48 protein-coding genes (2 of these 48 only partly in view) are annotated in these 56,594 nt (G+C 71.4%); 22 read left to right on the top strand and 26 right to left on the bottom strand.

The genetic code is table 11. From position 1 onward, the window contains the following. On the bottom strand, positions 1-129 hold the beginning of the coding sequence (locus tag K8625_RS06535) for an acyl-CoA desaturase (RefSeq protein WP_223782186.1). It extends 666 nt beyond the left edge of the window; only the first 129 of its 795 coding nucleotides appear in the window; it begins with the start codon at positions 127-129; the stop codon falls past the left edge of the window. Positions 130-352: 223 nt separating this feature from the next. Between K8625_RS06535 and bioA the strand changes: the two genes are divergently transcribed. Continuing rightward, positions 353-1,684, top strand: a complete 1,332-nt coding sequence (gene bioA / locus K8625_RS06540) for an adenosylmethionine--8-amino-7-oxononanoate transaminase (protein ID WP_223782187.1) — start codon at positions 353-355, stop codon at positions 1,682-1,684. A 104-nt stretch (positions 1,685-1,788) separates the two neighbouring features. On the opposite strand, the gene K8625_RS06545 is transcribed toward bioA, so the two are convergent. After that, a complete protein-coding gene (locus K8625_RS06545; protein ID WP_223751464.1) occupies positions 1,789-2,838 on the bottom strand; it encodes an AI-2E family transporter in 1,050 nt (349 codons plus the stop codon). A 245-nt stretch (positions 2,839-3,083) separates the two neighbouring features. Continuing rightward, positions 3,084-3,608: a phage tail protein gene (locus K8625_RS06550; protein WP_223751463.1), complete on the bottom strand. Its 525-nt coding sequence runs from the start codon at positions 3,606-3,608 to the stop codon at positions 3,084-3,086. Between the two features lie 355 nt (positions 3,609-3,963). Between K8625_RS06550 and K8625_RS06555 the strand changes: the two genes are divergently transcribed. Further along, on the top strand, positions 3,964-5,850 hold the full coding sequence (locus K8625_RS06555) for a collagen-like protein (RefSeq protein WP_223782503.1): 1,887 nt from the start codon (positions 3,964-3,966) through the stop codon (positions 5,848-5,850). A gap of 586 nt (positions 5,851-6,436) precedes the next feature. On the opposite strand, the gene K8625_RS06560 is transcribed toward K8625_RS06555, so the two are convergent. Next, entirely contained in the window at positions 6,437-6,949 is a 513-nt protein-coding gene (locus tag K8625_RS06560; protein WP_223782188.1) for a GNAT family N-acetyltransferase, read from the bottom strand. 165 nt (positions 6,950-7,114) lie between these two features. Between K8625_RS06560 and K8625_RS06565 the strand changes: the two genes are divergently transcribed. Together K8625_RS06565 and K8625_RS06570 are read left to right on the top strand one after the other, a co-directional pair. Next, on the top strand, positions 7,115-7,639 hold the full coding sequence (locus K8625_RS06565) for a hypothetical protein (RefSeq protein WP_141329688.1): 525 nt from the start codon (positions 7,115-7,117) through the stop codon (positions 7,637-7,639). Between the two features lie 485 nt (positions 7,640-8,124). After that, positions 8,125-8,874: a DUF1338 domain-containing protein gene (locus tag K8625_RS06570; RefSeq protein ID WP_046710520.1), complete on the top strand. Its 750-nt coding sequence runs from the start codon at positions 8,125-8,127 to the stop codon at positions 8,872-8,874. Positions 8,875-8,880: 6 nt separating this feature from the next. On the opposite strand, the gene K8625_RS06575 is transcribed toward K8625_RS06570, so the two are convergent. Then, positions 8,881-9,441, bottom strand: a complete 561-nt coding sequence (locus tag K8625_RS06575) for a sugar O-acetyltransferase (RefSeq protein WP_223782189.1) — start codon at positions 9,439-9,441, stop codon at positions 8,881-8,883. Between the two features lie 217 nt (positions 9,442-9,658). On the opposite strand from K8625_RS06575, the gene K8625_RS06580 reads away from it, so the two are divergent. Beyond that, positions 9,659-11,734: a S9 family peptidase gene (locus K8625_RS06580; protein ID WP_223782190.1), complete on the top strand. Its 2,076-nt coding sequence runs from the start codon at positions 9,659-9,661 to the stop codon at positions 11,732-11,734. Between the two features lie 16 nt (positions 11,735-11,750). On the opposite strand, the gene K8625_RS06585 is transcribed toward K8625_RS06580, so the two are convergent. From K8625_RS06585 to K8625_RS06600, 4 genes are all read right to left on the bottom strand, one after another. Next, positions 11,751-12,071, bottom strand: coding sequence for a multidrug efflux SMR transporter (locus K8625_RS06585; RefSeq protein ID WP_223782191.1), 321 nt, complete (start codon positions 12,069-12,071; stop codon positions 11,751-11,753). Positions 12,072-12,188: 117 nt separating this feature from the next. Next, positions 12,189-12,779 carry a GNAT family N-acetyltransferase gene (locus K8625_RS06590; protein ID WP_223751458.1) on the bottom strand — a complete coding sequence of 197 codons (591 nt, stop codon included), beginning with the start codon at positions 12,777-12,779 and terminating at the stop codon, positions 12,189-12,191. Between the two features lie 107 nt (positions 12,780-12,886). Then, on the bottom strand, positions 12,887-14,173 hold the full coding sequence (locus K8625_RS06595) for an OmpA family protein (RefSeq protein ID WP_223782192.1): 1,287 nt from the start codon (positions 14,171-14,173) through the stop codon (positions 12,887-12,889). Positions 14,174-14,197: 24 nt separating this feature from the next. Beyond that, the gene (locus K8625_RS06600) at positions 14,198-14,557 is read right to left on the bottom strand and encodes a DUF4398 domain-containing protein (protein ID WP_046710524.1); all 360 of its coding nucleotides are present in this window, start codon (positions 14,555-14,557) and stop codon (positions 14,198-14,200) included. A gap of 222 nt (positions 14,558-14,779) precedes the next feature. Between K8625_RS06600 and K8625_RS06605 the strand changes: the two genes are divergently transcribed. Further along, a complete protein-coding gene (locus K8625_RS06605) occupies positions 14,780-15,664 on the top strand; it encodes a 5'-3' exonuclease H3TH domain-containing protein (protein WP_223782193.1) in 885 nt (294 codons plus the stop codon). On the opposite strand, the gene K8625_RS06610 is transcribed toward K8625_RS06605, so the two are convergent. Continuing rightward, positions 15,661-17,310, bottom strand: a complete 1,650-nt coding sequence (locus K8625_RS06610; RefSeq protein WP_223751455.1) for an ATP-binding protein — start codon at positions 17,308-17,310, stop codon at positions 15,661-15,663. The two genes, K8625_RS06605 and K8625_RS06610, sit on opposite strands and share 4 nt — an antisense overlap. A gap of 177 nt (positions 17,311-17,487) precedes the next feature. Here K8625_RS06610 and K8625_RS06615 point away from each other — a divergent pair, with 177 nt between their 5' ends. The 3 genes from K8625_RS06615 to K8625_RS06625 are packed head-to-tail and all read left to right on the top strand — an operon-like array spanning position 17,488 to position 19,596. Next, positions 17,488-17,943, top strand: a complete 456-nt coding sequence (locus K8625_RS06615; protein WP_046710527.1) for a cyanoglobin — start codon at positions 17,488-17,490, stop codon at positions 17,941-17,943. A gap of 55 nt (positions 17,944-17,998) precedes the next feature. Continuing rightward, entirely contained in the window at positions 17,999-18,598 is a 600-nt protein-coding gene (locus K8625_RS06620; RefSeq protein ID WP_046710528.1) for a TetR/AcrR family transcriptional regulator, read from the top strand. A 41-nt stretch (positions 18,599-18,639) separates the two neighbouring features. Beyond that, positions 18,640-19,596 (top strand): alpha/beta fold hydrolase, encoded by a 957-nt coding sequence (locus K8625_RS06625; protein WP_223782194.1) that lies wholly within the window; start codon positions 18,640-18,642, stop codon positions 19,594-19,596. A 644-nt stretch (positions 19,597-20,240) separates the two neighbouring features. Here the strand turns inward: K8625_RS06625 and K8625_RS06630 are convergent. Both K8625_RS06630 and K8625_RS06635 read right to left on the bottom strand, forming a co-directional pair. Then, positions 20,241-20,753, bottom strand: coding sequence for a hypothetical protein (locus K8625_RS06630; RefSeq protein WP_223782195.1), 513 nt, complete (start codon positions 20,751-20,753; stop codon positions 20,241-20,243). A 90-nt stretch (positions 20,754-20,843) separates the two neighbouring features. Further along, positions 20,844-21,476 carry a hypothetical protein gene (locus K8625_RS06635; protein WP_223782196.1) on the bottom strand — a complete coding sequence of 211 codons (633 nt, stop codon included), beginning with the start codon at positions 21,474-21,476 and terminating at the stop codon, positions 20,844-20,846. 266 nt (positions 21,477-21,742) lie between these two features. Here K8625_RS06635 and K8625_RS06640 point away from each other — a divergent pair, with 266 nt between their 5' ends. Further along, positions 21,743-22,390: a hypothetical protein gene (locus K8625_RS06640; protein WP_223782197.1), complete on the top strand. Its 648-nt coding sequence runs from the start codon at positions 21,743-21,745 to the stop codon at positions 22,388-22,390. 10 nt (positions 22,391-22,400) lie between these two features. On the opposite strand, the gene K8625_RS06645 is transcribed toward K8625_RS06640, so the two are convergent. From K8625_RS06645 to K8625_RS06670, 6 genes are all read right to left on the bottom strand, one after another. Continuing rightward, positions 22,401-23,330, bottom strand: a complete 930-nt coding sequence (locus tag K8625_RS06645; RefSeq protein ID WP_223782198.1) for a fatty acid desaturase — start codon at positions 23,328-23,330, stop codon at positions 22,401-22,403. Between the two features lie 140 nt (positions 23,331-23,470). Further along, on the bottom strand, positions 23,471-25,210 hold the full coding sequence (locus tag K8625_RS06650; protein ID WP_223782199.1) for a caspase family protein: 1,740 nt from the start codon (positions 25,208-25,210) through the stop codon (positions 23,471-23,473). 319 nt (positions 25,211-25,529) lie between these two features. Further along, positions 25,530-26,351 (bottom strand): hypothetical protein, encoded by an 822-nt coding sequence (locus K8625_RS06655; protein WP_223751446.1) that lies wholly within the window; start codon positions 26,349-26,351, stop codon positions 25,530-25,532. 16 nt (positions 26,352-26,367) lie between these two features. Further along, the gene (locus K8625_RS06660; protein WP_223782200.1) at positions 26,368-27,054 is read right to left on the bottom strand and encodes an RNA polymerase sigma factor; all 687 of its coding nucleotides are present in this window, start codon (positions 27,052-27,054) and stop codon (positions 26,368-26,370) included. Positions 27,055-27,066: 12 nt separating this feature from the next. Then, on the bottom strand, positions 27,067-28,287 hold the full coding sequence (locus K8625_RS06665; RefSeq protein ID WP_223751445.1) for an RCC1 domain-containing protein: 1,221 nt from the start codon (positions 28,285-28,287) through the stop codon (positions 27,067-27,069). Between the two features lie 111 nt (positions 28,288-28,398). After that, entirely contained in the window at positions 28,399-29,865 is a 1,467-nt protein-coding gene (locus tag K8625_RS06670; RefSeq protein WP_223782201.1) for a DUF4397 domain-containing protein, read from the bottom strand. Positions 29,866-30,000: 135 nt separating this feature from the next. Here K8625_RS06670 and K8625_RS06675 point away from each other — a divergent pair, with 135 nt between their 5' ends. The 3 genes from K8625_RS06675 to K8625_RS06685 all read left to right on the top strand — a co-directional run bounded on the left by K8625_RS06675 (position 30,001) and on the right by K8625_RS06685 (position 33,389). Next, a complete protein-coding gene (locus K8625_RS06675) occupies positions 30,001-32,022 on the top strand; it encodes an alpha/beta fold hydrolase (RefSeq protein WP_223782202.1) in 2,022 nt (673 codons plus the stop codon). 103 nt (positions 32,023-32,125) lie between these two features. Continuing rightward, a complete protein-coding gene (locus K8625_RS06680; RefSeq protein ID WP_223782203.1) occupies positions 32,126-32,674 on the top strand; it encodes a hypothetical protein in 549 nt (182 codons plus the stop codon). Positions 32,675-32,843: 169 nt separating this feature from the next. Then, positions 32,844-33,389 carry a hypothetical protein gene (locus K8625_RS06685; protein ID WP_223782204.1) on the top strand — a complete coding sequence of 182 codons (546 nt, stop codon included), beginning with the start codon at positions 32,844-32,846 and terminating at the stop codon, positions 33,387-33,389. A gap of 9 nt (positions 33,390-33,398) precedes the next feature. Here K8625_RS06685 and K8625_RS06690 read toward each other — a convergent pair whose 3' ends face one another. Then, the gene (locus K8625_RS06690) at positions 33,399-36,113 is read right to left on the bottom strand and encodes a GAF domain-containing protein (RefSeq protein WP_267698423.1); all 2,715 of its coding nucleotides are present in this window, start codon (positions 36,111-36,113) and stop codon (positions 33,399-33,401) included. A 235-nt stretch (positions 36,114-36,348) separates the two neighbouring features. Here K8625_RS06690 and K8625_RS06700 point away from each other — a divergent pair, with 235 nt between their 5' ends. Both K8625_RS06700 and K8625_RS06705 read left to right on the top strand, forming a co-directional pair. Beyond that, positions 36,349-38,295, top strand: coding sequence for a potassium transporter Kup (locus K8625_RS06700; protein ID WP_370641886.1), 1,947 nt, complete (start codon positions 36,349-36,351; stop codon positions 38,293-38,295). Between the two features lie 600 nt (positions 38,296-38,895). Further along, positions 38,896-39,918 carry a hypothetical protein gene (locus tag K8625_RS06705; protein WP_223751439.1) on the top strand — a complete coding sequence of 341 codons (1,023 nt, stop codon included), beginning with the start codon at positions 38,896-38,898 and terminating at the stop codon, positions 39,916-39,918. Here the strand turns inward: K8625_RS06705 and K8625_RS06710 are convergent, their stop codons facing one another. Together K8625_RS06710 and K8625_RS06715 are read right to left on the bottom strand one after the other, a co-directional pair. Then, complete coding sequence (locus K8625_RS06710; protein WP_223782206.1) at positions 39,919-40,500, bottom strand: TIGR02265 family protein; 582 nt, start codon at positions 40,498-40,500, stop codon at positions 39,919-39,921. It abuts the gene before it with no gap. A 63-nt stretch (positions 40,501-40,563) separates the two neighbouring features. After that, positions 40,564-41,301 (bottom strand): metallophosphoesterase, encoded by a 738-nt coding sequence (locus K8625_RS06715; protein ID WP_074948436.1) that lies wholly within the window; start codon positions 41,299-41,301, stop codon positions 40,564-40,566. 441 nt (positions 41,302-41,742) lie between these two features. Between K8625_RS06715 and K8625_RS06720 the strand changes: the two genes are divergently transcribed. Together K8625_RS06720 and K8625_RS06725 are read left to right on the top strand one after the other, a co-directional pair. Continuing rightward, entirely contained in the window at positions 41,743-43,371 is a 1,629-nt protein-coding gene (locus K8625_RS06720; protein WP_223751438.1) for an N-acetylmuramoyl-L-alanine amidase, read from the top strand. Positions 43,372-43,396: 25 nt separating this feature from the next. Then, positions 43,397-44,479, top strand: coding sequence for a tolB protein precursor protein (locus K8625_RS06725; RefSeq protein ID WP_223782207.1), 1,083 nt, complete (start codon positions 43,397-43,399; stop codon positions 44,477-44,479). Between the two features lie 3 nt (positions 44,480-44,482). Here the strand turns inward: K8625_RS06725 and K8625_RS06730 are convergent, their stop codons facing one another. Both K8625_RS06730 and K8625_RS06735 read right to left on the bottom strand, forming a co-directional pair. Then, positions 44,483-46,879, bottom strand: coding sequence for an ATP-binding protein (locus tag K8625_RS06730; protein ID WP_223782208.1), 2,397 nt, complete (start codon positions 46,877-46,879; stop codon positions 44,483-44,485). Between the two features lie 194 nt (positions 46,880-47,073). Then, positions 47,074-47,829 carry a carboxypeptidase regulatory-like domain-containing protein gene (locus K8625_RS06735; protein ID WP_223782209.1) on the bottom strand — a complete coding sequence of 252 codons (756 nt, stop codon included), beginning with the start codon at positions 47,827-47,829 and terminating at the stop codon, positions 47,074-47,076. A 505-nt stretch (positions 47,830-48,334) separates the two neighbouring features. Here K8625_RS06735 and K8625_RS06740 point away from each other — a divergent pair. Beyond that, the gene (locus tag K8625_RS06740; RefSeq protein ID WP_223782210.1) at positions 48,335-48,583 is read left to right on the top strand and encodes a hypothetical protein; all 249 of its coding nucleotides are present in this window, start codon (positions 48,335-48,337) and stop codon (positions 48,581-48,583) included. Between the two features lies 1 nt (position 48,584). On the opposite strand, the gene K8625_RS06745 is transcribed toward K8625_RS06740, so the two are convergent. Beyond that, complete coding sequence (locus K8625_RS06745; RefSeq protein WP_223782504.1) at positions 48,585-49,829, bottom strand: hypothetical protein; 1,245 nt, start codon at positions 49,827-49,829, stop codon at positions 48,585-48,587. A gap of 241 nt (positions 49,830-50,070) precedes the next feature. Here K8625_RS06745 and K8625_RS06750 point away from each other — a divergent pair, with 241 nt between their 5' ends. Further along, a complete protein-coding gene (locus K8625_RS06750) occupies positions 50,071-51,063 on the top strand; it encodes a hypothetical protein (RefSeq protein WP_223782211.1) in 993 nt (330 codons plus the stop codon). Positions 51,064-51,129: 66 nt separating this feature from the next. Here K8625_RS06750 and K8625_RS06755 read toward each other — a convergent pair whose 3' ends face one another. Next, a complete protein-coding gene (locus K8625_RS06755; protein WP_046710549.1) occupies positions 51,130-51,801 on the bottom strand; it encodes a DsbA family protein in 672 nt (223 codons plus the stop codon). A 161-nt stretch (positions 51,802-51,962) separates the two neighbouring features. Then, the gene (locus K8625_RS06760) at positions 51,963-52,964 is read right to left on the bottom strand and encodes a RimK family alpha-L-glutamate ligase (RefSeq protein ID WP_223782212.1); all 1,002 of its coding nucleotides are present in this window, start codon (positions 52,962-52,964) and stop codon (positions 51,963-51,965) included. A 79-nt stretch (positions 52,965-53,043) separates the two neighbouring features. Here K8625_RS06760 and K8625_RS06765 point away from each other — a divergent pair, with 79 nt between their 5' ends. The 3 genes from K8625_RS06765 to K8625_RS06775 form a co-directional block, all read left to right on the top strand. Next, on the top strand, positions 53,044-54,477 hold the full coding sequence (locus K8625_RS06765; RefSeq protein ID WP_194869094.1) for a sigma 54-interacting transcriptional regulator: 1,434 nt from the start codon (positions 53,044-53,046) through the stop codon (positions 54,475-54,477). Positions 54,478-54,630: 153 nt separating this feature from the next. Beyond that, the gene (locus K8625_RS06770) at positions 54,631-55,413 is read left to right on the top strand and encodes a TadE/TadG family type IV pilus assembly protein (RefSeq protein ID WP_141324167.1); all 783 of its coding nucleotides are present in this window, start codon (positions 54,631-54,633) and stop codon (positions 55,411-55,413) included. Then, positions 55,410-56,594, top strand: partial view of a TadE/TadG family type IV pilus assembly protein gene (locus tag K8625_RS06775; protein ID WP_141324166.1) — the 5' portion only. 471 nt of this gene lie beyond the right edge of the window; 1,185 of the gene's 1,656 nt are visible here — the first part of the coding sequence; the start codon lies at positions 55,410-55,412; its stop codon lies off the right edge, out of view. The genes K8625_RS06770 and K8625_RS06775 overlap by 4 nt, the downstream gene beginning before the upstream one ends.

Consider the following 56,594-nt stretch of genomic DNA (forward strand, 5'->3'; position numbering starts at 1 on the left):
CAGGTGCATCACCCGCTCCGTGCGCGGACCCATGGTGTACATGCGGTGCGCGGCGTACCGGTGCTGGAAGAAGCTCTGGAAGAACACGCAGAGCAGCCAGTGCGAGACGAAGAAGATGAGGACGGCCATGGCGCTTTTCCCGGTTCGGTGTCCAGGAGAGCCAACACCGCCCATGTCATGGCCACGTCATCCCGGGCCGGAAGATGCCTCCCGCGGACCCTCGGATGGCCCCCGGCTTCAGGCCCCCATCAGTCCAACGTGTGGCCCGCCGCGTTGACGCGCGGCGCAAGGGGCCCGGTTTCCGGTACGGAGCGCTCCGCCTACACGTCACACGCAGGGAAGGGGAACACCCATGGAGCGGGCCGACATCGTCAAGCTGGACAAGCAGCACGTCTGGCACCCGTACACCGCCATGGAGGCGTACATCGCGGGGACGAACCCGCTGGTCATCGCGCGCTCGGAGGGGGCCTACCTCTTCGACGTCGACGGGCGGCGCTACCTGGACGCCAACGGCTCCTGGTGGGTGTCCACCCTGGGCCACCGTCACCCTCGGCTGGTGCGCACCCTCGTCGAGCAGGCGGGCCGGCTGCCCCATGTCTCGCTCGCCGGAATCACGCACGAGCCCGCCGCCGCGCTCGCCGCCGAGCTGGTCGCCATCGCCCCGGGCGCACAGCGCGCGGACCTCCCCTCGGGGGAGCGCCTGTCGCGCGTCTTCTACTCGGACAACGGGAGCACCGCGGTGGAGGTGGCCATCAAGATGGCCGCGCAGTACTGGGCGCAGAACGGGCAGCCCAAGCGCACGCGCTTCATCACGCTGACGGGCGCGTTCCACGGCGAGACGCTGGGCTCCACCAGTGTGGGCGGCGTGCGCGAGTTCCGCGACATCTTCGGCCCGCTGCTGTTCGACGTGGTGCACGTGCCGTCGCCGGCGGAGGAGGGCGGCTGGGAGCGCGCCTTCGCCCAGGTGCAGGCCGCGCTGCGCGAGCACCCGGAGGACATCGCGGGTGTCATCGTTGAGCCCGTCATCCAGGGCGCCTCCGGCATGCAGATGTACTCGCCGGACTTCCTGCGCGCGGTGCGCGAGGCCACCCGCCGGGTGGACACGTTCCTCATCGCGGACGAGGTCTTCACCGGCCTGGGGCGCACGGGCGCGCGCTTCGCGGTGGACCTGGCGGGTGTGGTGCCGGATCTGCTCTGCCTCGCGAAGGCGTTGTCGGGCGGGCTGATGCCCTTCGCGGTGACGCTCGCGTCGGAGCGCATCTTCTCGGGCTTCCTCGGCGCGTCGTCGCGGGCGCTGTATTACGGGCACTCGTACTGCGGCAACCCGCTGGGCGCGGCCATCGCGCGCGAGGTGCTCGCGGTGTACCGGGACGAGGACGTGCTGGGGCAGGTGGCGCGCAAGGCGCCGAAGGTGAAGGCCGCGTTCGAGCGGATGGCCGCGACGATTCCGGGCCTGGTGCGCCCGCGCGCCGTGGGCATGGTGGGCGCGGTGGACCTGGGCGGCGGTGGTTATCTCGCCAGCGGTGGATGGCGTGTGTACGAGGCCGCGCGCAAGCGGGGGCTGTACCTGCGCCCGCTCGGCGACACCGTGTACATCGCCCCCGCGCTGAACATCCCGGACACAGCGCTCGACGAGCTGCTGGGCGGCATGGAGGAGTCGCTGCGCGAGGTGGCGGGCGGCTGAGGCGCTCGCCGCTTCGGGTCTCACCGGGACGCGTGTCGCTCGCGGCCGTGCCTGCGGAGGTCCGCCGCGTGGAGCGGCCACTGTCTCGAGTCAGCCTGGGTGACTCAGGTCAGCACGGAGGGCGGTGGTGGAGACTCGGGCCTGGCGATGCGGCGCTCCTGCCGGAAGAGGAGGATCTCCCGGAAGATGATCTGCACCGTGGCCGCGACGGGCACCGCCACCACCGCGCCGACGATGCCGCCCAGCTCCGCGCAGAAGAGCACCGCGAGCAGGATGAGCAGCGGGTTGACGTGCACCGTGCGCCGGAAGACGAGCGGCGCCAGCACGTTGCCCTCGAGCTGTCCGTACAGCACGAAGTACGCGAGCACGCCCAGCGCCATCCACATGCCGCCCGTGGCCCACGTCAGCAGGGTGATGAAGCCGCCGGCCACCACGGGGCCCGCGTAGGGCACCATGCTGGAGAAGCCGCTCATGATGCCCAGCGGCAGGAAGTACGGCACGCCCATGGCCGCGAGCACCGCGGAGGTGAGCAGCGCGTTGAACGTGCAGATGAGCGTGAGCCCCGTCAGGTAGCCGCCCGTGGCCCGATACACGTTGCGCATCACGCGCACGTAGCGGAGCCGGTGCTCGGGCTTGGGCAGGTCGAGCAGCCGCTTGAGCAGGCCGCCGCCGAAGACGAGCATGAACACGACCAGGAAGAAGACGCTCAGCGCGCCGCCGACGAGCCCCACCATGCTGCCCAGCGCGTACATGAGCAGCGAGGGCAAGGTCCCCGTCGCCAGCTCCGGCGTCGCGTCCTCGAGCGGGCGAATCCAGCCCAGGTTGTGGAGCCGCTGGTTCAGCCCTCGGAACGGGCGCGAGTCGCGCACCTCCTGCCAGAGCTGCGGCCACTGCACCACGAGCGCGTCCACCTGCGCCGCCGTCGCCGGAATCACCAGCAGCGCCAGCGTCGCCAGCACCGTCAGGGCGCCGGCCAGCATCAACGCGATGGCCAGCGCGCGCGGCACCCGCCAGCGCTCCAGCCGCGACACGCCGTGCTCCAGCGCGAGCGCTATCAGCGCCGCGATGCCCGTCAACGTGAGCGCCACGCGCGTGCGCACCACGAGCACCACGAGCGCCACCACCGCCAGCACCGCGAAACACACGGTGAACACCGTCTTCGGTGTCACCTGAGAGCGCTGTCTGGCTCCATCCTGCTCCGCCACCGTACCCCCGGGCCCCGGCTCACCGTTCACCGTGTCGCGGTAAGCACGATGGGGCAGGAGCGCCAGTGCCCGCATGCCCGGAGCGGCCCGGCTGTGGAGTGGGCTCCAGCCCGACGCCCGGCCATCACGAGGCCTGTCCACGGGTCGACAGCTGGCGCGTGAGGGGAACGCGCCTGGCCGTGACGCGGGAGGCGTCAGTTGCGCGAGGGGAAGATGCCTTCCAGCGCGATGATGAAGTTGAGGCAGAGGAACGGCGACATGTTGTTGTGGGGCTGGCTGCCGCCCGCGATGCCGATGGCCGCCGGGTTCATGGTCCCGTCGATGGGCGCCGCGCGGTAGTTGAAGATGGTGCCGTTGTTGTCCGCCGCGAGCACCGTGCCCACCGGCGTCTCCGTGTCACCCTGCTGCGAGCTGACGTTGAGGCTGTGGGTGTGCTGCGGCATCTGGTTCGAAATCAGCGTCACCGTCTCGCTGCCACCCTGCTCGCCGAGCGTCCGCGGCGACAGCCCCGGCCCCTGGCCCGGCTGCATCGGATAGCGACCGCGCAGGTCCGGCAGCGCGAACGTCGTCTGCCCGTTGCCGCCATACGTCGTGCCCAGAATCGAGAACAGCGCGGTGTTCTGCGCGATGGCGAGGATCTGCCCCTGGCAGAAGGCCCAACCGCGCGGCGCGAAGTTGCCCGCGAACATGCGGATTTCACCAATGTATGGCTCGGACATGGGTACACCTTTCGTGTGTGTGTTTCACGCGCCAATGAGTACGCGTCACACACACCAGAGCAAAGCATCGGCCAGCCCTTCCTCCTGGGTCGGGAACGAATCAGGGCCGTGTGTCGGTCCCTGCTTCACGAGGAGGGGCGCCCACGAAGGGATTTCCCGTCCGCGTGCGTCATGCGTTCCGGTGTGACGGCGCCGCGTCCCGAGGGAACGCGAACGGGCGTTCCGTGGCGGGCGGGATTCGAATCACAAGCACGCCCGCCCTGGTGGGTCGGCGGCGAACGGCTCGATAATCCATCCTGGCTCGTGACTTGCTCTGGCTCGCGCGCCGAGGTTCGACAAGAGGGGAGACGCATCAATGGCTCAGATGAAATGGCAAGGCGCCGCGACCTGGTCGCGGTGGCTGACGGCTCTACCCGTGGTGGCGCTGCTGTCGTTGACCGGCTGTGACGAAGGTCAGCAGGGGCCCCAGGGGCCGCAGGGACCGCAAGGACCCGCGGGGCCTGCCGGTGAGCAGGGACCCGCGGGGGCACAGGGTCCCGCGGGCGCGCAGGGGGACGTTGGACCGAAGGGTGACACGGGCGCTGTCGGCCCGGTGGGGCCGCAGGGGCCGCAGGGGCCAGAGGGCCCCGCGGGTGGTCCCGCCGGTCCTCAAGGGCCCGAGGGCAAGCGCTCCCTGGCCCGCACGTCCGTGGAGGACGCTGGCGCCAACTGCGCGACGGGCGGCGTGAGAATCGACACCGGCGTCGACGACGACGGCGATGGGACGCTGGACACAGACGAGGTGGATGCGACCAGCTACGTGTGCAACGGCCCCCAGGGTCCGCAGGGCGCGCGGGGTGAGACGGGCGCGCAGGGCCCCGTGGGTCCTCAAGGCGAGGTGGGTCCCCGGGGTGAGCAGGGGCCTCGCGGTGACACCGGCGCGGTGGGCCCGGTGGGCCCGCGAGGAGAGACGGGTCCCCAGGGCGAGCAGGGCCCGCGCGGCGAGACGGGGGCGCAGGGTCCCCAGGGTCCGCAGGGCCTGCGCGGCGAGACGGGTCCGCAGGGCGCCGCGGGCATCCACTCGGTCGCGGCCACGGCCGCGGAGGCTGCTGGAGCCAACTGCGCGACGGGTGGCGTGCGGCTGCAGTTCGGCCAGGACGCCAACGGCAACGGCGTGCTGGACGCGGGCGAGGTCAACGCGGCGCTGACGCGCTACGTGTGCAACGGAGCCCAGGGGCCGCAGGGGGTGCCTGGCGCGACGGGCGCGACGGGTGCCACCGGCGCCACGGGCGCGCAGGGCCCCGTGGGAGCCACGGGCGCGACGGGTGCCACGGGCGCCACGGGTCCTCAGGGGCCGGCGGGCTCGACGGGGGTGTTCGGTGATGGCTCGGCCGGTGCGTACACCGTCTCGAACACGGTCGACCTGACCACGGTGAGCGGGTTCTCCACCCTCGCGGGACGGCACCACATGCAGTTCACCACCGTGAACGTCTCCGGCACGCTCATCGTCCCGAGCGGCACCGTCATCCGGGCCACGGGCGACGTCACCATCAGCGGCACCATCATCGTCGACCCAGGCTCGTTGGACACCGGCCCGGGCGGGGCGGATTCGGGCCTGTCCCGCGCTCCGGCGGGTGAGCCCTCGGGTGGGCTCGGCGTGTCGCCCGTCCACGCGGCGCAGCTGTTGCGGCCCGGCAACAAGGGCGGCGGCTCGGGCGCGCGCACCGTGGCGGGTCCGTTCGGCGGCGGCGGTGGCTCGCTGGTCATCCTGTCCCAGGGCACCGTGCGCATCCAGGGCACGGGCGTCATCAATGCCTCGGGCGCGTCGGGTGGCAATGTGCTCGACAACACCCCCGGCGCCGGTGGCGGCGCGGGTGGCGTGGTGGTCATCCTCGGCAAGGCCGGCGTGGTCGTGCAGGGCTTCGTCCGCGCGCAGGGCGGCCCCGGCGTGAACGGCAACAACCTGGGCGGCGCGGGCAAGGGCGGCGGCGGCGGCGGTGGCGGCGGCGTCATCCAGGTCGTCTCCTCCGTTGCGCCCACCATCACCGGCGGCCTCGTCGTCACCGGCGGCGCGGCCGGGACGACGGCGCTTCCCACTGGCGCCAGCCAGGTCATCCAGGCGGGCGGTGGTGGTGGCGCCATGGGCGGCGCGGGTGGCTCGGGTGGTGGCGGAAACACCACGACCCCCATCCAGCCCGGCGCGGGCGCGGATGGCTACGTCATCCAGACGGTGGTGCCGACCCCGGAGAACCTCTTCCTCTGATTCGAGGGAGTCGATTGCGGCCATCGTCGGTCCCTCCGGACCGGCGGTGGAGCGCGGCCTCCTCCCCCGAGGTCTCATCGAGGGTCGTGGGTCGCGGCCATCGTCGGTCCCTCCGGACCGGCGGTGGAGCACGGCATCCTCCGAGGTCTCCTCGGGGGGGCGTGAGGACCTCGCGGCGGCGCGCGGAGCCACGCGGTTCATGTTGACGGTGAGGCGGCCCGAGCGGGCTTCGCCTCGGCAGGACTTCGCGGAAGCGACAGGACGCCCGGCCCTCGTGTGCGGGTGCCTCGTGTCGCCCGCGGAGGTTGCACCCCGGGAGGTCGGCCCACCTCCGGGCGGCGGTGCATCCCGGCGCGCGCCGCGCGGCTCCTCACGGAGCCCATGACGCGGCGTCGCAGTGGATGCGGTCTGAAGCCGGGCGGAACGACTCGCCTTCGTGTCGGAGGGGGCCGCGGTAATCACGCGGGCCACGAAGGCGAGGCGGTCCGTTGCCTCAAGGACACGGGCTGCCTCGCGCGCAATCGGCGCGAGGCCCGTTCGTCCTTCGAGGCATGGCGCGTTTCCCCCGAGACGGCCCTCCTGGCCCTCACCCCGCGCGCGGCGCGGGACTCCACTGCATGGCGACATACGGCGGCCCCGCGTCCGGGGGCTGTGAGGACGGCTCCTCCTGGAAGCCCAGCCGGGCGTACAGCTCGCGCGCGGGACTGTCGTGCAGCACGTGCAGCCGCACGGGCACCCGGGCCTCGGTGGCCGCGTCCAACAGCTCACGCAAGAGCCGTGTCCCCAGTCCACCGCCCTGGTGGGAGGGAAGCAGGGCGATCTCCACCAATCGCCACTCCCGCGCACCTCGGTCCACCAGCAGCCTGCCGGCGGGCTGACCCGCCACCAACACCACCCGGTCCTCGGCCGTCGGATGGCGCACGGCCCAGTCGCGCCCGCGCGCCAACCACTGCATGCGCAGGAACGCCTCGCGCTGCGCGGGTGTCCAACCCCACGTCGCCAGCTCGCCCGCACGCGTGCTGGCGTACAGGTCGAAGAGGAAGCCGTCGTCGGAGGGAGCGCGGGGACGCGAGGTGAGCGGCACGGTGCCGGGCAGCATGGACGCGCGGACACCCGGGCGTCCACCACCCGACACGCCGCCGGGCGCCCGCGTCCAACCGACGACGCGGATTGAAGCAACCCCCGGCCCCCCACGTCCGCGAGGCGAGGGGCCGGACGTCAGACCTGGATGAGAGCTTCGGTGCATTCCCGATAGGAGTACGCGATGAAGAAGACCCGAGACCCCGAGCTGAGCCGGGCCCTCCAGGAGGCCCGCGAGACAGAGGAGAAGTGGCGTGGACTCGCCGCCCGGCTCCTGGAGCTCGGGGACGACGCGATGGACGCGCAGCTGCTGGTGGCCTTTCGCGCCGCGCGCGAGGAGGGCGTCGTACCGCCGGACGCCGGCTTCTTCCTGGTGGCCCACATCCTCACCGCCATGGCGGACGAGGCGCTGACGGAGGTGCCGCGCGTCCAGCGGCTCGCGCTGGAGCTGGACCTGATGGAGCGCGAGTACGGCATGGAGGACGGCGTGTGGCACGACGCCGACGAGCCGCCCCCCGAGGATTGGGAGGCCCTGCTCGCCGAGTACGAGGGCGCCTGCGACGAGGCTCGCGCCGCCTTCTTCCGCGCCTACGGCGAGGAGGACATGGCCCGCCTCTACGTGGAGGACCGCGTCTCTTTCCACCGCCGCTTCGAGTCCGGCCGCCGCTTCTTCCACGGCCTGCCCATGTACCCCGAGCACCTCCACTGACCTGCTCCACGCCGCATGGAGCGGCGCGTCAACCCCGAGGGCAGGCCGCCATGTGCCTTCCGAGCGGCGAGAAATCGAGAGGGGACGAGGTCATCCGCGCCGCTCTCCTTCTCGGAAGGTGGTGCGCACGCGGGCTCGCTCGGGGGTTTTCGTTTCAGTCCGGCGGTGCGGGCACAGCGGGGACGAAACTTTACGTTCACAATTGTGTCAATTAGTGGGGCTACAGGCTGGCGCAATGGGACTTTGATGCTCACTCTTGCGTCGCGCTGGCGTTTTCCAACGTCACACCCTATTTGGCCGCACGACTTCAAGTGGTGCGGAGCGGGCCGGTACGGAAGTCAATGCATACCAAGGACAAGGACACAGAGACTCGAAACTCCAAGGCGAGTCTCTAGCGCGCGGCGCGCGTCTCCGAACGAAATCCCCTCCAAGGGCTCGGGGCCGCGCGCCGCCGCACTTTTCCTGGCGGATTAGACTGCTCCGCCATGTCGACCTCACAGGCCACCCGACTGTTGGACCTCCTCTGGGAGCGTTATGCCTCGGAGGTGCCGTACGCGCGCACCTTCGTGCAGCTCTCCGGGGGCAGCTTCCGCAATGACCACGTCGCGCTGCGCTCGCTGGCCCGGCCCGGCGGAGGCATCGCGCTGTTCTCGCGGCCCTTCGAGCGGCTGGGCTGGAAGCCGGCGGGGGCGTACACGTTCCCCGACGCGCACCTGTCCGCCATCTACCTGTCGCACCCGGAGGGGCTGCCGCGCGTCTTCATCTCCGAGCTGAAGTCGGAGGAGCTGTCGCCGCGCGCCCGGGAGCTGCTCGCCACGCTGCCGGACGACCCGCCCCCGCCCGAGGACGTGGACGCGCTGGCGTCGTGGTTCTGCTCGCCGCCGCCGCCGTCGGAGGCCGCGCTGCTGGAGCTGGAGAAGGAGTCGCAGTACGGCGCCTGGCTGCTCGCCTTCGGCCGCAAGGTGAACCACTTCACCGGCTCCGTGGATGACGTGGAGGCGTGGCAGCACCGCATGCGGGAGGCGGGCGTGCCCATGAAGGCGGACATCGAGGGCGCGCCGGGCACGTCGCTCAGGCAGACGGCCACCCAGGCGGCCCCGCTGTCGGTGGCCCTGCGCGAGGGAGGCCGTCGCCCCTGGCCCTACGCGTACTTCGAGATTGCGCAGCGCGCGCCGGACTTCGACGGCTTCCTGGGTCCGCAGGCGCGCGCGCTGTTCGACATGACGAAGCGCTGAAGTCCGTCAGCGCAGCGCGCGGATGACGCGGGCGGGGTTGCCCGCGGCGAGGACATGGGGCGGCACGTCCTTCGTCACCACGCTGCCGGCGCCCAGCGTGACGCCCTCCCCGACGGTGATGCCGGGGAGGATGATGGTGCCGCCGCCCACCCACGTCTTCGCGCCGATGGTGACGGGCTTGGACAGCTCCGGGCCCTTGATGCGCTCGTCCGCGTCGAGCGGGTGCGTGGCCGCGTAGATGTGCACGTTGGGGCCGAAGGACACGTCGTCTCCAATCGTCACCCGGTTGCAATCCAGGATGACGCACTGGAAGTTCATGTACACGCGCTTGCCCAGCTGGATGAAGGTGCCGTAGTCGCAGTGGAACGGCGGCTCCAGGTAGACGCCCTCGCCCACCTGTCCCAGCAGCTGTCCGAGCAGCTGCTTGCGCAGGTCCTCGTCCTCCATGAGCGTGTCGTTGTAGGCGCGCAAGAGCCGCCGCGCCCGTGAGCGCGCCGCCGTGAGCTGCGCGTCCCAGCCGTTGTACAGCTCGCCGGCCAGCATCTTCTCCATCTCGGTCCGTGCCATGGCCGGCAGTGTCCACGCCCGCGCCGGCGCGACGCGGAAGATGTCCGGTGCTTCGTTGGCGGATGGACGTGAGGGATTGTGCTCGCACGCCCAAATTTCCGAGGTCCAACGAATGCGGCGTGGGCTGGGAATGGGCGCGAAGCGCCGTCCCACTCATGTAGTCTGGTGGCCTCTTCCTGACCCGTGGGGGGACGTGTTGATTCGGATGGTGGCGAGAATGCTGGCCCTGGTCGCCGTGCTGGGATTCGCGGCGCCCGTCGTCGCGCAGGAGTCGGCGCCCGCGCCGTCCGCGTTCGACCTGGCGGTGAGCGTCCCGCGAGGGGGCGCGGCGAAGTCGAGCAAGCCGTCGGTGGAGAGCCTGCTGGGTGTGATGGGACGCACCACGCGCTTCAAGCAGGTGGCGGTGTCTCCGGACGGCGAGTGGCTGGCGTGGGTGGAGGTGGCGGCGACGGGCGGCACGCTCATCCAGGCGATGGAGCTGGGCGCACGCGAGCCGAAGGCGCTGCTGGTGAGCGCCTGTCCCGAGGGCAAGACGTGCGACGAGTCCTCCATCCAGTGGAGCCCGGAGGGGCGCCGGCTGCTGTTCCTGTCGGACGGGCACCAGCGTGGCAGGACACAGGTGTACGTGGCGGATTTGCAGGAGGGCGTCGCGACGAAGCTGACGTCCTTCGAGAGCCCCATCGCCTCGCCCCGTTGGTCGCCGGACGGCGCGTCGGTGGGGGTGCTGGTGATGCAGGGCGAGGGCGCGGCGCAGGCCCTGGGGCCCCGCGGTCCCGGCGCGCGCGAGACGGGCGTGGTGCGCGAGTCGCATCCGGTGCAGCGGGTGGCGGTGGTGTCGGTGGCGGAGGGCTCGCACCGCTTCGTCACGCCGGAGCAGACCTTCGTCTACGAGTTCGCGTGGAGCCCGGACGCGGCGCGGCTGGCGTACACCGGCGCGCCGCCGCCGGGGGACGCGAGCTGGTGGCTGGCGAAGCTGCACGTGGTGGAGACGGCGAGCGCGCGCTCGCGCGTGCTATACGCGCCGAAGTGGCAGCTCACCGAGCCGACCTGGAGCCCCGACGGCAAGCAGGTGGCCGTCATCGAGGGGCTGATGAGCGACCACGGCTCCAACGGCGGGGACGTGATGCTGGTGCCGCTGGACGGCGGCAAGGCGCGCAACCTCACGGCGGGGATGAAGGCGACGGCGATGTCGCTCGAGTGGGTGTCGTCGCGCTCGCTGGTGTTCGGCGCGCAGGTGCGGGGCGAGTCGGCGGTGGCCACGGTGGACCCGACGCAGCAGGGTGAGCCGCGCGTGCTGTGGAAGGGGGCCGAGCGCATCAGCGCGCGCGGTCAGGTGGGGCTGTCGCTGTCGCGCGACGGCAAGGTGAGCGCGGTGGTGCGCGAGTCGTTCTCCAGGGCGCAGAACCTCTGGGTGGGGCCGGTGGGGGAGTGGGAGCGCGTCACGCGGCGCGAGGAGGATTTGCGCGCGCTGGTGGGCGAGGCGAGGGATTTGACGTGGAAGAGCGACGGGGCGGAGGTGCAGGGCTGGCTGGTGGCGCCGCCTCCGTCGATGATGCCGCCCCCCGGTGTGCGGGCGCCCATGGTGACGATGGTGCACGGCGGGCCCGCGGCGGGCGTCGTGCCGGGCTTCCGTCCGGACGTGCTGATGTTCACCGCGCGCGGCTACTACGTGTTCCTGCCCAACTACCGGGGCAGCTTCGGCCAGGGGGCCGAGTTCGCGCAGGCCAACCGGCGCGACTTCGGCTTTGGAGACTTGCGCGACATCCTGTCCGGCGTGGACGCGGTGCTGGCGCGCGCGCCGGTGGACCCCGCGCGGCTGGGCGTGACGGGGTGGAGCTACGGCGGCTTCATGGCGATGTGGGCGGTGACGCAGACGCAGCGCTTCCGCGCGGCGGTGGCGGGCGCGGGCATCTCCAACTGGCAGAGCTACTACGGCACCAACCGCATCGACGCGTGGATGAAGCCGTACTTCGGCGCGTCCCTGTACGACGAGCCGGAAATCTACACGCGCAGCTCCCCCATCAACTCCGTGAAGCTGGCGCGCACGCCCACGCTGGTGCTGCACGGCGAGCGGGACCTGGAGGTGCCCGTGACGCAAGGGCACGAGTTCCACCGCGCGCTGAAGGAGCTGGGCGTGAAGACGCAGCTCGTGGTCTACGCGGACGAGGGCCACACCCTGCGCAAACCCGAGCACGTGGTGGACCGGATGCGGCGCACGGTGGAGTGGATGGACGCGCACCTGCCCTCCGGCTCGGCCGGCGGCGCGGCCAGGACGTCGCTCCTGCCCCGCTGAGACGGTGCCCGTGGCCTCAGTGGGCGCCGCGCAGGTTGAGCAGCACGACGCCGCCGATGATGAGCAGGATGCCGGCCACCTTGGTGACGTTGATGGCCTCGCCGAGGAAGGTGACGCCGATGACGACGATGGCCGCGGTACCCAGCCCGGACCACATCGCGTACGCGACGCCGATGTGCACCTGCTTCACCGCCTGCGAGAGCAGCGCGAAGGCCACGCCGTAGCCGGTGAGGCACGCCACGGTGGGCCACGGCCGGGTGAAGCCCTCGGTGGACTTCATCAGGCTCGTCGCGGCCACCTCGAAGGCGATGGCCCCGAGCAGGAAGAGATACGCCATGTGCCGACCTCCAGTCCTCGTTGTCCGTAGACGCTCCGGGACCGCGTGGCCAGTGCGTCTTCGCTCCGGCTGGGACGGTGAGTCGGTGGACGCGGACGAATGTCTCGCGAGGGGGGCCTAGCGGGCGCCGGGCCTGTCCTCGGGGGCGACGAGGGAGGTGAGCACGTGGTCCCTCCAGCGGCCGTTGATCTCCAGGAAGTCGCGGGCGTAGCCCTCCACCACGAAGCCCAGCCGGCGCAGCACCGCCGCGCTGCGCAGGTTCTCCGGCAGGTGGTTGGCCTGGATGCGGTGCAGGCCCATGCCGTGGAACGCGTGGGCGCAGACGGCGCGCAGGGCCTCCGTCATCAAGCCCTTGCCCTCGTGGCGATGGTCCAGCCCGTAGCCCAGGTCCGTGGCCTGCAAGGGCCCTCGGCGGATGTGCGCGAGCGAGATGTTGCCGATGACGGGCGCGGAGGAGGGCGGCGCGTCGCGAGGCAGCACGACGAGGCGCAGGGAGCGGTCGAAGCGCGCGTCCTCCAGGTCCTGTGCCAGCCGCGTGCGCCAGTACGTCAGCGTGTAGAAGTTGCCGGGCCGCGAGGGGGACACCAGGCCCAGGTGTTCGCGGTTGGCCTCGTGGTAGGCGACGACGCGCGCGGCCCCGTCCGGAGGGAGCTGGGTGATGCGCAGGCGCTCGGTGGTGAGCAGGACGATGGGCTTGTCGGAGTCCATGGCGTGTCGGCGGCCGCGGAAGCTAACGCGCCACGCGCTGTCCCGCACGCCCCCGGAAAAGAAAGCTCCCGCCCGGAGCGTCTTCTCCGAGCGGGAGCGGTGAGGCGTTACTGCCGCACGTCCTGACTCGCACCGTCGCCCGAGCCATGGAACTGGTGGTGGTCGTCGGACGTGTCCTGCTGGCCGCCACTCTCCGAGGTGTCGCCCGAGCCGCCCGTGCCGGGCTGCTGGACGTCCCCCAAATCCTCGTCATGCACCGCGCCCGACTCCGGCGCCTGCTGCTGCTCGTCGCCGCTCGAGGAGCCGCCGGTGCCAGGCTGCTGTTGTTCGCCGCCGCTCGAGGAGCCGCCCGTGCCGGGCTGCTCCTGGCCGCTGCCGCCGACGGCGCGCGAGCCTCCGCGCTCCAGGATGATCTCCACGCGGCGGTTGTTCGCGCGGCCCTCGGCGGTGGAGTTGGAGGCCACCGGCCGGTACTCACCCATGCCACGCGCCTCGATGCGGTTGGCGGGCACGCCCTGGTTGATGAGGAACTCCTTCACCCGCTCGGCGCGCTGATAGGACAGCCGCTCGTTGAGGGCGTCGGAGCCCTGCGAGTCCGTGTGTCCCTCGATGAGCAGCGGCCGGTCCCCTTCCTTCAGCACCTGGGCCACGTCCGCCAGCCGGTCTCTCGCCACCGGCAGCAGGTCCGAGGCACCGGACGCGAAGAGCACGCTGCCCGACAACGTCAGCACCGTGCCTCGCGCCTCCTCGCGGACCTTCAGGTCCTTGTTGGCCCGGTCCAGCTTGGAGATGGCCTCGGCCGCCTGTCGCTCGGCCTCCACGCGCGCCTGACGCTCCGCCTCCAATTGCTGCGCGGCCTGCTGGTCCGCCTGGCTCTGCGTCTGCTGCTGGCCCTGGAGCAGCTGCGCCTGTCGCTGCAGCTCCTCGTTCTGGGCGCGCAGTTGCTGCGCCTCCTGCTCCACCTGCTGACGCCGCGCGGCCTCCTCGGACAGCCGCAGCTCGCCCTCCTGCTGACGGGCCTGCGCCAGGCGCTGCTGCTCCTGGAGCGCCTGGGCCTGGTTCAGCGCGACCTCCGCCTGGGCCTGCTGGCGCGCGGCGATGTCCGCCATGCCCCAGGCGCCCGCCGTCTCCGCCTTGCGCAGGGCCACGTAGGAGAGCACCCGCGTGCGCTGGGACTTCTCGTCGCGCTGGTACTCGCGCTCGGCGGCGCGCAGGGCGTCGCGGGCCTCGGCCACGTCGCGGGGACGCTCACGCCCCTGCGGACTCGCCGCGAGCTGTTGATAGGCGGCGCGGGCCTCCACCAGCTCCTTCGGCGCGGCCGCGCTCGCGCTCCCCGCCACGAGGAGCGCCGAGGCTCCGACGAGGGCCTTCCAACCATGTTTGCTGCCTGCCATGACGGTCTCCTCCCGGACTGGGGCTCACTGCAGGCCGCGCCGCAGCGCTTCGGCCTGCTGGGTGGTTCTCTTCGCCTGCTGCTCCATGGGCAGCGCGCGTGCGAGCGCCAGCGCGAGGTCCGCGTCCGCGTCCGCCTGCATGAAGCTCAGCTCCGCGCCTTCCGCGTCATCGTCCATCAGCAGCTGCTCGCCATGGTTGACTTGCTGGCGGGCGAACTCCAGATGGCGCGCGGCTTCCGGGATGCGCGCTGCGCCGGCTCCTTCCGCGGCGCGCATGGAGGCCACCGCCTCCGTCCGTCGGGTGTTCGAGGTGGGTTTCACGCTCTGACTGGCGCACCCCAACAGGGTGGCGCACAGCATCGCGGCAAGCAGCTTCGGGCGCACGGTCTACCTCCAGCCGTCGGTCCACGGAGCGCGGGTGTCGCGCCCCAGGTCCAGAAGTGTGCTCGGGCCGACAGCGCGGCAATCCACGAGGGCACAGGCCGCATGGGGAGGGACCGGGCATCCCCGGGGTGGGGCGGGCAGGGGTTGCGCTCGCCAAGCCGCGTGACGGTGCCGCAGCGCGCGCTGGCCGCCCGTCGTCGCAAGCGATAGGACGTGGGGCCTATGCGTCTGCACCTGGTGGATGGCACGTACGAGCTGTACCGCGCCCACTTCTCGCCCCGGCCGGGCCACGCCGCGCCGGATGGCCAGGACGTGAAGGCGACGGTGGGGTTGATGTCGTCGCTGCTCATGCTGCTGCACGACGCGGACGAGGCGGTGACGCACGTGGCGGTGGCGTTCGACAACCCCATCCGCTCGTTCCGCAACAGGCTGTTCGCCGACTACAAGGGGGACGAGGGCGTGCCGCCGGAGCTGCGCGCGCAGTTCGACCTGGCCGAGGAGGCGGTGGCGTCGCTGGGCGTGCGCGTGTGGTCCATGAAGGAGCACGAGGCGGACGACGCGCTGGCCACGGCGGCGGCGCGCTTTGGCGGCGAGGTGGAGCAGGTGCGCATCTGCACGCCGGACAAGGACCTGGGCCAGTGCGTGCGCGGCCAGCGCGTGGTGCAGGTGGACCGGCGACAGGAGAAGGTGCTGGACGAGGACGCGGTGCGCGCGAAGCTGGGCGTGCCGCCCACGAGCGTGCCGGACCTCCTGGCGCTGATGGGCGATGTCGCCGACGGAATCCCCGGGCTGGACGGCTTCGGGGAGAAGGGCGCGTCCGCGCTCGTGTCCGCGTATGGCCGGCTGGAGGCGATTCCGGACGACGCCTCCACCTGGTCCGTGCGGCCGCGCGGCGCGGACAAGCTGGCCGCCACGCTGCGCGCCCACCGTGAGGACGCGCTGTTGTACCGCAAGCTCGCCACTCTGGTGGAGGACGCGCCGCTGCCCGGGACGAGGACGCTCGCGGACGTGGCCTGGGCGGGCGTGCCTCGCCAGCGGTTCGAGGCGCTCTGCGACAGGCTGGGCGTCACCACGCTCAAGCGCCGACCGAAGCGCTGGGTGGACTAGCCCGCGGCCTTGTCGCCCCGGTCGTCCTGGGGCACGAGGGCGACGGGCGCCTGTCGCGGCAGGCGCACGGTGAAGGTGGTGCCGTCGTCCTGCGTGGAGCGCACGTCCACCGTCCCGCCGTGCGCCACGACGATGCTGCGCACGATGTAGAGCCCCAGGCCGATGCTGCGCATGCCCCGGTCCTCGGGCCGCTCCAGGCCGCGCTCGAGCGGCTCGAAGATGCGCGACTTGAGCTCCAGGGGGATGGGCAGGCCCTGGTTGTGGACCTCCAGCACCACGCCGCCCGAGTCCTCGCCCCGCGCGACGACGCGCACCACCGTGTCCGGCGCGCTGTACTGCATGGCGTTGCCCACCAGGTTGCCGAGCACCTGCGCCACGCGGTCCGGGTCCCACTGGCCCACGCCGTTGCCCGTGTACTCGGAGAGGATGCGCCGGTCCGGCCACGCCACCTGCAACTCGTCCAGCGCCGCGTGCACCACCTCGTGCAGGTCCATCAGCCTCGGGTACACCGGCAGGCCCCGGCCCTGGCGCGCGCGCGTGAAGTCGAGCAGGTCGCGAATCATCCGCGTGGCCCGGTCCGCCGCGCGCTGGATGCGCTGCACGTTGCGCTGCTGCCGCTCGTCCGCGTCCGGCGTCTGCGCCAGCAGCGACGCCGCCAGCGTGATGGCCCCCAGGGGGTTGCGCAAGTCGTGGCTGACGATGCCGATGAGCTGCCGCTCGAAGTCCGCCTGGGCGTGCACCTCCGCGAGCAGGCGCAGGCGCTCCGACTCCGTCTGCTGCATCTCGGTGACGTCCTGCATGGCGCCGACGACCTGCACCGCGATGCCCTCGGTGTCGCGGACGATGTGGCAGCGGTCCACCACGTGCGCCCAGGTGCCGTCGCCGCGCTGGAAGCGGTAGTTCTCCTGCCACTCGTGGCTCTGGCTGGACACCGCCAGGCGCAGGCCTCGCACCACGCGCTCGCGGTCCTCGGGGTGCAGCCGCTCCTCCCACCAGGCACGCGTGTCCCGGATGAGGGAGGAGGCATAGCCGAACTGCTCGTGCAGGCCGCTCGTCCAATCCACCGCGCCCGTGCGCGGGTCCCATTCCCAGACGGCGTCCCGCGTGGCCCGGGCGGCCAGCCGGAAGCGCAGCTCGCTGCGCCACGCGCGCTCCTCGGCCGCCTGCATCTCCGTCAGCGTGCCCTCCGCGAGCAGCCGCCGCGCGCGCTCGTCCTCCAATTGCTGGCGCCGCTTGCGCTCGTGGCTGGCCAGGGCCGTGACGCGCGCCTGGAGCTCCAGCGGGCGGAAGGGCTTGAAGACATAGTCATTGGCGCCCGCGGCCATCGCCTCCACCACGTCGGCCGCGCGGGTGTTGACGGTGAGCAGCAACACCGGCAGCAGCGCGGTGGTGGAGCCCTGGCGCACGAAGCGGCACACCTCCAGGCCCGTCATCCCTGGCAGGTACCAGTCCAGCACGAGCACGTCCGGCGTGCGGCCCTGACCCAGCGCCTCCAGCAGCGCGGCGCCATCCGTGAAGGTCACCACCTGGCAGATGGGCGTGAGCGCGCGGAGGATGGCCTCCGTCTCTCCGGCGCTGTCGTCGAGCACCCACACCAGGGGCGCGGCCTGCATCGGGTCCGGCAGGCGGGGGTCGGTGGGGGGCACGGGTGGAGCGAGGCTCTAGCAATCGATTCTCGCCTCGGTCAATTCTTCGATGGGCAACGCACGGCGGGACTGCCAACCTGTCGCCCGCTCGACACCTCTGATGGCGGCGGTGCGAGCGCTCGTGACGAGCAGTACGAGAGGGAAGCCGCCGGGCCCCGCGTGCCGTTGAAGGAAGTCATGTCTGTTGATTTGAAGCCCTTGGAGCTCAACGCTCCTGCCTCGGATGACTGGGTTCCCTCGCTGGAGGACACGCCGTACCAGCGCCTGGGCGGCGCGGAGGCGGCGATGGCGCTGGCGGGCGCGTTCTATGACGCGATGGATGCCCACGAGCCCGCCCTGGCGAAGCTGCACGAACTGGATGCCGAAGGCCGGGTGAACCCTGGCACGCGTGAGCGCTTCGGCCTGTTCCTCATGGGTTGGCTGGGAGGACCCCAGCATTACGCGGAGCGCCATGGGCATCCGCGGCTGCGCATGCGCCATGGCCATGTGCCGGTGGATTTGTCCATGCGGGATGCCTGGCTTCGGGCCATGCAGCGCGCCATGGATGCCCGGGGCGTGACGGGCGGCCTGCGCCGCTTCCTGGACGAGCGCTTCGCCCAGGTGGCCGACTTCCTGCGCAACACCGAGGGCTGAGCCTCCGCATCGCCGTCGACTTGCGGAAAAAAGCACGGGCGTTTAGAAAGGCGCCATGCGCAAGGGCGAGCTCACCCATCAGGCGATTCTCGAGCGGGCCATCCAGCTCGCCAGCCGGGTGGGCCTGCAGGGGCTGAGCATCGGCGGGCTGGCGGAGGAGCTGCAGCTCTCCAAGAGCGGCCTGTTCGCGCACTTCCGTTCCAAGACGTCGCTCCAGGTGGAGATCCTCGAGGCGGCCACGGCGCTGTTCACCGAGCGGGTCATCCGTCCGGCGCTGATGCAGCCGCGCGGCGAGCCCCGGGTGCGGGCGCTCTTCGAGAACTGGCTGACGTGGGAGCGGGAGCTGGTGCCGGAGGGCGGGTGCATCTTCGTGGCGGCGGCGACGGAGCTGGATGACGCCCCGGGCCCCGCGCGCGACAGGCTGGTGCAGACGCAGCGCGACTGGATGGACTGCCTGGCCCAGGCCGCGCGCATCGCCGTGGCCGAGGGGCACTTCCACAAGGACGTGGACGTGGAGCAGTTCGCCCACGACGAGAACGCCCTGCTGTTGGGCTTCCACCACGCCGCCCGGCTCCTGAAGGAGCCCCGCGCGGAGACCTGGGCCCGCCGCGGCTTCGAGGCCCTGCTGCGCGCCGCCCGTCCCACGGGCTCCTGACTTCTTCAAAGGCTCTGTGTCCCTCCGAGGAGGACCTCGTCATGGCGGAAAATAGCACGAACGTTCGCGTTAAACTGGCGAAGTGGGGAATGCGTGCGGCGGCGTTGGGGGCGGGGACGGTGGCGCCCGGCCTGACGGCGGCGTGGGCGGACGAGCGGTTCCGCACGCCGTGGCGGCCGCACCGCTCCCGGACGGCGGAGGCGGTGCTGGCGCGGGGGCAGCCGAGGATGCTGACGCTCGGTGGCGAGGAGGTGGCGGTGTGGAGCTGGGGCGAGGGGCCGCGGGTGCTGCTGGTGCATGGGTGGAGCGGGTACGGCGGGCAGCTCACGGCGTTCGTGGATCCGTTGGTGGCGGCGGGGTTCTCGGTGGTGACGTACGACGCGCCGGGGCATGGGCGCTCGTCGGGGCGGACCAGCTCGCTGCCGGAGATGGCGGAGGTGGTGGCGGACGTGGCGAGGGCGACGGGGGGGCCGTACGCGGTGGTGGCGCACTCGCTGGGGGCGGCGGCCACGGCGGTGGCGATGCGGGATGGGCTGAAGGTGGGGCGCGCGGTGTTCGTGTCGCCGCCAGCGGACCCGCGTGGGGGCATCCAGGCCTTCGCGCGCGCCTTCGGGCTGACGGACGGGGTGTGGATGCGGATGGAGGAGCGCATCGAGCGGCGCTTCCACGTGCGGCTCAAGGACCTGGCGCTGCCGAACTTCGTGCCGCTGCTGGGGCAGGTGCCGCTGCACGTGTTCCACGACGTGGGGGACCGGGAGGTGCCGCTCGTCGCGGGGGAGGCGGTGGCGCGGGCGTGGCCGGGCGCGAGGCTGACGCGCACGCAGGGACTGGGGCACCACCGCATCCTGTATGCGCCGGAGGTGGTGGCGCCGGCGGTGGAGTTCCTCACGCACGGCAAGCCGGAGACGCTGTCGCCGGAGGTGCCCCTGCTGGCGGCCTCGGCCGCGGCGGCCTCGGGGGCGCGCGTGCCATTGCGGCTGGTGCGCTCGGCGCCGTGAGGTGATGTCTGGCTTTCGGGCCGAGCGGGGATTCAACGCCAGCCGATTGCCTTTCAGATGAAGACCTTCGTCGTCGCGGTTCGCCTCAGGGCGGGGAAATGGCGGGAGGTCGTCTGCGTGGAGGGAGCGATGCTCTCCCTCGCATGCGGGTGAAGGTGTATCCGGGGCCGGTGTCCGCGCTGCGTGGCGTGGATCTGGAGATTCCGCTCGGGATGTTCGGCCTGCTGGAGCCCACGTCGGGTGAGGTGACGCTGGAGGGCGTGGACATCGTCCGCCAAGGTGTGCGCGGAGCTGCTCGAGCGGTTGGACCTCACGTTCGCGGCGAAGCGCGAGGTGAAGGAGTGTTCAGGAGGCATGCGGCAGCGGCTGGGCATCGCCCAGGCGCTCGCGGTGCGGCTGAGCGGACGACGCGCGGCGGACTCGGTGAGCCTGCTGGAGAAGCTGCGCCCCAGGGGGCTCGTGCGCGAGGCGTGGCGGCTGGCGCCGTGGGCGTTGGTGCCCGTGGTGGCGGCGGCGGTGCGGGTGGGCGAGGGCTGGCAGGGGACGCGGCGGAGGAGCGCGCCAAGGACTCCTGGCAGCGCAACCTGGCCACGTGGCTCCACGCGCGCCCCGGAAGCTCGTCGGGGCGCGCGGTGGCACAAGGGCTACTCGCCGGTGCGGTTGCCGGTCAGCTCCATGGTGAACTGGCCGGTGACGGGGATGGGGGCGCAGTTGCGCGAGGAGAAGTCGCCCTTCATGGAGAGGTGGAGCGTGCCCGCCTCGTCCCGGTTGCCGGTGCCCGAGCGCACCGTCAACGTCCCGTCGCAGTTCTGCTCGTCCAGGTGGACCTGGCACTCGGTCTGCTGGACGGAGAACGCGCGCTCCCCGGTCATGGTGCCCGGGAAGCCGTCTCCGCACTCGAAGGCATCCGAGCGCAGGTTCAGGGCCGACTTGTTGGAGCCCGCGCTCGCGGCGATGCGAATCGTGTCCGAGAAGTCATTGGTCTGCGACTGGCCGAAGATGACCAGGGTCATCGTCCCCGTGCTGGCGTAGGCGCCCGTCACGTTGGGGCGATGGTCCACCGTCCCGCCGTCGTCGCCGCCGTCGTCACCTCCGCCACACGCTCCGAGCCCCAGCAACAGCGCCGCCGTCACCACGCGCATCCGCATCATCGACATCCTCCGCTCCCGACTGGAATCCTGGGGCCGGAGTATTCTTACGACGTCTCGGTCACGCAATTCACGGCGACGGCGCGTCGTCCGTCCGTGTCACGGCGTGTGTCCGGTTTCCGTCGACAGCAGCTCCAACGTGTCGGAGATGCTCGTCCCGAGCGACAGCTTCTCGAACGTCGTGTCCGGGGCGGACAGCCCGGAGGACGTGCCCGCCAGTCTCATGACGAACATCCGGCGGCTGGAGACCGGCCCGCACGTCATCGAGACTTCGCCGCGCAGTTCGAGCTGGAAGGCGCCGCCCGCGTCACGGCTGCCGCTCCCGTCGTTGACCTTCATGCTCGCGGTGCAGCCCGACTCCACGTCCACCGGGCACGTGCCCCCGCTGACGTCGAACGTGCGCTCCCCGTTCATCGCCGCGCGGATGCCGCCGCCGCAGCTCATGCTGGCGATGTTGATGCTCAGCAGGTTGAGACCACTCGTGTTCTCCGAGACGGTGATGGAGTCCCGGAGGTTGGCGATGTTGTGCCCGCTCCCGTCCGGAGCGTTGCTCTGCAGCGTGCCCGTGACGGCGTAGGTGCCCGTCACGTTGGAGCGCTGATATGTGACGGGAGGATTGGACCCGCCCGGCGGCGGCCTGTTCCCCGGCTCCTCCTGGGGCTCGCGGTCCTCACCCCCACACGCGCCAAGCGCCAACAACCCCACCACCCACAGCACACGCGAACGCGACATCGAAGGGCTCCATTCCCATACGAGAGAGTCAACGCGGGGAAGAACCCTGGCCGCGGGTTTCCTGCGCAATGCCTTGCGTCGAATCCCGGAATCGCTGTCAGCATGTCCGGCCCTGGAACGCGGAGTGCTGACAGGTTGTCCTCGGCGTCGGTCCTCGTCGAGCGCGGCTCCCTCTCGAAATGGGTTGTGCACGCGCGTTGCAGTGGGCGCGTGATGCCCAGGGAGGACCCTCCCGGGGTGTTGCATGCACAGGGGGAGTTCCGCACATGAGCGTCATGTCGTCGCTGTGTCTGGTGTTGCTGTCGTCCGCCGTCGCCCATGCCGATTCGTCGAGCACCGGGTCGACCGAGGCCGTGCCTCGCAAGACGGTGCTGGGGCTCGCCGTCAATCCCACGGACTGGGGACAGCTGGTGTTGGAGGGGGAGCGGGTGGTGGCCCCGCGCGTCAGCGTGGGGTTGGGGCTGCTCGTCGGATTCCATGTCTCGAATGGCAGCAGGGACCTGGAGCGGACGGAGCAGCGACTGGAGACGAGGGACTCCCTCTTCCAGGTGGGCGTCGTGCCGCGCGCCCGGTTCTTCCTGTCCGGGACGGCGCCCGAGGGGCTCTGGGTGTCACCGCAGCTGGAGGTCATCCACCAGTGGCGCGAGTACGAGCAGTTCGTCGTCGAGGACGAGGGCAATGAGAGCAGCATCCGCTCCCTGCAGCTCGGGGGCGCGGCCCTGGTGGGCTACACCGCCATCCTGGGACAGGGGCTCTCGGTGCAGGCGGGGGTCGGCGTGGGTGCACGTCATTCCTCGGACCGGTATGAGAGCCGTCAGCCGGTGCTGCCAAGCGGCGAGGTGAGCAGCACCACGAAGGGGCGGAGCTGGACCTTCGATGAGCGACTGCAAGTGTCCCTGGGCTGGGCCTTCTGACACGGTGGCGCTACAGCGCGACGCCGTGCGCGCCTCGGGGGCAGGGGCCCTGTCCGCGTGGGGGCGCGGGGTGCTCCTTCACGCCGGGGCGCGGCGGGAGGTTCGCGGGCGTCTTGACGTCGTGCACCAGTCCCAGCGCGGCGAGCCCTCGCACCATCCACCATCCCGGGTCCGGCTGGCGCCAGCCGAGGCCCATCCGCGCCGAGCGTGGCCACGCGTGGTGGTTGTTGTGCCACGACTCCCCCATGCTGACGAAGGCGAGCCAGCCCGCGTTGCGGCCCTGCTCCGCGCAGCCGGGCAGCTCGTAGGGTTGCTCGCCCTCGACGTGGCTCACGTAGTGGACGAACCAGAAGCCGTCCTGCGTGAGCGCCAGTCGCACGAACACGCCCCACGCCACCCACGCGGGGCCGCCGAGCGCGTACAGTCCGAGCGCCAGCGGCACCTGGAGCCACAGGCCCCAGCGCTCCAGCGCGAGGAAGAAGGCGTCGTCCGCCACCGCGGGCTCCACCGGGGCCGCGGCGGTGGGCCTCTTCGGGTGCCACGTGCGGAAGAGGGCGTGGCTCATCGCGCTCAGGAAGCCGTCGCGGTAGCCGAAGTACTCGGGGCAGTCCGCCTCCGGCTGGTTCTGGTGGAAGTCACGCAGGTGGTGCATGCGGCTCATCGCGATGACGCCGCCCAGGCCCGCCAGGGTGCCCAGCAGTCCGAGCGCGCGCTCCACCGCGAGCGGCGCGCGGAAGGCCCGGTGGATGAGGCCGCGGTGGATGCCCACCGAGACGCCCAGGCACATCGTCAGGCCCGTGAGTGCGGCCCACACCGCCACGGCGCTCCACTCCAGGTACCGCGCGCCGCCGAGCAGGGCCGCCACGTGGAGGACGCTCCACCGGACGAGCTTCCCCGTGTCCCACCGCGCCTCGCCCCACCGTGTGTCGCTCGTGTCCATGGCCCGTCCCTTTCGGGAGGGGGCCATCGCAAGCGCCCTGCCAGCGCGGGGCGGGCCTGATTCCAGGGGCTTGGGCGGCCGAGCGGGCAGGACTGTCAACGCCGTTCACAGCGGCCGTGCACCGGGTGGACGGCGGTGGCTCAGCGCTCCAGGCCCAGCTCGACGCCGGGCATCCACCGTCCCCGCCGTTGTCCGTCCACGCGGACCGAGTCCCAGTCCAGCCCCAGGGTGCCCCTCAGCGCGAAGTCACCCGTCTTCCAGCGCAGGCCCGCGGCGGCGCGCGCGGAGAGGCCCAGGGCGTCACCTTCGCGGCGGCCTGGTCGGTCCACCACGGTCATCAGCCAGCCAGCGCCCACCTCGGCGAAGGGGGCCAGGGTGCCGCGTCCTCCCAGGCCCGCCATCGCGAGCACGGACATGCGCTGGAGCGTGGCGTCGTCCGCCCAGGCGTCGGGGGCCAGCGCGTAGGTGGCGCGCGCGCCGAATCGGGTGAGGCCCGGGCCGGGGGCGCGCCAGGACAGGGCGAGGCCGCGAGCGACGCCGCGTCCTCCCAGGGGTGGCGTGCCCAGGGTGAGTCCGACCTCGAGGCCCAGTGAGCGCGGGACGCCGGAGGGTTCGCCGGGAGAGAGGGCGGTGGAGAAGTCGACGGCGGGCACGCCGGTGGAGGCGACATAGCCCTCGTAGAAGTCGCGGCCGAAGGGCAGGGCGAAGAGACCCTGGAGGAGGCTCTCCTCGGCGGCGCCGCGAGAGGCGACCTCGGGTGGCGAGGAGGGCGGGAGCTCTCCGGACCTGAGGTCCGAGCGACGCACGCGCGCCTCGCCGCCGGGGGTGCGCAGCCAGTACGCCGCGCGCTCCGGCAACGCGAGCGTCAGGGGCTCTCCCGCCGCCTGGTGCGCGTCCACGAGACGCACGCCGGAGGTGTCCTCCACGGAGATGCGTGCGCCTCGGGGGGCTGGGGGGAGGTCGAGGCGAGGGCCGTCCGGGGCGGGGCCGACGAGCGCGCGCGAGGGGCTGAGGGCGGGAGGGAAGGTGCGCACCGCGAGCCGGGCCTGGGGGGACTTCACGCCGCGGATGGCGGCGGCGACGAAGGCGTCCAGTTCGCTGTACTCGACGCGACCATCGCCGTTGACGTCCGCGCCGCCGAGCAGCGCCGAGCGCGCCGCGTGACTGAAGACGCCCGCGCGGATGCGGGACCATTCGTGAGTCTCGCCCTCGGTGCTCTCCGCGAAGATGGCGCCCACGCGGGGGTGGCCGGCGAGCTGCTCCTGTTCCAGCGCGCGTCGCAGCCTGCGCAGCACGAGCGGGTCTCCGCCGCGGCTGCCGACGACGCCCGCCGCGTGGCACGCGTCGACGAGCAGGTGCACGTAGTCCGCGTCGAGCTTCTCCACCACGCGCGAGTAGAGGCCCTCCTGGTCCAGCTGTCCGTCGGCGAGCGTGAGGTAGGCGCGGCCCGACTCGCCGGTACGGCCATGGCCCACGTAGATGAAGAGGAAGTCCACGGCGCGCCCGGCGGCGCGGTCCTCGGCGTTGCGACGCGCGAGCTGGTCCACGGTCTCATCGAGCACCGTGAGCGTGGGGAGGCGGGCGTCGGCCAGCCGCTCGCGCTCGGCCTGGGCGGTCTCGGCGTCGGGGACGGTGAGCAGGACCACGTCCACGCCGAGCCGGCGCAGCGTCTCGGCCCAGCGCACGCCGTCGTCATCCGCGTAGCGCAGCGGCGGCATGCCCGGGGTGTCGCTGCCGTTGTATGCGACGACCAGGGCGCGTCGCACGGGAGACGGCTCCGGCGAGGCCGGATTCTCGGCCTGCGCGGCGCTCATCGTCGCCGTGCACAGGAACAGCAGCGCCCATGACCGCCCGAGGAGTGCGTAGCGCTCTCGACTCATCGCAGCCCCCGGGACCTGGAGAGGAAGCGAATCTCCATGCGGCATGAGATGCGCGTCACGCAGCTCGACGCGCCGATTCGTTCCGTGTCGATGCGCTCTTGGAGGGATGGGGCTTCGAGTTGCCACATCTCGATGCGGCCTGAGGTGCGCGTCACGCGCTGCGATGTGACAGTGCACTCATGGAGGGGACGCGATGCTTCGCGCCATCTCCCGCGCCGAGACTCCCGCATGCGCCGCGATGCCCCGAGCAGCCTCGTGCCCGGCGACTCCCTCCCGGGCCCTTCGTGCGCGCCTCCACGCTCCCCTTCCATCCAGTGCGTCATGGCTTGCTGCCCTCCACTCGAACCCTGTGCCGCACCTGGGCCACTTCGCCTTGCACCGTCTCTCCGCGCGCGGCCGAGAGCGCGACGCTCGCGCTCGACGCGAAGATTGCGGTGAGCTCCACCTCGCCCGACGCGGGCAGCCGTGGCGTGATGTCCAGCGCGGTCTCCGCGCCCGGAGCCGCCTTCACCTCGAACGGCCCCTCCACTCGCGAGCCCTGCTCCGTGCGCACCACCACCGCGACATGCGTGTATGGCGCCCGCACGCCCGCCGCGAACGCGAGGGATGCTCCCGAAGGACACGTGCCCTGTCCGCGCACTTCACGCAGCTCCGCGTCCGACGGCACGCAGAACAGCCGCAGCACCGCGGTGCCGGGGCCCTCGCCGCGCGCTGCCCACTCTCCCGTGTCTTCAGGCACGCCCGTCCACAGCACCCCGGCGGACACCATCAGCGCCAGCACCCACGCCGTGCCCACGTGCCCGAGCGTCGGCATGTTCCACGCCCCGCGCACCCACTCGAGCACGCGCGCCCACGGGCCCTTCGTCACGTCCACGGACGCCGAGACCTCACGCCGCTCCAGCGCCCCCAGCACCGCCTGCAGGCCGTGGGTGGACAGCCGCTCCAACTCTCCCGGGGTCGGCTCGGTGACGGTGTCCCGCGCGAACACGCGGCGCAGGTTCATCACCTGTGCATAGCGGGCGCCACAGCGCTCGCAGGCTCGCGCATGACTCAGCACCCGGCTCCACTGTCGCGGAGGCAGGGTGCCGTCGTTGGCGAGGTGGACGAGCTGTCGGTCCACGTGGGGAGTGAACAAGGCCATGGGCAACTCACTCTCGTCAGGGCACGAAGAGGGGGAAGAGCAGGGCCACCATCGCGGCCGTGGCCGCGGCGGAAGGCAGCCCATCGGGCGACTCCGCCATCAGCCAGCCCTCCTCCACGAGAAACGCCGTCATCGCGCGCCGCAGCTTCATCTCGCGCGTCCTCAGCTCCTGTCGGGACCACCCCAACAGCAGCCCCGCGCGCTCCTGGGACAACCCCTGCACGAAGCGCAGGTCCGCCAACCTCCGCGTCCCCTCGTCCAGCCCCGCGAGGAAGCGCCTCACCAGCTCCCGCAGCTCCCCCTCGAGCGCCCGGTCCTCGGGAGAGGGCGACGTGCTCGCCAGCCGCTCCGCCATCGGCGTGTCATCCAGCGCCACCGCCTCGCGCGCGATGCGGCCCGCCGAGCGCAGCACGTCCACCGCCGCCTGCTTCGCCACCGCGTTGAGCCACGTCGAATACGGACGCACGCCGTCGTACGCGAGCCGCGCCTGCTCACGGAAGGCGCGCACGAAGGTCTCCTGGTGCGCGGCCTCCAGGTCCAACGGACCCACGCGTCCCAGGCCCCCGGGCCCGTGGGACACGTACGTGCGCGACAGGAACCGCGCCACGTGCGCGGAGTAGGCCCGATAGACACGCGCGAGCGCCTCCGGTTCTCCTCGGCGGAAGGCCTGCAGCAACCGCGGGTCGTCCCTCAACAGCGACATGCCGTCCTCCCCTCAAGGGGCCTCGAGCCCCTGGACCTCGACGGGCCCGGCGCGCTCCGTCTGTGTCCCGTCACCCAGCTGCCCGGCGGCGTTGGCGCCCCAGCACTGCACGCGCCCATCCCTCAGCACCGTGCATGTGCTCGTCACACCCGTGCCCAGGTCCACCACCTCGTTCGCCAGGCCCGACACGTCCACCGGCGCCGCGCGATGCACCCGCGTCCCGTCGCCGAGCTGCCCGGCCTCGTTCAGGCCCCAGCAGCGCACCCGTCCCTCGGCGCTCAGCGCGCAGGTGAAGCCCGTGCCCGCGCGCACCTGGCGCATGTCCGCCGTCAGCCCCACCGGGCGCACCGGCACCGTGCTGTCGAGCGCGGTGTCATCCCCCAGCGCTCCCGAGGCATTGAAGCCCCAGCACTCCACCGCCCCGTCGCCCACGCGCGCGCAGGTGTGTCCCTTGCCCGCCGTCAGCGCCCTCACGGGCAGGGCCAGGCTCCGCGCCCGGACGGGCGGCGACTTCAGTCCCACGCCCGCGAGCCCATCTCCCAGCTCGCCGTAGGCGTTGTCGCCCCAGCACCACGCCTCGCCCGCCGTGGTGGCCGCGCAGGTGTGGTACGCGCCCGCCGCGAGCACCGTGAGGTTCGCGGGCAGGCCCCGCACCTCGACGGGCGTGTAGCTCCGCTCGCTCACCTCCGACGCGCCCAATTGGAGTCGTGAGTTGTCGCCCCAGCACGTCACCTGTCCCCCCGCGTGCAGCGCGCAGGTGTGCGCTTCACCCGAGGCGACCGTCAGCACGTTGGAGCCCACGCCGCCGACATCCAGGGGCTCCAGCGACGACGACAGCGAGGCCTGACCCAGCTGCCCCGACGTGTTGTCTCCCCAGCAGCGCACGGTGCCGCCCTCCAGCACCGCGCAGGTGTGGTCCGCGCCCGCGGAGATACCGAGCACGCCGGTGGACAGGCCCTTCACCGCCACGGCGGAGGCCCGCAGCGCGCGTGTGCCGTCGCCCACCAGTCCCGTGCCGCCCCAACACCGCACGCCGCCGCTCTCCAACAGCGCGCACGCGTGCTGCCGTCCCACCGTGACTTTTTCCGCCACGCCCCTCGGCTCGGAGTCCGGTTCCGGACACTCCTCGGTGTCCTCCTCGCACGCATCCGTCGGAGCGCTCCGGATGGGGTCCAGGCACGCGCCCGTCAGCGCGGTGAGGAGCAGCAGGATGGGCGCGACGCGGCGCTTCATGGAGCCTCCCTCCCGACGGCAGAACGAACGACTGGCGCCGCGGGCACGAGGCTTGCGCGGCGCCAGCTTGCTGGCCTGGATGTCCTCGCAGACGGACGGCGGGAAAATGCGTTACGGCTGCGGATGCACGTTGAGCGCGCTCCAGGGCGTGGTGCTCGTGTCCACCAGCACCAACCGGAAGGCCGCCTCACTCCCCGTCGAGGGCGACAGCGCGCCCGCGGCCACCGCGAAGACGCCCCGGCCCAGGAAGGCGCTGGTGTCCAACTGGAACCGCGCCACCGGCGAGCGGTCCGCCGAGCTGGCCGCCGCCACGCCCACCAGCAGCTGGGCGCCGGGCAGCTCCCGGCCCTCCACCGAGGTGGCCAGCCGGTAGGGGAGGTCATCGAAGGCGGCGCTGGCCGGGACGACGCCGTTCTCCACCGGCGACACGTCCACCACGGGCGCGTCCGGCGAGGCGTGCACCACGCGCAGCCGCAGGCTGTCGGTGTCGGGCGTGAAGCCCTCCGTGAAGGCGAGCAGCTCGAAGGTGGAGTCCGCCGGGTCGTCCGCCGCGGGGCTCAGGAATCCGGAGGCGAGGACCAGGTAGCGCTCACCGGCGACCAGCGCGGGCGTGGGCCGGCTGGCGGCGGGGGCGCCCGAGGGGCGCGTGCTCCCGGAGGCGCTGGCGAAGAAGTCCAGGGTGTAGCTGCCCGGCGGCACCTGGATGGGCGCGGACAGCTCGCCGAAGTTGAGGTCATCCACCAGCTCCGCGTTGCCGACGAAGACGTCCACGGAGGGCGCGTCCGGCGAGGCGTGCAGCGCGTAGACGACGGGGTTCTGGCGGACCAGCCCGACGCCCGCGGCGAGCAGCCCGAAGCCCGCGGGCGCGTGCGCCTTCTCGGACAGCCTGCCCGTGGCGATGACGAACACCTCGCCGCGCGAGGGCAGGGCGGGCACGGTGAAGGACGTCACCTTCTGGTTGTCGGTCGTGCGCACGCCCACCTGGAGCGACTGTCCGGAGGGCAACTCCACGCCCGCGGCCCCCGTGTCCTGGAAGCGCGCCAGGCTGGTGATTTCAGAGCTGCCGTCGTCGCCCACGTCCAGCGCGACGGTGGGCGCGTCCGCGCCCGCGTGGACGATTCGCACGCGCGCACGGCCCTCCGCGGGCGCGCCGAAGCCCTCGGTGAGGGGCAGCACGCGGAAGCCGCTCGCGCTGTCGGTGGCGGTGAGCAGGCCCGCGGCCACCGCGCTCACGCTCTGGTCCTTCGTCAGCGTCAGGGGACCGGTGGAATAGACGGGCGCGGACGTGGCCGCCGAGCCCGCCGCGCGCACCTGCACGTTGTACGTCCCCGTCGGCACCGTGGCGTAGGACGTGGTGTCGCCGTAACGCACGTTGGTGAACAGTGGCGTGGAGTTGCCCTCCGCGTAGATATCCACGGCGGGCGCGTCCGGCGACGCGTGCACGACGCGCAGCTTCGCCTGGGTGGACGGCGTCGGGTCGGGCGGCGTCTCGTCGTCGTCTCCGCAGCCGACGAGCGCGGACAGCGTGGCGGCCAGCGCCAGGGTGATGCCACGGCGATTCCAGGCGTTCCTCTTCATGTGCGCCTCCATTGAAGCGGCCTTCGGGCTCGGGGGAGCCAGGGCCTGTTCGTTGTTGGAGGGCCCTTACGAAATGAGGCGGTGGACCTGGTTGATGGGACGTGTCCGCGCGAGCGCTGCTACCGTGCCCGCCCCATGAACCCAGGCCTGATTCCCCTCGTCGTGTCCTTGCTCTGGACCCAGGCGCCCGCGCCCGCCGCGACCCCCGCCGCCGCCCAGGGCGCCGCCGCGAAACCATCACAGGTGCCCGGAATCGCGCCGCTGCCCGGTCAGCCGAACGTGTGGGTGAGCAACGTGCCCCCGGTGCCGGACGCGCTGCGTCGCCGGATGGAGCAGTACCTGGAGTCCCGCACCGCGGCGCTCTCGGACGCCAGTGATGACGGCAAGCAGCTGCTCATCACCACGCGCTTCGCGGATACCAACCAGCTCCACGTGGTGGAGATGCCCATGGGCGCGCGCACGCAAATCACCTTCGCGAAGGAGCCCATCAACCGGGCTGTCTTCCAGCCGGGTGACGCGAACGTCGTCTACTACCTGCAGGACAAGGGCGGCGGTGAGTTCTTCCAGGTGTTCAAGCTGGACCGGCGCACGGGCCGCTCGGAGCTCCTGACGGATGGCAAGAGCCGCCACGAGGCGCTGCGCGTCTCCGCGGATGGCCGCTGGCTGGCGTACGCGGGCACGGGCCGCAACGGCAAGGACACGGACGTGTACGTGGCCCCCACGTCGGAGCCCACGAAGGCGCGCCGCCTCACGGAGCTGGAGGGCACGTACTCCCCGCAGGAGTTCTCCGCGGATGGCTCGAAGCTGCTGGTGCAGCGCTTCCGGGCCGCGGATGACTCGGACCTGTTCCTGGTGGACGTGGCGTCCGGGGAGCGCCGTCAGCTCACGCCCTCCGAGGGCAAGGGCAGCGTCGACGGCGCCACCTTCACCAAGGACGGCCAGGGTGTGTATCTGGTGACGGACCGCTACAGCGACTTCTCCGAGCTGTACCTGCTCGACACGCGCACCGCGCCCACGGCCGCGCCGCCGCCCTCGCTGACGAAGTCGGTGAAGTGGAGCGTGACGGACCTGGCGCTGTCCCCGGACGGGCGCAAGCTGGCGGTGGCCTTCAACGAGGACGGCTACACCACGGTGTCGCTGCTCGACACGCGCACGCGCGCCCTGTCCGCGCTGACGACCCTGCCCAAGGGCGTGGGCGGCGGGCTGAAGTTCCCGCGCAAGCGCTCGGACGTGCTGGCGCTCTCGCTGGGCAGCGCGCGCAGCCCCATGGACGTGTGGACGGTGGACTTGAAGTCGCGCAAGCCGACGCGCTGGACGCGCTCGGAGGTGGGCGGTCTGGACACGGAAGCGTTCGTGGAGCCCACGCTCGTGCGCTACCCGTCCACCGACGGCGTGCAGGTGCCCGCGCTCCTCTACGTGCCCAGGAACACGGGCGGCAAGAAGGTGCCCGTCGTCGTCAGCTTCCACGGCGGACCGGAGGGACAGAGCCGGCCGATGTTCAGCAACTTCACCCAGTTCATCGCCAGCGAGCTGGGCATGGCGGTGCTGGTGCCCAACGTGCGCGGCTCGGACGGGTACGGCAAGGCGTACCGCGCGATGGATGACGGCGTGAAGCGCGAGCAGAGCCTGAAGGACATCGGCGCGACGCTGGACTTCATCGCCTCTCGGCCGGAGCTGGACGCCACGCGCGTGGGTGTCTCGGGCGGTTCGTACGGCGGCTACATGACGCTGGCGTCGGTGGCCTTCTATCCCGACCGCTTCAAGGCCGCGGTGGACGTGGTGGGCATCTCCTCGCTGCCCAGCTTCCTGGAGAACACGCAGGCGTACCGCAGGGACCTGCGGCGCGCGGAGTACGGCGACGAGCGCATCCCCGAGGTGCGCCGCGTGCAGGAGCGCATCTCCCCGCTGGGCTCGGTGGGCAAGATTCGCGCGGCGCTCTTCGTGCAGCAGGGGGCCAATGACCCGCGCGTGCCGCAGTCGGAGGCGGAGCAGATCGTCCAGGCCGTGCGTCAGCGCGCGCCGGACGTCTGGTACATGCTGGCCACCGACGAGGGCCACGGCTTCCAGAAGAAGCCCACCCGCGACTACGCGCAGATGACGACGATGATGTTCTTCGAGAAGCACCTGGGCGCACCCCAGGCGCCCGCGCCGAAGTAGCCGCCCGGACACAGCGTATGGCCCGGGACATCCCGGTATGTCCCGGGCGGCCGCGCGTTCCACGAAGGTGGTTCCACGACGTTCCATGACGAGGAGCATCCCGATGATGCGTTTTCCGAGCCCGCTCCGGCGGGGTGTCCTGGCGCTGGCGGTGGTCCTGGGCGCGGGGGCGGCGGTGTCTGCGCCCAAGCAGGACGCCATCAACCTCCGGTTCGGTCTGCGGCAGGTCAACCTCACCATGCGGGCCGAGGACGTGACGGGTCAGCACTTCCAGGTGAGCCGGAAGGACAAGGGCCTGCGGGGGAGGACCGCCGTGGGGCTGGTGGACGTGAAGTTCGAGGACGGCGCGGTGAAGGGCTCACTGGGCCCCGCGCTGGTGAACCTGAAGGTGAAGCGCGAAGGCGACACGGTGGAGGCCGAGGGCGGCTTCGGCGGCCGGCCCGCCACCGTGAAGTTCACCAAGGACTCGTTGGAAATCTACATCCGGGACTGCACGCACCGGCTGAGCGCGCGCGAGGCGGGGCGCTCCTACTCGGGTCAGAGCAACTGCAGCGTGGGCGACTCCGGAGGGGAGGCGAAGCTCTGGCTGCCGGACGCGTTCCTCGAGGCCAGCCCCGAGGAGCAGGTGACGCTGCTGCTGCTGGCGGTTTGACGGTGTCCGCCCCCGGGCATCACGGACCGCCCCGGGGGTGGGGCGAGCGGGCGGCCGCCCTCGGAGAGTGTCAGGCCCCGGATGCAAATCCGGGGGGGTGGGGCTGTCGCGGTATGCGATGGGAAGAAGGACGTTTCAAGGAAGGTATTCCACGACGAGGAGCATTCCGATGAAGCGCTTTCTGAGCCCGCTACGGCGGGGGGTATTGGCTCTGGCGGTGGTCCTGGGGGCGGGGGGGGCGGTGTCCGCGCCGAAGCAGGACGCCATCAACCTGCGAATCGCCCGGCAGCAGTACAACCTGGTGATGACGTCCGATGAAGTCACCGGCCAGGACTTCCAGGTGACCCGCACCAAGGATGGGCTCCGGGGCCGGACGTACCTGGGCGTGGTGGACGTGAAGTTCAAGGACGGCGAGGTGAAGGGCTCGCTGGGCCCCGCCGCGGTGAACCTGAAGGTGAAGCGCGACGGCGACACGGTGGAGGCCGAGGGCGGCTTCGGCGGCCGGCCCGCCACCGTGAAGTTCACCAAGGACGAGCTGAAGATCTACATCCGGGACTGCACGTACCGGCTGAAGGCGCGCGAGCCGGGGCGCTCCTACGCGGGCCGTCGCAGCTGCGACTCCGTCACGGTGCCGGAGTCGGAGGTCTGGCTGCCGGATGAGTTCCTCGCCGCCAGCCCCGAGGAGAAGGCCGCCCTGCTGCTGCTGGCGCTGTGAGCCGCTGGCTCAGGGGCGGGTGCGTGGCAGCTCCACGCTGAAGGTGGAGCCCACGCCCAGCTCGCTCTTCACGGTGATGAGGCCTCCCATGGCCTCCACAATCTGGCGCGAAATCCACAGCCCCAGGCCGAAGCCGCCGTAGTTCCGCTCGGACACGGCGCGCTGGAAACGGTGGAACAGCCGCGCCAGGTTCTCCTCGCTGATGCCGATGCCGCCGTCCTGCACCTCCACGCGCACCGACGCCGGGCCCACCGTCATCACCACGTGCACCGGGTTGCCGCGCCCGTACTTCACCGCGTTGCTCACCAGGTTCGTCAGCACCTGGTCGATTCTCAGCTTGTCCCAGAGCCCGAACGACTCCGGCGCGAGCGTCAGCTCCAGGCGCGTGCCCGTGCGCTCCAGCTCCGGCTCGAAGCGCTCCACCACCTCGCGCACCAGCGCCGACAAATCCAACGGCTCCGGGCTGAGCTCCAGCCGCCCCGCGCTGATGCGCGACACGTCCAGCAGGTCGTGGATGAGCTGCGTCTGGCGCTTCACCTGCCGGTCCACCACCTCCAGCGCCCGCCCCAGCCGCTCCGGCGTGAGGGCTGACGGCCCGCGCTTGAGCCCCGCCAGCAGGCTCTGCACCTGGAGCTGCAGCGCGCTGATGGGCGTCTTCAGCTCGTGGCTGGCGATGGAGAGGAACTCCTCGCGCAGGCGGATGGCGTGCCGGGCCTCGCGGTACAGCCGCGCGTTGTCGATGGCCAACGCCGAGCGCCGCGCCAGCTCCTGCGCCAGCGCCAGGTCCTGCGCGTCGTAGTCGCGCCGCGAGGTGACGAAGGACAGCGCCCCCAGCGTCTGCCCGCGCACCTGGAGCGGCACGCACAGCCACGCCCAGCAGCCCTCCCCACCGGGCGGGCGCACGCACTCGGGAGCGTCCGCGCTCAGCCCGGTGCGCAGCTCCGCCTCACCGGAGGCCACCACCCGCGCGACGACGGCGAGCCCCGGCGAGGGCTGCCCGTCCGACGCGCGGAAGCCCGCGTCCGCGTGCGCCGAGGCCACGCACCGCACCTGCCCGTCCTCGTCCGCCAGGAAGACGCCGCAGCAGTCCGCGTACGACGGCACCGCCAGGTGCGCCACGCGCTCCAGCGTCTCCTCCTGCTCCAGGCTGGTGGCCAGCACGCCGCCCGCCTCCGCGAGGAAGCGCTGCGCGCTCTCGCTGCGCTGCCGCTCGGTGACGTCCACCGCCATGCTCAGCACCTGCTCGGAGCCGCCGCTCGCCGGCTGCACCACCGCCGTCCACAGCGCCACCTGCAGGGGCGTGCCGTCCTTGCGCATGCGCTGCATCACCGCGCCGCCCAGCGACTCACCCCGGCCCGCGCGGGCCAGGTTGCGGCGGAACTCCTCCTGCTTGCCGGGCGGCACCACCGGCAGCACCTGCCCCATCGCCTCCTGGGCCGTCCACCCGAAGATGCGCTCCGCGGCCGGGTTCCACATCCGCACCGTGCCATCCGCGTCCACCAGGATGATGGAGGCCGGCGAGGCCTGGATGATGGCCGCCAGCCGCTCGTTGACCTCGGCCAGCTGCGCGCGCGCCCGCTCCTCCTGCTCCAAGAGCCGCGCCCGCGCCAGCGCCTGTCCCGCGTGGTGGGCGAGCAGCTCCAGGAACGCGCGCTCGTCCGCGTCGAACACGCGCGGCGCGGAGAAGGCGAACAGGAGCGTGCCCAGCGCCCGGCCCTCCACCGTCAATGGCAGACACGCCGACGCGGGGGAGGGCGCGCGGATGGCGTGGTGGCGCTTCTGGTCCACCTCCGGGTAGCGCGCCGTCAGCGCCTCGGGGGACTCCAGCCACACGGGCCGCCCCTCGCGCAGCGCCTCCGTCACCGGCCCCCGGCTCTCCAGCGGGAGCAGGCCGAACGCCTCCTGCACCGAGTCGGCGTCGTCATAGCCCGAGCACCTCAAGAGCCTGGCGTGCCCGTCCTCCTCCACCCACAGCCCGCCGCGCGTCGCGCCCACCGCCTCCACGCCCTGCTCGACGATGACCTCCGCCACGCGCGACGCCGACAGCACCTGGGACAGCTCCGCCGTCACCCGCTGCAGCCGCGCCAGCCGCCCCGCCGCCACCTCCGCCGCCTGCCGCGCCTGCTTCTCCGCCGCGTACGCGCGCGCCACGTCCAGCGCCATCGCGGCCCGGTCCGCCAGCTCCTGCAAGAGCAGCTGCTCCGCGGCCTCGACGGTGCGCTCGGGCGTGGGGGCCTTCCACACGGTGAGCGTGCCCAGCGCCTTCCCCCGCGCGCGCAGCGGCAGCACCATCCACCGCGTGAAGGGGAAGTCCTCCAGCAGCCCGTGCTGCTGCGGCGGCACCAGCTGACGCAGCTCCTCCGGGCTCGCGTCCGGCGCCCACTGCGCCTCGCCCGTGCGCAGCACCTCGCGCGAGGGGCCCTCGTCCGCGCGCAGCGCCGGGGGACTGAGCGTCTGGAACAGGAGCCGGGCCTCGGGCGAGGCGGCGGCCGAGGCCATGGTGCGCAGCCACAGGCCGTCCTCGGACAACAGGCGCAGCGTGCACGCGGCGCCCAGGAAGGGCACCACCAGGGCGCACAGCCGCTCCATCACGGCGGGAGGCTCCAGGCTGGCGTCGGCCAGCACCCGCGACGCCTCCGCCAGCAGCGCCAGGCGCTCCTCCACCTCCGGGGCATGCGCCCCGAACTGTCGTGCGTCCGCGTACCGGGATACCGCCATCGTCATCGCGCCCCCGCGAGGTGGCATGGGAGCACGTGAAAGCAGGCAGGGGCATGTCCCCCGTGGCCCCCCGGCCTTCCTTCATGGCCAATCAACATACGCCCCCCTCTGACTGTTCGTTCCGGACGCCTGCTCCGTCGCGGACCGACGGAAGGAGCCGGCCTGGGGCTACCTGCTCGCACATGGGCGCACCTGGACGTTGGAATCCACGGGGCCCGTCTCCGGGTGGGTTGCTACTCATGTGGGTTCGGCTAAAGGGGGGCGCGTGAAAGCCACCACCACCGGAGTACCGGGCGGCGAGGAGATTCGGGAAGGCCCCGATACCTTCAAGCGCACGGCGCTCCTGGCCCTCGGGGCCCTGGGCATCGTCTATGGCGACATCGGGACGAGCCCGCTCTACGCGCTGCGCGAGTGCTTCACCGGCCCGCACGGCATCCACCCCACGCCGCAGAACGTCCTCGGGGTGCTGTCGCTCATCTTCTGGTCCCTGCTCATCATCGTCTCGGTGAAGTACCTCATCTTCGTGATGCGGGCGGACAACCGGGGCGAGGGCGGCATCCTGGCGCTGATGGCGCTGGTGATGCAGCGGCAGAAGGGACAGACCCACCTGAACCGCCCGGTGCTCATCACCCTGGGCATCTTCGGCGCGGCGCTCCTCTACGGTGACGGCCTCATCACCCCGGCCATCACGGTGCTCAGCGCGGTGGAGGGCCTGAGCGTGGCCACCCCCGTGTTCGAGCCCTTCGTCGTGCCCATCACCCTGGCCATCCTCTTCGTCGTCTTCATGGTCCAGCGCCACGGCACGGCGGGCATCGGCGCGGTGTTCGGCCCGGTGATGTGCGTGTGGTTCTTCACGCTCGCGGCGCTGGGCGTGAAGGAGCTGGTGCACAACCCCGCGGTGCTGGGCGCGCTGTCCCCCGTGCACGGGGTGATGCTCTTCGTACACAACGGCTGGCACGGCTTCCTGGTCATGGGCGGCGTGTTCCTCGTCGTCACGGGCTGCGAGGCGCTCTACGCGGACATGGGCCACTTCGGCTGGAAGCCCATCCGCTGGGCGTGGTTCGGCGCGGTGCTGCCGGCCCTGATGCTCAACTACCTGGGCCAGGGCGCGCTGCTCCTGCGCGACGCGAGCGCGGCGCGCAATCCGTTCTACCTGCTGGCCCCCTCGTGGATGCTCTATCCGCTGGTGCTCCTGTCGGCGGTGGCGGGTGTCATCGCCTCCCAGGCGCTCATCTCCGGCGCCTTCTCGCTGACGCGCCAGGCGATGCAGCTGGGCTACAGCCCGCGCATGGAGGTGGTGCACACCTCCGCCGAGGAGATGGGGCAGATCTACCTGCCGGGCATCAACTGGGCGCTGATGGTGGGCGTCTTCACGCTGGTGCTGACGTTCCGCTCCTCGAGCGCGCTGGCGTCCGCGTACGGCATCGCCGTGTCCACGACGATGCTCATCACCTCCGTCATGGCCTATGTCGTCGCCCGCGAGCGCTGGGGCGTCAGCCGCGCGCTGGCCCTGCCCGTGGCGGGCCTGTTCCTCACGGTCGAGCTGGCCTTCTTCAGCGCCAACGCGATGAAGGTGGCGGACGGCGGCTGGTTCCCGCTGCTGCTGGCCGTCGTCATCTTCACCCTGATGACCACGTGGAAGCGCGGCCGCGACATCCTCGCCGCCAAGCTGCGCGCCGCGAGCATCCCCCTGAAGGAGCTGCTCGGCAGCTTCGGCGACCACCCGCCCGTGCGTGTGCCGGGCACCGCCATCTTCATGACGGGCAACGCCGAGGGCACGCCCCCCGCGCTGCTGCACAACCTCAAGCACAACAAGGTGCTGCACGAGCAGGTGGTGCTCCTGACGATGCAGACCCAGGACGTGCCTCACGTCCCCGCCGAGGAGCGCGTGGAGGTGGAGCCCCTGGAGCAGGGCTTCGTCCGCGTGGTGGCCACCTACGGCTTCACCGAGAACCCCAGCATCCCCGACGTGCTCAAGCGCTGCCGGGAGAAGGGGCTCCAGTTCCAGCTCATGGGCACCAGCTTCTTCCTGGGCCGCGAGACGCTGATTCCCTCCAAGAAGCCGGGCATGGCCATGTGGCGCGAGGCGCTCTTCTCCTGGATGAGCCGCAACGCCCGCAGCGCCACCGCCTACTTCCGGATTCCGCCCAACCGCGTGGTGGAGCTGGGAAGCCAGGTCGAGCTGTAGCCGTCATGCGGTCACCCCGGCCCGAGGCTGGCCCCGGGGCGCGCCCTCCACCCGCGCGCCCCGGTGTGGCCCCTCCCGCCCGGTGGAAAACCCCCGATGAAATCCCCCCCGAAATTCCGCCTCGAAGCGGGAGTCCCCTGTCCGGTTGCGTCCGGCCACGTGAAACCCGCGTGGCGGCGTCCCTGGAATCCGCGTTTACGCTCCCGGAATCACCGCCAGGGCTGTAATCCTCCGCCGTTGGCATCACTTCCGCTTGGGGGTCAGAAAAGACGCGCTGCGTCTGGGCACCCAGTGACGGTGTAACTCTCCGGAAACACGGGCCGACTCGTCCCGATAATGGGGTGCTGCTCACCCCAGTCAGCGCGTTGACGCTACGCGTTGGGTGTGGGTGTGGGGGGCTCTTCGGCGCACTCCTGGTGCAGTGAAACGGCGATTTCTTCCTTCCACGGTAGAAAATTACCGTTCACCAGCAACATTCGGCACGCTGTGGCGAGAATATTTTCATCAGGCAGAAATAATCCTGTACTGACGGAAGGCAGCTCGTTTACAGTGCTTTCAGGTGTCGCGCAGAACCCCGTGTCCGAACTGAGGTCATCCCCCATGCTCGACGTCGCCCCCGCCTCGCTCCTCTCCTCCGCTCTCTCCTCCGGCGCCCCCTCCGCGACGCCGTGGAACGACGTCCCGCAGCGCGACTGGTCGAACCTGGCCCCGCACACGGTGCTGAGCGCGCAGGAGCTGTACCCGCGCATCTGCGTGCGTGATCCGTACTTCGCGCTGAAGGACGTGACGGTGATGGGCAAGGGCGAGGTGGTGGCGCGCATCCCGGTGCAGCAGGACCCGGACGCGGAGGCGGGGCTCATCGGCATCGCGGAGGCGGGCCGTCACCTGGCCATCCTGGGCTCGTGCGCGTCCGCGCTGGTGGCGCCCAAGGACGGGCAGCACTTCTACCTGGCGTGCGGCGCGCGCGGTGAGTGGCTGCGCCGCGAGCCGATGGCGCGCTCCACGGACCTGCTCTGGGGCCTGGCGCAGGCCAGCCTCACCGGCAAGCGCACCGCCACCGCGCGCACGCTGCTGTCCGCGCCGGACGGCACCCCGGTGTTCCGCCTGGAGGTGGACTACAACGTGCTGTCCGCCGCCGCCTTCACCCGCCTGTTCGGCGAGGCGCGCCAGGACATGCGCCGCGAGCCGCGCCGCGACGACGGCATCCAGCGCACCCCCGAGGAGTGGGCCCGCCTGCGCTCCAACCCGTACGGCAAGGCGCTGGCCCTGCGCGACTGGCGCCCGGACGATGAGAGCCTCACCGCGTCCCTGGGCCCCGTCACCCCGGAGATGTGCAAGGGCCACTTCGCCCTGCACCCGGTGATGCCCGTGGCGATTGTGGCGAGCGGCATGACCCGCGTGGCGACGACGCTCCTGCGCAAGCTCGAGGGCGCGCCGTGGGCGCGGGTGCTGGCCAAGGACGTGCGCCTGAAGGCGGACAGCCTGGCGTACGCGGGCCAGACGGTGGTGTTCGGTGCGCACCGCCGCTCGCGCGATGGCGCCAACCACGTCTTCTCCTGCCAGGCCTCGGTGGGCGAGCGCGTGGTGGCGGAGCTGGACGTCACCTACGAGCGCGTGGAGTAGTCACTCCCAGGTGATGTCGTAGTCGACGCGGTCGATGCCCTGCGGATGGGCCTTCGCCGTGCCCTTCAATCCCAACACCTTCAATGCGCCGGTGAGGATGCCCTCGTGGTACGCGGGGGGCAGCATGTCCCGACGCACGCGCAGGGTGCCGGACTTGGGCCCCGTGGTGACGTACTCGCGGGTGCCGTACGTGACGGCCGCGCTGTAGCCCATCTGCGCCCCGGAGAAGAGCTTCTGCGGGTCTCCTCGGGAGATGATGCCGAAGATGAGCATCCCCGGGCCCGTGGAGTAGCGCGTGACGTTGGACTCACCACACGCGTGGTACACGGCCTCCTCGGAGCCCAGCGGCTCCTCGAGCGCGTCCGCCGCCAGGTACAGCAGGTTCAGGAACTCCTGCACGGGGTAGGTGCGCAGGTCCGAGTAGTCCTTGGCCAGCGCCCCCACGCGCACCTGCTCCATCGCGGCCAGTCCGGCACGCTGTTGGACCAGGCTGAACACCGCCTTGAAGAACAGCCCTCGCACCGCGTCGCCGGGCTGCGTGGCCGCCAGTCGCGCGGCGAGCTCCGACTTGTTGGACGGCATCTCTCCACTCCTGCCTCGGTGACCGGCCCTGGGTGTATGGACGATGAGCGGTGGAGCTTATCCTCACACCTCGTCGAGCAGCACGGGCGAGAAGCCCGCCGCGTCGCACGACGCCAGCACGTAGCGCACGCCGGCCCGCTCGCCGGTGAAGCCCGCGGGGATGCCCGTCGAGTGCAGGTGGCCGTACACGCACACCTTCGGCTTGAACGCCTCGATGGGGTCGCTGAACGCGGTGGCCTTCTCGTTGGCGTACAGCGGCGGGAAGTGCACGGCGGCCACGCGCACCAGCGGCGTGGGACTGGCCGCCTCCTTCTTCTTCGCGTCCTCGATGGACGTCGCGAGCCTGCGCGTCTCGCGCTCCACGTAGCCCTGGTCGATGGGCTCGTCGCCCATCTCTCCGCCCGGCATCGGCGGGGCCTCGGGCGCCGTCCACAGCCGCGTGCCGGCAATCACCCACGGCCCCATCACCGCCGCGCTGTTGTGGAGGAACGCCTCCAGCGTCTTGAACGGCTCGAGCAGCTTGCGCAGCTTCGACGCCGAGTCGCCCCACCAGTAGTCGTGGTTGCCGCGCACCAGGAGCTTGCGCCCCGGCCGCTCGTCCAGCCACTTCAGGTCGTCCATCACCTCGTGAGGCCGCGTCGCCCAGGAGATGTCCCCCGCGACGATGACGATGTCCTCCGGCCGCACCTTCTCGTCCCACGCGCGCTGCAGGGGCCGCGGGTGCTCCATCCACCCGAAGCGCTCCATGTCCTTGTTCCGCGTGGAGGGCAGGTGCGTGTCGCCGATACCGAAAAGCCGCATGGCCCCCTCATAGCGGATGATTCGACCTCCCGCGCCTGGAACCCGGCCCGCCACCGAGGCCGCCTCCCACCTGGCCGGACGAGGCCCCATCCGGCCCCGTGGGAAAAGACGAGGGACATCAGAAAATGAGTAAAATGTGTTTACATGGCCCCTGTCCCGAAACACGCCACTGCGACACCGGCGGCCATTCCGGGCGCGCCGGGTGGGTAGCCCTCTGTGGGCGACCTCGTGAATTCATGGGCTTGAAATGTTGACTCGGGCTCCGGTTCCGGAGTGGGAGGAGGTAGGGGCTGGAGCATCGACGCTCCAGTTCTCGTGGGTTGGGAGGCTGAAAGCGGGGAAGTCGGGGTTGGCACGTATGGTGCTCAGGGCACGCCGCACCGCCGCTCCCGAGGACGGGTGCGGAGCGCAGAGCTGCTGATCCCCTCTCAAGGAGCTCCCATGCACGTGTTGAGTAAGACGTTCGCGGCCACCGCCGCGGCCCTGGCCCTGTCTGCGTGTGGTCCGCAGCAAGAGGCGCCGCCGCCGGAGGCCCCGCCTTCCACGGAGGTGCCCTCGGGCGCTGCGGACGACGCGGCCCGCGCCATCGCGGACCAGGCGCGCCGCACCCCCAGCGAGCTGGACGCGCTGTTCGCCCAGGCGGCGAAGGAGTTCGACGTCCCGGTGAGCCTGCTCAAGGCCATCTCCTACACGGAGACGCGCTGGGAGCACGTGAAGGGCGAGGAGGAGTTCGAGGGCCGCCCCGCGGCGTTCGGTCTGTTGGCCCTGCGCGGTGAGAAGATCACCCAGGGCGCGGCGCTGGCCGGTGTGACGGAGGACCAGGTGCGCGGCGAGCCGCTGGCCAACCTGCGCGCGGGCGCGGCGCTGTTGTCCAGGCACGCGGCCGAGGCCGGCATCGACCGGAAGGATTTGGGCGCGTGGGCTCCGGTGGCGGTGGCGCTGACGGACATCACCGACCCGGACGTGCAGGCGTACTACGTCCACAACGAGGTCTACGCCACGCTGCGCGACGGCGCGGGCGCCTTCACGCCCGAGGGCAAGGTGGCCGTGTCGCTCGAGGGCGCGGCGGTGGAGGCGAAGTTCGCGCTGCCGAGGATGCAGGCGATGGCGGCGGGCCCGGACTACGCGGCCTCCATCTGGCGCGCGTCGCCCAACTACAACGCGCGTCCGTCCGGCACCAACGTGTCGATGATCATCATCCACACCTGTGAGGGCGGCTACTCCGGGTGCTGGGGCTGGCTGACGAACTCCGCGGCGGGCGTGTCCGCGCACTACGTGGTCAACGAGAGCGGCAGCGAGATTTCGCAGCTGGTGCGTGAGTCCAACCGCGCGTGGCACGTGGGTGCGTCCTACGACTGCAACCTCAACGGCAAGGTGGACTGCGGCCTCCAGGGCACGTCGGTGAACCACTTCTCGGTGGGCATCGAGCACGGCGGCTTCGCCAGCCAGTCGTCCTTCCCGGCCGGGCAGATCGACGCGTCCGCGAAGCTGTCCTGCGACATCACCAAGGGGCAGGGCATCGTCCGCGACAGCTACCACATCGTCGCGCACGGCCGGCTCCAGCCCGCGTCCCGCACGGACCCGGGTCCGAACTGGCCGTGGAGCAGCTACATCAGCAAGATCAAGAGCTACTGCGGTGACGGCGGCACGCCCACGGGCACCATCGTCGTGGACAGCCACAACGCCAACAACGACACGAGCAAGGCGCGCGCGGACGTGCCTGCCTCGTGGGCGGCCGGCACCAGCGCGGGCTACTACGGCAGCGGCTACTACTACGCCTCCACGCAGCCCATCTCGGAGCCGGTGGTGTTCAACTTCTACCTGGCCTCGGCCGGCACGAAGACCATCGACGCGTGGTGGGTGGCGGGCACCAACCGCTCCCCCGCGGCGCCCTTCATCATCAACCACGCGGGCGGCAATGCGACGGTGACGAAGAACCAGCAGACCGGCGGCAGCGCGTGGAACACGCTGGGCACGTACTCCTTCAACGCGGGCTGGAACACGGTGCAGCTGAGTCGCTGGGCCACCGAGGGCTACGTCGTCATGGCGGACGCCATCCGGGTGCGGTGACGTGAGGATGCGAGGCCTCGAACGGATGCCGCGTTCCTGGCCGTGGTGGGCGCGGTGGAGTCTCACCGCGCTCGCCGTGCTCGGCGTCGGATGTTCCGGCCGGTGTGGCGGGACGTCGGGCGCCGGGCCGCTGTCGAAGGAGGAGGCGCGCGCCATCCCCGGCGCGGTGGTCTTCCTGTCGGAGCGGGCGGGTCAGAAGGACGTGTGGCAGGTGAGCCCTGACGGGACGGAGACGCGAATCACCCAGGGCCCCGAGGACGAGTACCCAGGCCCCGTGGCGCCGGATGGGAAGTCCCTGCTCGTGGTGGCGGTGCGGGAGCAGGGCGGGATGCAGTTCCAGCAGCTGCGCGTCCAGCCGCTCGCCGGTGGAGACGCTTTGCCGCTGCATGCGCCCCGGGCGCGCTCGCGCAACGCGAGCTGGGCGCCGGACGGCACGTGGCTGGTGGCCGAGTCGGACGCGCAGGGCTTCAGCGACCTGGTGCGACTGGAGCCGCGCGAGGGGGTGCAAGAGGTGCGGCTGACGCAGGTGAAGGAAGGCTGCTTCGAGCCCGCCATCTCCCCGGACGGTCAGGAGGTGGCCTTCGTGTGCAGCCGCGAGGGCGACCCGGAAATCTACGTGACGAAGGCCGACGGGACGGCCGAGCGGCGCCTCACCGCGTTCCATCGCGAGGACCGCTCCCCGGGTTGGAGTCCGGACGGGAAGTGGCTCGTCTTCATCAGCGACCGGGAGAACCGGGAGCGGCTGTACCTGGTGCGGCCGGATGGCTCGGAGCTGCGCGCGGTGTCGGGCGAGCACTTCTCCGGTGACGAGCGCGAGCCGGCGTTCAGCCCGGACGGCCAGACGCTGGTGTACGTGAGCCGGGCGTCGGATGGCAGAAGCCGCATGTGGCGCGTGCCCGTGGCGGGCGGCGTGCCGGTGGCGCTGACGGACGGCCAGCGGCGCGACGACATGCCGGCGTGGAGCCCGGATGGGAAGTACCTGGCCTTCGTGTCGGAGCGCGAGGGGAACACGGACGTGTACCTGATGCGCGCCGATGGCAGCGGCCAGACGCGCCTCACCACCGCCCAGGCGCCGGACTGGCTGCCGCGCTGGGTGGCGCGACGGTAGGGCTCACTCCTCCAGGCCCTTGGGTCCCATCTCTTCCTCGGGAGGGTGGGGCTCGGGGCCCTGGGGCGTGGCGGGCAGGCTGAAACAGAAGGTGGAGCCCTGACCCGGCTCGCTCTCCACCCAGATGCGTCCGCCGTGGGCCTCGATGATGAGCCGGCTGATGTAGAGGCCCAGCCCCAGGCCCTGCGTGTCGGACGCGCTGCCCTGACGGGTGCGGAAGTACTTGTCGAAGACGTGCTCCGCGTCCTCGCGCGCCAGGCCCGGGCCCTCGTCGCGCACCGCCACCACGACGTGGTCCTCCGGCGAGGCGGACACGCGCACGTGGATGGGGCGCCCGGCGGGGCTGTACTTGGCCGCGTTGCCCAGCAGGTTGGTGAGCACCCGCTCCAGTCGCGCGGTGTCCACCCACGCCAGGGGCACGGGTGTGGCGACCTCCAGCAGGAAGCGCTCGCGCAGGTCCGGCGGGACGTCGCGTTCGAGCACGCCTTCCAGGAAGCGCACCACGTCCGTCGGCTCGCGGCGCAGCTCCACGCGGCGGGACTCCAGGCGCGAGCCCTCGAGCAGCTCTTCAATCATGGACTTCATCCACTCGACGTTGCGGAGGATGGCCTCGGTGAGGGCCTCCTCGCGTGCCATGCCGCGCTCCTTCAGCGCGTGGGTGAGCAGGCTGGCGCGCAGGGTGATGCCCTGCAGGGGATTGCGCAGGTCATGCGAGATGAGGCTCACGTACTCCTCGCGCAGGCGCTCCAGCTCGTGGCGGGTCGTCAGGTCCTGGCCGGTGACGACCACGCCGCGCGGCTCTCCCTGGGGGCCGAACACCGGCGCGGCGGTGATGAGCACGGGCGTCGTCCCGCCATCGGGCCGCGTGATGAGCAGCTCCTCGGGGCCCACGACCTCGCCGATCCGCACCGCTCGGGTGGAAGGCAGGTCCTCCATCGTCAACGGACGCCCGTCGGGGTGTCTCAGCCGGTCCAGGTAGGCGCCGCGCCTGGGATGCTCCGGCATCGGGCCGAGCATCGTCTGTGCGAAGGGATTGGCCATCAGCAGCGAGTCCCGCGTCGGGTCCGTGAAGAGCACGCCCACGGGGGCGTGGTTGAGCACCGCCTGCACGAGCCCGCGTTGCACCTCGGCCTCTTCGTGCGCCGCCTGGAGCCGGGCAAGGGCCTGCTCGCGCTCGGTGACGTCGCGCAGGACGACGAGCAGGCTGGGGCCCTCGGGGCCATGCACGTTTCGCAACCGTGCTTCCAAAGCAACAGAAGTGCCGTCCGCCCGTCGTCCGCGCAGGGCGCGCGCGGTGGAGTCCCCGTCCAGGCGCTGGCCTCCGAAGAGCCCCTCGGGCACGAGCACCTCGACCTCGTGTCCGAGGAGGGCCTCGCGGGGGTGGCCGAACACGCGCTCCGCCTCCGTGTTGACGAAGCGCATCCGTCCGCTCGCGTCGACCATGAGCAGGGGCTCGGGGGTGGTCTCCAGCAGGCCCCGGTAGCGGGCCTCGGAGGCGGCGAGCGCGGCCGTGGCGCGGCGCTGTCCCGCCTCGAGCAACTCCAGCGCGCGTGCCACCAGCAGCACGAGCACCGCGCCGCCCGCGCTGAGGAGGGTGGCGAAGAGGGGCAGCTTCGCCTCGTGTCCGAGCAGTCCCGCCAGATGGAGCAGGGCCAGGCACGCGCCCAGCAGGGTGGGTCCCAGCAGGGCGAGGGGCACCATCCTCCGCGCGAGGAATCCGCCCAGCGAGTCCCGGGTGAGCCGCTCCGCCAGCCCTCGCTCGGGCCGCGAGCAGGGCACGCCCACGCCCAGCAGCAGCACGGCGATGGCGGTGTAGAGGCCCATGCTGCGCCGGGCTGGGAAGGTCTCTCCCGCCGCGCCGACGAGCGGGCCGAGCAGCAGGCCATTGAAGCCCAGGAGCGCCACCAGCGCCGCGGCCATCACGAGCGCGTCGTTCCACGACAGTCGAGGCCCCTTGCGCTCGGGGAGGAGCATCGCGGTGCCGAGCAGGAGCAGGCACAGGGCGGTGAGCGGCGAGGGGCGGATGCGCAGGTCGAGCACGCCGGACGCCTGGGTGAAGAGCGCGTCCAGGGGGCCCATGGGAGGCATGACGTCCTGTGCGGCGCTGACGAAGCCGATGAGCCACATGCCGGCGGCGCAGAGGGCGGACAGTCTCCGGCGCGCGCGGGAGGAGCGGGCAGACGACCTCAGGGCCAGGGCCAGGCCGCCGAGCACGAGGGCCAGGCTGGTGCGAGGCGCGGTGGCGGGTCTGCTATCGCCCTCGGGAAAGAGGGGGCGCGCCGAGAGCAGCCAGCCGGTGAGGGTGGCCAGTCCCAGCAGGAGGACGACCAGCGCCGCGACCCAGGCGAGTGCGCGGGCCACGCTCTGGTTGCGGGTCTGGCCCCCGCCATTCGGCTGCATCGGCGCCCCCCTGGGCCGCGCGGAGGTGGCGGTCGCGCGCGGACGATGTCGTCACACGCGTCGGTCCTCCGACTCGCTCCTCACGCACCTGTCCGGGAGATGGATGCACATCGCGTCCGAGCCCCGCGTCGCACGGCGGGGCAGGGTGGACGCTCGGCTGCCCAGGCCGCCGCGCGCGGGGCTCGTGCGCCCAGTCAGGGCGCGGCGGGCGCGTAGATGCCGGGGTAGACAGTGAGCACGAAGCCCCACCCGGGCGCGACGGAGGCGTTGCGAGCCACGTACGTGTCGTCACCCTCGACGCCGAGTCGGAACGTCTCCGCGTCCAGGCCGGTGTGGACGTAGATGAACAATCCATCCGAGGACGTGCCGACCTGGTCGACGCCGTTGAAGTCCGCGGACGGGTAGAAGATGCGCTCGGCCAGCTCGCTCCGGTCCGGCACCACGCGCACGCCCGCGCGAGGCTGTCCGCTCGCATCGACGACGCGTCCCAGCACGAAGCCCGCGTCGCGCAACGTGCGGGCGCGGTCACTCGTCAGCCCGCGAAGGAGGGGCTCACCGAAGGTCGTGCTCAGCGCGTCATGGAACTGTTCGGGCAGGGCCCACACGCTCGCCTCGATGACGTCCGTGCGGGGGCGTGCTCCGGTGAAGACGCTGTCGTAGACGGGCGTGAGCGTGCGCACCAGGCCCGCGCCTTCCAGGCTCGTCGCCAGCCCCTGGTGGACCTCGCGGACGGGGACGTCCTCCACGGCGAAGGCGCCATCGGCTTCCACGGTGCCGGTGCCGAACGTGGGGTTGTCGTCATTCACCGCCACCCGGAGCGGCTCCTGGATGGCGATGGGGACTCCGTCCAACGTGGGCGTGGGTTGTCCCTGGGCGGCGAGCCATCGCTCGGCCTCGGGGAGCACGCGCGCGCGTCCGCTGACGCGGATGCGGAGGTTGTCCAGGTCCACCGACTCGGCATCCTCGGTCTGGAAGCCAGGGTCGGGGGCAGGGCCCCCGGAGCCACAAGCGGACGACGCGAGCCCGAGCAGTACACAAGAAGTCAGAAGAAAAGGGCGCTTCATCGCTCGCCAACATTTCCATGCCCTCTTCGCACGGCAATCCACCGCCGGGCTCTCCGTCCCCTGTTCGACGACTCGCCCCCACCCTGGAAAGCAGACACCGGGCCGCCCACCCGTCCGAGAGGGACGTGGGACGTGACCCGGTGTCTTGAATCCATCAACTCCGAGGCGCGCTCGCGCCATGTGTTTCAGGGCCAGCCCCGCCTCGGAAGCGAATCCAACAACCTCCGAGGTGCGCCTGGTGAGTCAGCACCCGCCGCCAGGTCCATCGACTCCGAGGTGCTCGCGGCTGGTGAGTCAACACCCGCCGCCAGGTCCATCGACTCCGAGGTGCTCGCGGCCGGTGAGTCAACACCCGCCGCCAGGTCTATCGACTCCGAGACGCTCGCGGCCGGTGTGTCCCGCCGCCAGGTCCATCGACTCCGAGGTGCTCGCGGCTGGTGAGTCAACACCCGCCGCCAGGTCCATCGACTCCGAGGTGCTCGCGGCTGGTGAGTCAGCACCCGCCGCCAGGTCCATCGACTCCGAGGTGCTCGCGGCCGGTGAGTCAGCACCCGCCGCCAGGCCCATCGACTCCGAGACGCTCGCGGTCAGTGAGTCCCGCCGCCAGGTCCATCGACTCCGGGGCGCCTGTGCCCGATGAATCAGCGCCAGCCGCCGCCGCTGCTCTTGGAGCCGGAGGAACCGGAGCGGCCACTCGGCGCCGAGGAACCACCGCCAGAACTCCGACCGCCACCGCTGCTTGAGCCGCTGCTGCCACGCCCGCCACCGTTGCTCCAGCCGCCGCCACTGCTCCCGCCGCTGCTGCTGCCGCTGCTGCCGCGCCCGCCACCGTTGCTCCAGCCACCACCGCTGCTGCCGCTGCTCGAGCCGCTGCTGCCGCTGCTCGAGCCGCTGCTGCCGCGTCCGCCACCAGTGTTCCAGCCGCCGCCGCTGCTCCCACGTCCGCCGCTGTTCCCACGGTCATTGCCACGGTCGTTATCGCGGTCATCGTCGCGGTTGCTGCGGCCGTAACCACCGCCGGAGTTGCCGCCGCCGCTCGGAGGCGTGCCGCCACCGCTGTTCCCGTACCCACCGCCGGAGCTACCACCGCCGCTCGGAGGCGTGCCGCCACCGTTGTTCCCATAACCACCGCCGGAGTTGCCACCGCCACTCGGAGGCGTGCCGCCGCCGTTGTTGCCGTAGCCGCCGCCGCTGTTGCCCCAGCCGCCGCCGTTGTTGCCACGGTCGTCATCGTCGCGGTCCCGACCGTGGCCGCGTCCCGGACGCGAGCCACCGTTGTTGTCCCGCCCGTAGCCACCGCCGTTGTTGTTGCCCCCGCTGCTGCCCCAGCCGCCGCCGTTGTTGTTGTCGTTGTAGCGCGAGCCGCCGCGAGGAGGCTGCGTGCCCCAGCCCGTGCCACCCGGAGGCGGACGGTCATTGTCGCGAGGCGTGTAGTTGCGCGTCGTCGTCGGCCGCGAGCCGGGCCGCGTGTAGCTGTAGACCGCGGAGGCCGCGTGGGTCCGGTCGTACACGTAGCCGCGGTTGCGCTCCCAGCGGTACGCCCGACCCGACGAGGGGTAGTAGTCGTGCGAGTGCCGCCCGTGGTGGTGGCACGCGACGCCCAGCGGATCCAGGTGGAAGTCCCAGTACCAGACCACCGCCGGACCCCGGTAGTAGTACACGTCGTCGGTGTACGTGTAATACGTCGTCGACGGCTGGTAGCCGTGCGAGTGCACGTGGTCATACGGGCACCAGCCACCGCCGTCGTCATCCGGAATGGGGTGGTAGCCCGAGTAGCTGTACTCCACCACCACGGCGCGGCGAGCGGCGGGGCCGTGATAGTGGGCGTAGCAACCCGTTCCCATCATCAGGGCCAGGGGGATGGCGAGTGCGAGCAATCGGCGCATGTGACGAGTCTCCCGCGCGAAGGGCCTCTGCAGCCAGTCCCCCTTCGCGACCACGGAATTCCAGACGCGCAGGCCCCGAGAAAATTCACGCCCCCACGCTTCCCGCCCGCCCGCCACCTGCTTAAGCGCCCCTGTGCCCTGGTGAACACAGGGCTGGCTGGTGTAGGTCCTTCACGCAAGGACGGCGCGAGTCGAGGCAGCCGGGGTGTTCCGGACCCGTCGCGCGAGGAGCAGGGCAATCATGTCGTATTCGGATGACGGAAGGGCGAGGGGCGCGACGTGCCCGCTGCACCCGGATGACCTCGCGCAGCGCACCTGTACGCGCTGCGGCAACTTCATGTGTGACACGTGCAGCGAGCGCGGCACGCAGTCGCACTGTCCCCCCTGTCGCGCCCGCGAGGGCCTGGGCCGGGACTTCCCGTTGGACCGGGACAACTGGTCCTTCAGCCGCCTGTTCGACGTGTGCCTGGACGCGTTCAAGCGCGAGTGGGTGATGCTCAGCGTCGGCGCGCTGCTCGTCTTCGCCGCGTCCATCGGCGGAAACCTCCTGTCCCAGATGTTCTCGTTCATCGGCGCCGCCACCGACAGCGTGGTCGCCATGGTGATGACGACGCTGGTGGGCATCGCGCTCACGTGGGTGATTCAGGGCGCGGTGACGCTGGGCTTCCTGCGCATGGCCATGGACGTGCTCCAGGGCCAGCGCGCGGACCTGGCGCGCGTGTTCTCCCAGTTCTCCAAGCTGGGCACCTACCTGCTCACGATGCTGCTGACGTTCGCGCTGGTGCTGCCGCTCGTGTTCGTCGGCCTGGGCATCCTGGTGGCCATCTTCGTCGCTGGCGCGGGTATCTCCCTGGCCGAGCTGAACTCCCTCTCCGAGTTCGACGGCGCGATGCGCGGCGTGTCACCCGGTCTCATCGGCTTGATGGTGCTCGTGTCCGCGGTGCTCTACCTGGGCCCGGGCATGTGGCTGATGCTCCCGCTGGTCCTCGTGCAGCCCGCGCTGGCGGACCAGGAGAACCCCACCGCGCTGGAGACCCTGCGCCTGGCCTACACCCACGCCAAGGGCTTCCGGCTCTCCATCCTCGGCGTCCTGGCGCTGGGCGGCTTCATCGTGGCGTTGGGCTTCATCCTGTGCTGCCTGCCCGCGCTGCCCGCCATGGGCCTCTTCCAGCTGCTGCTCGCGGGCCTCTACCTGGCCATCAGCCGCGGCGGACGCCAGGAGCGCTTCGGCTGAAGCCGGAGGACCTGCAGCCCACGGGGCCCGCGCGGCAGGGCGGGCCCCGGTGACGGCTTCGGTGCTTCAGTGCACCAGCCGCTCTGAAGAACCCGAGCGCGGCACGGCCACCCGGCCCATGCAGGCCAGGATGTGCTCGCGGTACTCGGACAGCTCGCGCAGGCCGCACAACATCCAGCGCCCACCGATGACCAGCGTGGGCACGCCGCGCACGCCGCGCCCGGCCGCGTCGCGGTGCTCATCCAGGATGAGCCGGCGCGTCTCCTCGGAGCGGAAGGCGGCGGAGAACTCGTTCATCGCCAGGCCCACGCGCGACGCCAGCTCGAACACCACGTCCGGCCGCGACACGTTGACGCCCTGCTCCAGCGCCGCGCGCTGCATCGCCCGCGCGAGGAACATCCGCGCATTCGGACCCTGCAGTCGCGCGGCCTCCAGCGCCGCCAGCGCCGGCACGCTGCTGCGCGGCGGGTCTCCGCCCAGCCACAGGTCCGTGGAGAGCAGTGGCGCGGTGAGGTCCGACTCGCGCTGCGCACGCTGCACTTCTTCCACGAGCCCGCGCTTCTCGCGCTCCGTGGGAAGCACGTCGTGAACGCGCAGAGGGTAGGGCCTCACGCTCCAGCGGACGGCGTCGCCGAACTCCTGGCGCAGTACGTCCAGGCGCAGGTCGGCGAGATAGCACCAGGCACAGAGCACGTCCTGGTAGACGGTAACCTGCAGCGGCTTGTGCAGCGTTTTCATGGGGGGCCGCCAGATTAGAGGCCACGCCGCGCCGCTGCCAACTCCCCATGACAACCGGCCCCTGAAGGCATTCCTGTGTTCCTGTGGAGCATGCAAGGTGCCTGCGGCCCCGGCTGCTCGCCTGCTTCAGGGCATGCGAGCAGTCTCGAACACGTCGTCCACTACTCGCCGGTCATCCGCGGAGCGCTGGCCTTCGCCGCCGCGTAAGCCAGCGCGTGCTCGACGATTTCTCCCGCGATGTCGCGGCCCGTCGCCTTCTCCAGGCCCTCGAAACCGGGGCTGGAGTTGATCTCCATCAGCCGGGGACCCGCGTGGCCCTCCAGCATGTCCACGCCCGCCACCTCCAGGCCGATGATGCCCGCGGCCCGCACGGCCGCCTCCGTGTATGCCGCCGGAAGCTCGATTGCCTGCCCTTCACCACCGCGGTGGATGTTGGAGCGGAACTCGCCCTTCTTCGCGCGCCGCCGCATCGCCCCCACCACGCGCTGGCCCACCACCAGCGCCCGCACGTCCCGGCCCTCGCTCTCCGCGACGAACTCCTGGAGCACGATTTCCTGACCCAGGTCCCAGAACGTATCCAGGATGGTCTGCACCTCCGGCAGCGTGTGCGCAATCATCACGCCCACGCCCTGGGTGCCCTTGATGAGCTTGATGATGACGGGCAGCCCGCCCACCTCCTCCACCAGCTTCTTCACGTTGCTGCGGTCGTGCGCCATCACCGTGCGCGGGATGTCCAGTCCGGAACGCGACAGGAACTGCAGCGCGCGCAGCTTGTCCCGGCTGCGCGCGATGGAGGTCTGCGGGTTGAGCACCGGCACCCCCATCATCTCGAAGTGGTTCACCACCGCCAGCCCGTACGCGGTGATGGACGCGCCGATGCGCGGCACCACCACGTCCACGCCGCGCATCTCCACACCGCGGTAAGTCATGCGCGGCGTCCCCTGCGCGAGCAGCAGGCAGCAACGCAGCGTGTCCAGCACCAGCGGGCGGTGTCCCCGCTCCCGGATGGCCGCCACCAGGCGTCGGGTGGAGTACAGCGAGCGCTTCCGGGACAGGATGGCCACCGTCTTCTTCACGCGGCCACGACGCGGCGCGGGATGCTCGGGTGCCTTGGACCCAGGCATGGCCGGGGCCTTCTTCTGCTGGATTTTTCGGGGAGACATGGGCGGAGCAATCGAGCGTAGCACGTACCCGCGGACACAGGCGGCTGCGGGGGGCGCGTTTGCTATCCTCCCGTGACAGATGAGCGCGACAGATCCGCATCCCGACGACATCCACACCAGCCCCGGAGATGCCGCCGGGTTAGACCTCGCCCACTCCCCGTTGTTGGGAGAGACGCTCGTGGTGGACCCGCGCACCACGGTGAAGCTCCACAAGTGCCGGCTGGCCGTGACGTCCGGGCCGGACACGGGCCGCTCCGTGGTGAGCGACAAGGAGCGCCTGCGCTGCGGCGCGCACCCGGGCAACGACCTGATTCTGGTGGAGGACCGCACCGCCAGCCGTCACCACTTCGAAATCCAGTTCACCGAGCGCGGCTACCTGCTCGTGGACCTGGGCTCCACCAACGGCACGTTCCTGGACGGGCGCAGGATTGAGCGCGCCTACCTGTCACCGGGCTCGCAGATTCGCGCGGGCTCGTCGGTGCTCACCTTCGCGCCGCTCGACGAGGAGGTCACCGTCGAGCCGGACCGCGACGGCGAGCTGTGCGGCATGGTCGGCCAGAGCATGAAGATGCGCCAGATATTCGGGCTCATCAAGAAGATCGCCCCGCTCGACGTGTCCGTCATCATCCAGGGCGAGACGGGCACCGGCAAGGAGCTCGTCGCCCGCGCCATCCACGAGCTGTCGGGCCGCAACAAGTCCCCCATGGAGGTGCTCGACTGCGGCGCCATTCCGCCCAACCTCATCGAGAGCGAGCTGTTCGGCCACGAGAAGGGCGCCTTCACCGGCGCGGTGAGCGGACGGCCCGGCGCCTTCGAGCGCGCGCACGGCGGCACCATCTTCCTGGACGAGCTGGGCGAATTGCGCCTGGACCTTCAGCCCAAGCTGTTGCGCGTGCTGGAGAACCACGAGGTGCGCCGCGTGGGCGGCAACGACGTCATCGAGGTCAGCTGCCGCGTCATCGCCGCCACCAACCGCGACCTCATGAAGGAGATACAGGCCGGCAACTTCCGCGAGGACCTCTACTTCCGCCTCTCCGTCATCACCATCCAGCTGCCCCCGCTGCGCCAGCGCCGCGACGACATCCCCCTCATCCTCAAGGGGGCCCTCGCCGCCCCCGACGTCGTCCAGAAGCACGGCAAGAAGCGCTTCTCCGCCGAGGCCATGGGCCTGCTCATGGCCTACCCCTGGCCCGGCAACGTCCGCGAGCTCATGAACGTCCTGTCGCATGTCTTGACGTTCAGCGAGGGTGAAGAAATCCAGCCGTCGAGCCTTCCTCCTCGCGTGCGGGGTCAGGCGCGGGAGGGCCCGCTGCCGTTCAACGAGCACCTCTCCTTCAAGGACGCCAAGGAGCAGCTGCTGGAGAACTTCGAGCGCGAGTACGTCACCAGCGTGCTCACCCGCTGCGAGGGGAACCTCTCCCGGGCCGCGCGCGAGAGCGGCCTGCACCGGAAGTCCATCGAGCGGCTGGTGAAGAAGTATCAGCTCGACACCAAGGGCATGAAGCCGCGCTGACCCTGGGGGTGTTTCCACCCCGCTCCCGGTGCATGTGACAGACATGAGACATGACGCGCTCGGTCTGTAGCGCCCACTGACAGACATCCCGCCCCCACGGGCAAGTTGACGTATGTCCTCCCGGGGAGAACTCCCGGGAAACTGCGTGCTGCCATGAATTCCTACCCCCGAGGGAATGGTGGCCAGTCAGGACAGGCGATGGTGGAGGCGGCCCTCACGCTTCCATTGGTCGTGTTCTTGTTGCTGGGCACGCTGCAGTTGTTCCTGATGCTGCAGGCGCGCGTGTTGGCGCACTACGCGGCGTTCCAGGCCACCCGTGCGGGCAGCATCGCGCATGGCGAATGCGAGCGGATGACGCATGCGGCCATCCTCGCGTTGATACCTTCGTTCCATTCGTTCCTGGGTCTGTCGAGCGCGACGGACGAGGTGCGGCATGGCGGAGGCGGCGGCGCGCCGGCGAAGCTCGCGGCGGCGTTCGCGGCGCGGCGGGACAACCGCTACCGCGGCGGCCTGGACGGCGTGCACACGGGCAGCATCGTGTGGATCAACCGCGCGCTGGTGGGCGGCGGCATCGACGGGCCGCAGGACCGCGCGTTCGATGATCCAGGCCACTTGAGGCGCCTGGAGGTCCAGCTGGTCTACTGGTACCCGATGCGCATCCCGTTCGCGAACTGGGTGATGTCGCGCATGTTCATGGCGCAGGCGGGCATCGAGGACTACACGGCGGCCAACCCGCTGATGCCCGCGGAGGCGAACGCGAACTGGAACCAGGGGGAGTTCACCTCGCCCATCCAGCTGGCCTCGGACGTCCGCTCGGAGCTCGCCGCGCGCGTGGCCCGCCAGCAGTACGTGTTTCCCATCGAGACCAGCTTCACCATGCGGATGCTGACGCCCGCCAAGCGGCGCCACTTCGCCACCATGGATTGCCCCCGATGACACGCGCCCATTCCCGTGGTCAGACGATGGTGCTGTTCGTGCTGGGCACGCTGCTCATGGTGCTGATGGTGAGCCTGACGCTCTCCTTCTCCATGAAGGTGCGCGAGCGCATCGAATTGCAGACGGTGACGGACGCGGCCGCGTACTCCAACGCCGTGGCCACCGCGCGCACCTTCAACAACATCGCGGTCATCAACCGCGCGCAGATTGGCCACGCGGTGGCGCAGGCGGGCGCCACCAGCCTGGTGAGCTGGGCCAGCCTCTACCGCGCGCAGCTCAACGCCGCGAACACGGGCTTCGGCATCGGCAAGAAGCCGTATCAGGCGGCCATCGCCAGCGGCTGTCCCTGCGCGCCCAAGAAGTCCTGGTGTCGCCAGCGGTGCCGCTGCGGCAAGAAGGGCGTGGCGGACCTGAACATGCTGCAGACGCAGCTGCGCATCGAGCAGGCCCGCGTGGAGGCCGTGTTCCAGTCCATGGAGCCCATGGTCAACCTGCAGATGCTCTCGCACCAGATTGCCCAGGGCGTCTTCTACGCGGCCCAGCAGCAGAACTACCAGGAGCTGCGCGACGCGGTGGACGACCAGGCCTTCGCCAACCGCATCCTCGGCAACGTGGTGGGGCGCGGACGCAACCCCCAGGACGCCGCCTGGCGCGTGCCGGACGTGGGCAACGTCAACGAGGACGAGCTCACCGGCGGCATCGCCTGCGCGGGTGATGGCGCCGTCTGTGACTTGCCGCTCACCGTCGCGCACGCCGTCAACGCGGCCATGGGCAGCCGTGGCTTCCACTTCGTCACCCACCGGCAGTGGCGGCTGGGTGACTACAGCGCGCACCAGGCCAACCTGGACTTCGTCATCTGGTTCCCCGACGAGGTGGTGGTGCTGCCGGACACCAACGGCACCACGTACTTCGGCAAGCCGGGCCGGAAGATGCCGATGCTCCCTCCGTACGCGCCTGCGCTCACGGGCGACGACACGGGCCGCATCGGCTGGATGTACGACCACCTGCTGCACGGCGGAGACCCGGTGGCCTGTCCGGCGAGCGTCGCGGGGGTGCAGTCCACCAAGGCCTCGCTGGTGACGTCCGGCGGTATCATGCCCCGCCCCGAGCACACCTGGACGGGAGGCAGGGACCCCGGCGGTCCGTTCAACCACATGCTGGTACCGTGTCTGGGCGGGCCC

It is taken from the genome of Myxococcus sp. AS-1-15, from assembly GCF_020037055.1.
GTDB classification, from domain to species: domain Bacteria; phylum Myxococcota; class Myxococcia; order Myxococcales; family Myxococcaceae; genus Myxococcus; species Myxococcus fulvus.

Excerpts from the sequence above, each read along its gene's own strand:
- bioA (WP_223782187.1), top strand. The coding sequence starts at position 353 with ATGGAGCGGGCCGACATCGTCAAGCTGGACAAGCAGCACGTCTGGCAC.
- K8625_RS06550 (WP_223751463.1), bottom strand. The coding sequence starts at position 3,608 with ATGTCCGAGCCATACATTGGTGAAATCCGCATGTTCGCGGGCAACTTC.
- K8625_RS06555 (WP_223782503.1), top strand. The coding sequence starts at position 3,964 with ATGGCTCAGATGAAATGGCAAGGCGCCGCGACCTGGTCGCGGTGGCTG.
- K8625_RS06560 (WP_223782188.1), bottom strand. The coding sequence starts at position 6,949 with ATGCTGCCCGGCACCGTGCCGCTCACCTCGCGTCCCCGCGCTCCCTCC.
- K8625_RS06565 (WP_141329688.1), top strand. The coding sequence starts at position 7,115 with ATGAAGAAGACCCGAGACCCCGAGCTGAGCCGGGCCCTCCAGGAGGCC.
- K8625_RS06570 (WP_046710520.1), top strand. The coding sequence starts at position 8,125 with ATGTCGACCTCACAGGCCACCCGACTGTTGGACCTCCTCTGGGAGCGT.
- K8625_RS06575 (WP_223782189.1), bottom strand. The coding sequence starts at position 9,441 with ATGGCACGGACCGAGATGGAGAAGATGCTGGCCGGCGAGCTGTACAAC.
- K8625_RS06580 (WP_223782190.1), top strand. The coding sequence starts at position 9,659 with ATGCTGGCCCTGGTCGCCGTGCTGGGATTCGCGGCGCCCGTCGTCGCG.
- K8625_RS06585 (WP_223782191.1), bottom strand. The coding sequence starts at position 12,071 with ATGGCGTATCTCTTCCTGCTCGGGGCCATCGCCTTCGAGGTGGCCGCG.
- K8625_RS06590 (WP_223751458.1), bottom strand. The coding sequence starts at position 12,779 with ATGGACTCCGACAAGCCCATCGTCCTGCTCACCACCGAGCGCCTGCGC.
- K8625_RS06595 (WP_223782192.1), bottom strand. The coding sequence starts at position 14,173 with ATGGCAGGCAGCAAACATGGTTGGAAGGCCCTCGTCGGAGCCTCGGCG.
- K8625_RS06605 (WP_223782193.1), top strand. The coding sequence starts at position 14,780 with ATGCGTCTGCACCTGGTGGATGGCACGTACGAGCTGTACCGCGCCCAC.
- K8625_RS06615 (WP_046710527.1), top strand. The coding sequence starts at position 17,488 with ATGTCTGTTGATTTGAAGCCCTTGGAGCTCAACGCTCCTGCCTCGGAT.
- K8625_RS06620 (WP_046710528.1), top strand. The coding sequence starts at position 17,999 with ATGCGCAAGGGCGAGCTCACCCATCAGGCGATTCTCGAGCGGGCCATC.
- K8625_RS06625 (WP_223782194.1), top strand. The coding sequence starts at position 18,640 with ATGGCGGAAAATAGCACGAACGTTCGCGTTAAACTGGCGAAGTGGGGA.
- K8625_RS06630 (WP_223782195.1), bottom strand. The coding sequence starts at position 20,753 with ATGTCGATGATGCGGATGCGCGTGGTGACGGCGGCGCTGTTGCTGGGG.
- K8625_RS06635 (WP_223782196.1), bottom strand. The coding sequence starts at position 21,476 with ATGTCGCGTTCGCGTGTGCTGTGGGTGGTGGGGTTGTTGGCGCTTGGC.
- K8625_RS06640 (WP_223782197.1), top strand. The coding sequence starts at position 21,743 with ATGAGCGTCATGTCGTCGCTGTGTCTGGTGTTGCTGTCGTCCGCCGTC.
- K8625_RS06645 (WP_223782198.1), bottom strand. The coding sequence starts at position 23,330 with ATGGACACGAGCGACACACGGTGGGGCGAGGCGCGGTGGGACACGGGG.
- K8625_RS06650 (WP_223782199.1), bottom strand. The coding sequence starts at position 25,210 with ATGAGTCGAGAGCGCTACGCACTCCTCGGGCGGTCATGGGCGCTGCTG.
- K8625_RS06655 (WP_223751446.1), bottom strand. The coding sequence starts at position 26,351 with ATGGCCTTGTTCACTCCCCACGTGGACCGACAGCTCGTCCACCTCGCC.
- K8625_RS06660 (WP_223782200.1), bottom strand. The coding sequence starts at position 27,054 with ATGTCGCTGTTGAGGGACGACCCGCGGTTGCTGCAGGCCTTCCGCCGA.
- K8625_RS06665 (WP_223751445.1), bottom strand. The coding sequence starts at position 28,287 with ATGAAGCGCCGCGTCGCGCCCATCCTGCTGCTCCTCACCGCGCTGACG.
- K8625_RS06670 (WP_223782201.1), bottom strand. The coding sequence starts at position 29,865 with ATGAAGAGGAACGCCTGGAATCGCCGTGGCATCACCCTGGCGCTGGCC.
- K8625_RS06675 (WP_223782202.1), top strand. The coding sequence starts at position 30,001 with ATGAACCCAGGCCTGATTCCCCTCGTCGTGTCCTTGCTCTGGACCCAG.
- K8625_RS06680 (WP_223782203.1), top strand. The coding sequence starts at position 32,126 with ATGATGCGTTTTCCGAGCCCGCTCCGGCGGGGTGTCCTGGCGCTGGCG.
- K8625_RS06685 (WP_223782204.1), top strand. The coding sequence starts at position 32,844 with ATGAAGCGCTTTCTGAGCCCGCTACGGCGGGGGGTATTGGCTCTGGCG.
- K8625_RS06690 (WP_267698423.1), bottom strand. The coding sequence starts at position 36,113 with ATGACGATGGCGGTATCCCGGTACGCGGACGCACGACAGTTCGGGGCG.
- K8625_RS06705 (WP_223751439.1), top strand. The coding sequence starts at position 38,896 with ATGCTCGACGTCGCCCCCGCCTCGCTCCTCTCCTCCGCTCTCTCCTCC.
- K8625_RS06710 (WP_223782206.1), bottom strand. The coding sequence starts at position 40,500 with ATGCCGTCCAACAAGTCGGAGCTCGCCGCGCGACTGGCGGCCACGCAG.
- K8625_RS06715 (WP_074948436.1), bottom strand. The coding sequence starts at position 41,301 with ATGCGGCTTTTCGGTATCGGCGACACGCACCTGCCCTCCACGCGGAAC.
- K8625_RS06720 (WP_223751438.1), top strand. The coding sequence starts at position 41,743 with ATGCACGTGTTGAGTAAGACGTTCGCGGCCACCGCCGCGGCCCTGGCC.
- K8625_RS06725 (WP_223782207.1), top strand. The coding sequence starts at position 43,397 with ATGCCGCGTTCCTGGCCGTGGTGGGCGCGGTGGAGTCTCACCGCGCTC.
- K8625_RS06730 (WP_223782208.1), bottom strand. The coding sequence starts at position 46,879 with ATGCAGCCGAATGGCGGGGGCCAGACCCGCAACCAGAGCGTGGCCCGC.
- K8625_RS06745 (WP_223782504.1), bottom strand. The coding sequence starts at position 49,829 with ATGCGCCGATTGCTCGCACTCGCCATCCCCCTGGCCCTGATGATGGGA.
- K8625_RS06750 (WP_223782211.1), top strand. The coding sequence starts at position 50,071 with ATGTCGTATTCGGATGACGGAAGGGCGAGGGGCGCGACGTGCCCGCTG.
- K8625_RS06755 (WP_046710549.1), bottom strand. The coding sequence starts at position 51,801 with ATGAAAACGCTGCACAAGCCGCTGCAGGTTACCGTCTACCAGGACGTG.
- K8625_RS06760 (WP_223782212.1), bottom strand. The coding sequence starts at position 52,964 with ATGTCTCCCCGAAAAATCCAGCAGAAGAAGGCCCCGGCCATGCCTGGG.
- K8625_RS06765 (WP_194869094.1), top strand. The coding sequence starts at position 53,044 with ATGAGCGCGACAGATCCGCATCCCGACGACATCCACACCAGCCCCGGA.
- K8625_RS06770 (WP_141324167.1), top strand. The coding sequence starts at position 54,631 with ATGAATTCCTACCCCCGAGGGAATGGTGGCCAGTCAGGACAGGCGATG.